The 57671-nt window shown below is 46.9% G+C and carries 48 protein-coding genes and 1 pseudogene (1 of these 49 running past the window's edge); 17 read left to right on the top strand and 32 right to left on the bottom strand.

Features of this window, described 5'->3' with window-relative positions; all coding sequences use genetic code 11:
- From ACYVB1_RS17305 to ACYVB1_RS17295, 3 genes are all read left to right on the top strand, one after another.
- Positions 1-762: the 3' portion of a UbiA family prenyltransferase gene (locus ACYVB1_RS17305; protein ID WP_460925051.1), read on the top strand. 282 nt of this gene lie to the left of the window's left edge; only the last 762 of its 1044 coding nucleotides appear in the window; its start codon lies off the left edge, out of view; it ends in the stop codon at positions 760-762.
- Positions 763-1051: 289 nt separating this feature from the next.
- Entirely contained in the window at positions 1052-1972 is a 921-nt protein-coding gene (locus ACYVB1_RS17300; RefSeq protein WP_460925050.1) for a glycosyltransferase family A protein, read from the top strand.
- Positions 1973-2337: 365 nt separating this feature from the next.
- Entirely contained in the window at positions 2338-3783 is a 1446-nt protein-coding gene (locus tag ACYVB1_RS17295; RefSeq protein WP_460925049.1) for a phytoene desaturase family protein, read from the top strand.
- 101 nt (positions 3784-3884) lie between these two features.
- Here the strand turns inward: ACYVB1_RS17295 and ACYVB1_RS17290 are convergent, their stop codons facing one another.
- From ACYVB1_RS17290 to ACYVB1_RS17210, 17 genes are all read right to left on the bottom strand, one after another.
- A complete protein-coding gene (locus ACYVB1_RS17290; protein WP_460925048.1) occupies positions 3885-4874 on the bottom strand; it encodes a hypothetical protein in 990 nt (329 codons plus the stop codon).
- A 135-nt stretch (positions 4875-5009) separates the two neighbouring features.
- Positions 5010-6530 carry a lipopolysaccharide biosynthesis protein gene (locus ACYVB1_RS17285; RefSeq protein ID WP_460925047.1) on the bottom strand — a complete coding sequence of 507 codons (1521 nt, stop codon included), beginning with the start codon at positions 6528-6530 and terminating at the stop codon, positions 5010-5012.
- 126 nt (positions 6531-6656) lie between these two features.
- Positions 6657-7523 (bottom strand): glycosyltransferase family 2 protein, encoded by an 867-nt coding sequence (locus ACYVB1_RS17280; RefSeq protein ID WP_460925046.1) that lies wholly within the window; start codon positions 7521-7523, stop codon positions 6657-6659.
- Between the two features lie 273 nt (positions 7524-7796).
- A complete protein-coding gene (locus ACYVB1_RS17275) occupies positions 7797-9032 on the bottom strand; it encodes a glycosyltransferase (RefSeq protein WP_460925045.1) in 1236 nt (411 codons plus the stop codon).
- Positions 9033-9250: 218 nt separating this feature from the next.
- Positions 9251-9871 (bottom strand): acyltransferase, encoded by a 621-nt coding sequence (locus ACYVB1_RS17270; RefSeq protein WP_460925044.1) that lies wholly within the window; start codon positions 9869-9871, stop codon positions 9251-9253.
- A gap of 59 nt (positions 9872-9930) precedes the next feature.
- Positions 9931-11115, bottom strand: a complete 1185-nt coding sequence (locus ACYVB1_RS17265) for a glycosyltransferase family 2 protein (protein ID WP_460925043.1) — start codon at positions 11113-11115, stop codon at positions 9931-9933.
- 228 nt (positions 11116-11343) lie between these two features.
- Complete coding sequence (locus tag ACYVB1_RS17260) at positions 11344-12543, bottom strand: glycosyltransferase family 2 protein (protein WP_460925042.1); 1200 nt, start codon at positions 12541-12543, stop codon at positions 11344-11346.
- A gap of 62 nt (positions 12544-12605) precedes the next feature.
- Positions 12606-13505: a glycosyltransferase family 2 protein gene (locus ACYVB1_RS17255; RefSeq protein ID WP_460925041.1), complete on the bottom strand. Its 900-nt coding sequence runs from the start codon at positions 13503-13505 to the stop codon at positions 12606-12608.
- Positions 13498-14979 (bottom strand): O-antigen ligase family protein, encoded by a 1482-nt coding sequence (locus ACYVB1_RS17250; protein ID WP_460925040.1) that lies wholly within the window; start codon positions 14977-14979, stop codon positions 13498-13500. The genes ACYVB1_RS17255 and ACYVB1_RS17250 overlap by 8 nt, the downstream gene beginning before the upstream one ends.
- Before the next feature lie 202 nt (positions 14980-15181).
- The gene (locus ACYVB1_RS17245; RefSeq protein ID WP_460925039.1) at positions 15182-17368 is read right to left on the bottom strand and encodes an exopolysaccharide transport family protein; all 2187 of its coding nucleotides are present in this window, start codon (positions 17366-17368) and stop codon (positions 15182-15184) included.
- The gene (locus ACYVB1_RS17240; RefSeq protein ID WP_460925038.1) at positions 17365-18123 is read right to left on the bottom strand and encodes a TolC family protein; all 759 of its coding nucleotides are present in this window, start codon (positions 18121-18123) and stop codon (positions 17365-17367) included. Before ACYVB1_RS17240 ends, ACYVB1_RS17245 begins: the two co-directional genes overlap by 4 nt.
- Entirely contained in the window at positions 18123-19292 is a 1170-nt protein-coding gene (locus ACYVB1_RS17235; protein ID WP_460925037.1) for a sugar transferase, read from the bottom strand. The genes ACYVB1_RS17240 and ACYVB1_RS17235 overlap by 1 nt, the downstream gene beginning before the upstream one ends.
- Positions 19293-19300: 8 nt before the next feature.
- Complete coding sequence (locus tag ACYVB1_RS17230) at positions 19301-19681, bottom strand: response regulator transcription factor (protein WP_460925036.1); 381 nt, start codon at positions 19679-19681, stop codon at positions 19301-19303.
- A 449-nt stretch (positions 19682-20130) separates the two neighbouring features.
- Positions 20131-21228, bottom strand: coding sequence for a response regulator (locus tag ACYVB1_RS17225; protein ID WP_460925059.1), 1098 nt, complete (start codon positions 21226-21228; stop codon positions 20131-20133).
- Between the two features lie 15 nt (positions 21229-21243).
- Positions 21244-22002: a PAS domain-containing sensor histidine kinase gene (locus ACYVB1_RS17220; protein WP_460925035.1), complete on the bottom strand. Its 759-nt coding sequence runs from the start codon at positions 22000-22002 to the stop codon at positions 21244-21246.
- 574 nt (positions 22003-22576) lie between these two features.
- A complete protein-coding gene (locus ACYVB1_RS17215) occupies positions 22577-23950 on the bottom strand; it encodes a sigma-54-dependent transcriptional regulator (RefSeq protein WP_460925034.1) in 1374 nt (457 codons plus the stop codon).
- A 185-nt stretch (positions 23951-24135) separates the two neighbouring features.
- The gene (locus ACYVB1_RS17210; protein WP_460925033.1) at positions 24136-26205 is read right to left on the bottom strand and encodes an ATP-binding protein; all 2070 of its coding nucleotides are present in this window, start codon (positions 26203-26205) and stop codon (positions 24136-24138) included.
- 293 nt (positions 26206-26498) lie between these two features.
- On the opposite strand from ACYVB1_RS17210, the gene ACYVB1_RS17205 reads away from it, so the two are divergent.
- The 3 genes from ACYVB1_RS17205 (at position 26499) to ACYVB1_RS17195 (ending at position 29546) form a co-directional block, all read left to right on the top strand.
- Entirely contained in the window at positions 26499-27044 is a 546-nt protein-coding gene (locus ACYVB1_RS17205) for a hypothetical protein (protein WP_460925032.1), read from the top strand.
- Between the two features lie 7 nt (positions 27045-27051).
- Positions 27052-28200 (top strand): hypothetical protein, encoded by a 1149-nt coding sequence (locus ACYVB1_RS17200; RefSeq protein WP_460925031.1) that lies wholly within the window; start codon positions 27052-27054, stop codon positions 28198-28200.
- A gap of 158 nt (positions 28201-28358) precedes the next feature.
- Positions 28359-29546 (top strand): THUMP domain-containing class I SAM-dependent RNA methyltransferase, encoded by a 1188-nt coding sequence (locus ACYVB1_RS17195; RefSeq protein ID WP_460925030.1) that lies wholly within the window; start codon positions 28359-28361, stop codon positions 29544-29546.
- Positions 29547-29634: 88 nt separating this feature from the next.
- On the opposite strand, the gene murA is transcribed toward ACYVB1_RS17195, so the two are convergent.
- From murA to ACYVB1_RS17175, 4 genes are all read right to left on the bottom strand, one after another.
- Entirely contained in the window at positions 29635-30939 is a 1305-nt protein-coding gene (gene murA / locus ACYVB1_RS17190; protein WP_460925029.1) for a UDP-N-acetylglucosamine 1-carboxyvinyltransferase, read from the bottom strand.
- A gap of 10 nt (positions 30940-30949) precedes the next feature.
- A complete protein-coding gene (locus tag ACYVB1_RS17185; protein ID WP_460925028.1) occupies positions 30950-31621 on the bottom strand; it encodes a DUF4290 domain-containing protein in 672 nt (223 codons plus the stop codon).
- A 154-nt stretch (positions 31622-31775) separates the two neighbouring features.
- On the bottom strand, positions 31776-32132 hold the full coding sequence (locus tag ACYVB1_RS17180) for a tRNA-binding protein (protein WP_460925027.1): 357 nt from the start codon (positions 32130-32132) through the stop codon (positions 31776-31778).
- 155 nt (positions 32133-32287) lie between these two features.
- Positions 32288-34696 (bottom strand): ABC transporter permease, encoded by a 2409-nt coding sequence (locus ACYVB1_RS17175; RefSeq protein WP_460925026.1) that lies wholly within the window; start codon positions 34694-34696, stop codon positions 32288-32290.
- Positions 34697-34960: 264 nt separating this feature from the next.
- On the opposite strand from ACYVB1_RS17175, the pseudogene ACYVB1_RS17170 reads away from it, so the two are divergent.
- The 3 genes and pseudogenes from ACYVB1_RS17170 (at position 34961) to ACYVB1_RS17160 (ending at position 38254) form a co-directional block, all read left to right on the top strand.
- Positions 34961-36348: pseudogene (locus tag ACYVB1_RS17170) on the top strand (sigma-54-dependent transcriptional regulator).
- Positions 36338-37693: a sensor histidine kinase gene (locus ACYVB1_RS17165; protein ID WP_460925025.1), complete on the top strand. Its 1356-nt coding sequence runs from the start codon at positions 36338-36340 to the stop codon at positions 37691-37693. Before ACYVB1_RS17170 ends, ACYVB1_RS17165 begins: the two are co-directional and overlap by 11 nt.
- A 75-nt stretch (positions 37694-37768) precedes the next feature.
- Positions 37769-38254 carry an OsmC family protein gene (locus ACYVB1_RS17160; protein WP_460925024.1) on the top strand — a complete coding sequence of 162 codons (486 nt, stop codon included), beginning with the start codon at positions 37769-37771 and terminating at the stop codon, positions 38252-38254.
- A 1-nt stretch (position 38255) separates the two neighbouring features.
- Here the strand turns inward: ACYVB1_RS17160 and ACYVB1_RS17155 are convergent, their stop codons facing one another.
- Together ACYVB1_RS17155 and ACYVB1_RS17150 are read right to left on the bottom strand one after the other, a co-directional pair.
- Positions 38256-38555: a hypothetical protein gene (locus ACYVB1_RS17155; RefSeq protein WP_460925023.1), complete on the bottom strand. Its 300-nt coding sequence runs from the start codon at positions 38553-38555 to the stop codon at positions 38256-38258.
- Entirely contained in the window at positions 38546-39103 is a 558-nt protein-coding gene (locus tag ACYVB1_RS17150) for an NAD(P)H-binding protein (protein ID WP_460925022.1), read from the bottom strand. Before ACYVB1_RS17150 ends, ACYVB1_RS17155 begins: the two co-directional genes overlap by 10 nt.
- A gap of 178 nt (positions 39104-39281) precedes the next feature.
- Between ACYVB1_RS17150 and ACYVB1_RS17145 the strand changes: the two genes are divergently transcribed.
- From ACYVB1_RS17145 to ACYVB1_RS17135, 3 genes are all read left to right on the top strand, one after another.
- Complete coding sequence (locus ACYVB1_RS17145) at positions 39282-40604, top strand: type IX secretion system plug protein (RefSeq protein WP_460925021.1); 1323 nt, start codon at positions 39282-39284, stop codon at positions 40602-40604.
- Between the two features lie 94 nt (positions 40605-40698).
- Positions 40699-41385, top strand: coding sequence for an endonuclease domain-containing protein (locus tag ACYVB1_RS17140; RefSeq protein WP_460925020.1), 687 nt, complete (start codon positions 40699-40701; stop codon positions 41383-41385).
- Positions 41386-41504: 119 nt separating this feature from the next.
- Positions 41505-42071 (top strand): sugar O-acetyltransferase, encoded by a 567-nt coding sequence (locus ACYVB1_RS17135; RefSeq protein ID WP_460925019.1) that lies wholly within the window; start codon positions 41505-41507, stop codon positions 42069-42071.
- Positions 42072-42213: 142 nt separating this feature from the next.
- On the opposite strand, the gene ACYVB1_RS17130 is transcribed toward ACYVB1_RS17135, so the two are convergent.
- Positions 42214-42762 carry a hypothetical protein gene (locus ACYVB1_RS17130; protein WP_460925018.1) on the bottom strand — a complete coding sequence of 183 codons (549 nt, stop codon included), beginning with the start codon at positions 42760-42762 and terminating at the stop codon, positions 42214-42216.
- Positions 42763-42979: 217 nt separating this feature from the next.
- Between ACYVB1_RS17130 and ACYVB1_RS17125 the strand changes: the two genes are divergently transcribed.
- Positions 42980-44257, top strand: coding sequence for a hypothetical protein (locus tag ACYVB1_RS17125; protein WP_460925017.1), 1278 nt, complete (start codon positions 42980-42982; stop codon positions 44255-44257).
- 53 nt (positions 44258-44310) lie between these two features.
- Here ACYVB1_RS17125 and ACYVB1_RS17120 read toward each other — a convergent pair whose 3' ends face one another.
- Both ACYVB1_RS17120 and ACYVB1_RS17115 read right to left on the bottom strand, forming a co-directional pair.
- Entirely contained in the window at positions 44311-46959 is a 2649-nt protein-coding gene (locus tag ACYVB1_RS17120) for a sensor histidine kinase (RefSeq protein WP_460925016.1), read from the bottom strand.
- Positions 46960-47018: 59 nt separating this feature from the next.
- A complete protein-coding gene (locus ACYVB1_RS17115; protein WP_460925015.1) occupies positions 47019-47723 on the bottom strand; it encodes a ligand-binding sensor domain-containing protein in 705 nt (234 codons plus the stop codon).
- 792 nt (positions 47724-48515) lie between these two features.
- Here ACYVB1_RS17115 and ACYVB1_RS17110 point away from each other — a divergent pair.
- Positions 48516-48779 carry a hypothetical protein gene (locus ACYVB1_RS17110; protein WP_460925014.1) on the top strand — a complete coding sequence of 88 codons (264 nt, stop codon included), beginning with the start codon at positions 48516-48518 and terminating at the stop codon, positions 48777-48779.
- A gap of 14 nt (positions 48780-48793) precedes the next feature.
- On the opposite strand, the gene ACYVB1_RS17105 is transcribed toward ACYVB1_RS17110, so the two are convergent.
- Positions 48794-49894: a Gfo/Idh/MocA family protein gene (locus ACYVB1_RS17105; RefSeq protein WP_460925013.1), complete on the bottom strand. Its 1101-nt coding sequence runs from the start codon at positions 49892-49894 to the stop codon at positions 48794-48796.
- A gap of 573 nt (positions 49895-50467) precedes the next feature.
- Between ACYVB1_RS17105 and ACYVB1_RS17100 the strand changes: the two genes are divergently transcribed.
- A complete protein-coding gene (locus tag ACYVB1_RS17100; protein WP_460925012.1) occupies positions 50468-51484 on the top strand; it encodes an IS1595 family transposase in 1017 nt (338 codons plus the stop codon).
- Between the two features lie 35 nt (positions 51485-51519).
- On the top strand, positions 51520-51939 hold the full coding sequence (locus ACYVB1_RS17095) for a hypothetical protein (RefSeq protein ID WP_460925011.1): 420 nt from the start codon (positions 51520-51522) through the stop codon (positions 51937-51939).
- Positions 51940-52688: 749 nt separating this feature from the next.
- Here the strand turns inward: ACYVB1_RS17095 and ACYVB1_RS17090 are convergent.
- The 4 genes from ACYVB1_RS17090 to ACYVB1_RS17075 form a co-directional block, all read right to left on the bottom strand.
- Positions 52689-53381, bottom strand: a complete 693-nt coding sequence (locus ACYVB1_RS17090; protein ID WP_460925010.1) for a hypothetical protein — start codon at positions 53379-53381, stop codon at positions 52689-52691.
- Positions 53382-53734: 353 nt separating this feature from the next.
- Positions 53735-54229, bottom strand: coding sequence for a hypothetical protein (locus ACYVB1_RS17085; RefSeq protein ID WP_460925009.1), 495 nt, complete (start codon positions 54227-54229; stop codon positions 53735-53737).
- Between the two features lie 265 nt (positions 54230-54494).
- Positions 54495-54719 (bottom strand): hypothetical protein, encoded by a 225-nt coding sequence (locus ACYVB1_RS17080; protein ID WP_460925008.1) that lies wholly within the window; start codon positions 54717-54719, stop codon positions 54495-54497.
- 310 nt (positions 54720-55029) lie between these two features.
- Complete coding sequence (locus ACYVB1_RS17075; RefSeq protein WP_460925007.1) at positions 55030-55788, bottom strand: hypothetical protein; 759 nt, start codon at positions 55786-55788, stop codon at positions 55030-55032.
- 552 nt (positions 55789-56340) lie between these two features.
- Here ACYVB1_RS17075 and ACYVB1_RS17070 point away from each other — a divergent pair.
- Positions 56341-56988: an Abi-alpha family protein gene (locus ACYVB1_RS17070; protein WP_460925006.1), complete on the top strand. Its 648-nt coding sequence runs from the start codon at positions 56341-56343 to the stop codon at positions 56986-56988.
- A 168-nt stretch (positions 56989-57156) separates the two neighbouring features.
- Here the strand turns inward: ACYVB1_RS17070 and ACYVB1_RS17065 are convergent, their stop codons facing one another.
- A complete protein-coding gene (locus tag ACYVB1_RS17065) occupies positions 57157-57498 on the bottom strand; it encodes a hypothetical protein (protein ID WP_460925005.1) in 342 nt (113 codons plus the stop codon).
- Between the last annotated feature and the right edge of the window lie 173 nt (positions 57499-57671).

The following is a 57671-nucleotide window of genomic DNA, read 5'->3' as shown; positions in this document are numbered from 1 at the left end:
GACAAGTTTCACCCCCTGAAGAAAAAGCGCACCTCCGTCGTGCGCGTTGTTAACCCGGTGCTGGTTTATTCAGAATATGTATTGCTGGCTGCCATAGGGCTTTCACTGGCCTACGTCATTTCCATGCAGTTTCTGATTATATCGGCTTTTCTGCTGTTTATGGGTGTTATCTATAATGTTAAACCTTTCCGCAGCAAAGACAGGGTATACCTAGATGTGCTTTCTGAATCTGTTAACAACCCGATTCGCTTTGCACTGGGATGGTTTATTTTTACACCCGTACTGGCGCTGCCACAGAGCGCGTGGGATATAGAGTGGCTTACGTTCCCGCCCTCCAGTATCATTATCGCATACTGGATGGGAGGGGCCTTCCTGATGGCCACAAAGCGTTTTGCTGAATTCCGCCTGATAGATAACCCTGATCTGGCAGGACTATACCGCAAGTCTTTTAAATATTACACAGAAAACAGCCTGCTGATTTCAATGTTCTTTTATGCGCTGACGTCTGCTTTTTTCCTGGGTATCTTCCTGGTTAAAAACCGGCTGGAGCTTCTCATCAGCTTTCCGTTTTTCGCACTTCTTTTTGCATGGTACCTTAAAATCGGATTGTTGAAGGACTCACCGGTTCAAGGCTCAGAGAAACTATATACACGCAAATGGTTTATGCTCTACGTGGTGTTTTTTGCCGCATTGCTGGTTACACTCATGTTTGTGGATATTCCCTGGCTAAAATGGTTCTTAAGAAATACCACCTTTAGCTGATAAGTAGCGTAAAGGGCGACAAGAAGCTTTACCACGCAGCTGGTTAGGTACCTGGAAGCTTTGTATCCAGTATGAGCGGCTGCCTCTTTATCTGAGCAGGCGGTACGGCGGACATGGCAAAAGTATGTATGATTTTAACTGCAAGTGAAGTTTCGATTACAACCTGGAAGTTTTTCTAACATTGTTCTAATTTTCTATTAATTTGACTAAATAAAAGATTAACCCCGTTTCTGGAGTTAATCTTTTATTTGTTTTTCCCGTTTCATCAACCTAATTTATCATATTAGATATGTCTAAGCTGTCGTTATTACTGAAGAACCTGATACCGCATGGGCTCGAAAGGAAAATCAGAACCTTCAGGGATATAAACCTCAGGAAGTACAACGACACCGAACTTCCGGCTGAAATTTATAACCAGAGCCATCATTACGCTATCTCATTTTGTACCACCTGTATGAACAGGCTTTTTCACCTGAAGCATACGCTGGAAAAAAATATGATAGACAATATCAGCTATCCAAACGTGGAGTTTGTTCTTATCGACTACAACTCTCAGGATGGACTGGAAGACTACGTAAAAAACAATCTGACAAAATATATAGAGGAAGGTGTGCTCAGCTATTACAAAACGTATGAGCCTCAGAAATTCCATGCTTCAAAAGCCAAGAACCTCTCGCATGCCCTTGCAAAAGGAGACATCGTGTGTAATGTGGATGGTGATAATTTTACAGGCAAGGACATGGCCTACTATATCAACTACCTCTATAATCAGAACGGTACCAACACCATCTACCAGTTTCATAAGCCTCCATTCTGGGGCACTGTAGGCAGGCTTAGTTTTTATAAAGAAAATTTTATGAAGCTGGGGGGCTATGATGAAGCTTTCCTGCCGATTGGCCATGAAGACATTGACCTTGTAAACAGGGGCCGGGAAATGGGCTTTGAATTTAAGCAGGAGAAACTGGAAAACTTTCAGCGGTACCTGAGTAATACTACTCTGGAGAAAGCTGTTAACTGCACAGAGGAGCGGGCGGACTATTATGAATTGGAAGGTTCTAACAGGAAACTATCCAACGACAACATCAGGAATGGCATTCTCACTGCCAATCCGGGAGGAATGCAGAATTTTGTCCTTTACAAAAACTTCGGTAAAGAACCCCTTAATTCAAGAGACCTGATCATGAAACACAACAACACCATGGTTGTTTGATGAAAGGTGTACTTCATAATGCTTTGCTAAAAAGACTGCATGTTCCACTGGTGTAACTGATGAGACAAGTACAGTACCTCCGGAGACAGGTATGCCCGACTAATAAAAGGGTGCCCTGTCTCTTTCTTTGGTAGGAGAGTATAAAGATATGTCACATCTTTAACCTGTCAGAGGCAAAACAGGCAGATGACCTGATGAACCCCAATCCGTACATTCTCCGGAGGCTGCTAAGTTTCCCTGAAATAAATAAGTTCGATCCGCAGCCTTGTTATCATTGCTATGCTTCTTAATTTTAAGACTGTTGAGTTTATCTGTGCTTCATGTCATGGCACGAACACCCAATTTACTTATATAGGTACCACAGGTTGAGCAAGCGAGATTTTGATGCAGTTGTTGTTGGCTCAGGGCCAAACGGCCTGGCAGCCGCAGTCACCATGCAGGAGGCAGGCCTTTCCGTATTGCTGCTGGAAGCAAAGGCTACTATTGGAGGCGGTTTACGATCGGCAGAACTGACTTTGCCTGGTTTTGTACATGACATTTGCTCTGCCATTCACCCACTGGCAGCGGAATCTCCTTATTTTAAAACGCTGCCCTTAGCGGCGCATGGACTGGAATATGTCACCCCGCCGGTGTCAGCAGCTCATCCCTTCGATAATGGAACAGCCGCTACCTTACGGAGCTCCATAGAAGAAACAGCCAGGCTGTTGGGCCGCGACGAAAATTCATACCAGAAGCTGATAAGGCCTTTGGTGAGGGACTGGCCGGACATTGCAAAGACCGCGTTGGGGCCACTCCGGATACCGAGCCATCCTGTGGCCATGGGCCAGTTTGGGCTGAATGCGCTGCAGTCAGCTGTTTTCCTGGCGAATTTCCGGTTTAAGACCACTGAAGCACGTGGGTTGTGGGCCGGTATGGCCGCACATTCCATACAGCCCTTAACCAACACAGCTACCTCTGCCATCGGACTGGTGCTCATGGCCATGGGGCACATCAAAGGATGGCCACTTCCAAAAGGCGGCTCGCAGGCAATAGCAAAAGCGCTTGCTTCTTATTTTGAGTCGTTAGGAGGGAAGGTAGAAACCAATTTTCCTGTCAGTTCGCTGAAGCAGCTGCCTTCCGCCCATGCAGTGCTTTTTGACGTAACGCCGAAGCAGCTGTTACAGATTGCCGGCCACCGGTTTTCTTCACTTTACCAGTGGCAACTGGAGCGCTACCGCTACGGCATGGGGGTGTTTAAGGTAGACTGGGCACTGGACGGCCCCATACCTTTCACAGCAGCTGAATGTAAGCTGGCGGGTACCGTGCACCTGGGGAATACCCTGGAAGAAATTACTGCTTCGGAATATGTTTCCCACAAAGGAGGGCACCCGGAAAAGCCTTTTGTTCTGCTGGCGCAGCAGAGCCTGTTTGACCCAACACGTGCACCAGATGGTAAGCAAACAGCCTGGGCCTATTGCCATGTGCCAAACGGATCAAAAGTTGATATGACGGAAGCCATTGAGAAACAGGTAGAGCGCTTTGCCCCCGGTTTCCGGGACCGGATCCTGGCCAGGCATGTGATGAACACTTCTGAGATGGAAGCTTATAATGCCAACTACATAGGGGGAGACATCAACGGAGGTATTATTGATGTCGGGCAGCTGTTTACCAGGCCTGCCCTCCGGCTTTCGCCCTACAGAACCTCTGCCAAGGGGCTGTACATTTGCTCGTCTTCCACACCACCGGGAGGCGGTGTGCATGGCATGTGCGGGTATCATGCTGCCAGAAGGGCTTTGGCAGATGTGTTCAACCTCCGGGCCAAGAGTCTGTAAAACTCGTTTACAGGCTGCTCCTGCTTGCCTGACGCAGTGGATGTGCCCTGATCCATTTTCTTTCTAACGTACTCCTGCTGCCTCTGAGGCCTTAAGAAAAGCTATATCAAAGCATCTATGGCCTGGCTGGGTTTGGGGCCATAAAGGAAATGCTCCTCAAGGTAGCTTAGAATATCATCTTCTGTTTTAGCGTGCAGAATGGTAGCTCCGGAAAGTGTCGGGAAGATAGTGGCGAATTCGTTGAATTTATGCTCAATTCCTTGCTTGGACAGGATAATATTGGTGCCACCAAAACAGCTTGCCAGAGTTCCGGTTCCTCCATGAACAGACACAAAGTGACTGCAATTGGCATACACCAGCAACTGAAGGTGATTAAAGTTGTTTACACAATCGCGGTGGCGCTGGTATAAATCGTTCATGAGTATGACGTCGGGGTGCGTTTCCCGCAGCCACTGGTACTCATTCAGATCTAAAATCTCGCTGTTGTCCAACACAATATGCCTGGACAGGGGCCGGTTGTAAACTATCTGGTACCGGTCTTTGTACTTGGATATGATTTCGTGAAGTGTCGGAATGCTGATGAAATTCACGGGCTGGTCATCCCACTCAATGTTGAATTTGTTCGCAATCACCAGTGTGGGTTTTCCGAAACGGAAAATATTGTTTTGAAAATGTTCCTTAAAGGGGACCCTGGCCCATTTAGAGTAGCTGTAGGAAATGCTGTGGGTCATGTTGGGCACCTCGTAACTACCGTAATTGGAGGCAGCGTCTCTTTCAGCATACCTTTCCTCGTGGTTTTCGCTAAAGAAGTACAGTTCTTTTGTATCCTTACAGGAGATAGTTTTACAGAGTGTCCCATTCAGGTGGTGCCAGTAAGCGAAAGGCAGAATAAAGGTTAACTCCTGCTGAAACTCACCATAATAATGAATGGTTTTGTATTTCTTTCTGACAACATAATCTTTGATCAGGTACTTTGTTTGTAGTAGTCTGCTGTAATAATTATCCCTTAGAAAATAGCGGTAGCGCTTCTGGATTGAAGGATACTTGATTAGGATAAAGAAAGATAGAAAGTTGAAAATGAGGCTTCGCATGCATGTTTTTTGGGGAATAGCCTGATATCTAAACAAGCTATTTTACTGATACTAAAGCTGCAGCAGTATTGTTCGCTATAGCTGTCCATTAACTTAGGTAAATAGATGGTAATTTATAGAAAATAAGGAACCTGTTTATTTAAATTTATTTGTTAATACAGAGCCAATCTCTAATACCTGCTTTGCTCTTTCCCTGCTGGCTTTGCTAATAAACCAGAGCACCAGGTAAAGCATGCCACCTGCTAAAAAGCCCGAAACACACAAAACAATGTCATGTAAATCGTGAAAATAGTTTCGGAAGTAGTACATGGCTACTCCACAGATAATAGAAAATATTCCCGGAAAGGAAATCTCCTTTAGAAACAACGAAACAGATACCGGGGAATTACGCAGGGAGTAAAATAAAGCAGGGAAAAAGAGAATGTACGTGATAGCCACATAGGCCTTGGCTACTCCATCCACGCCCCACTGTACACCAATAAAAAATGCTGTCACCACTAAGGCAGCGTTGATACAGCCCCAGGTAAAGTATCTTTTTATGTCGCCGGTAGATATCATGACTAATCCAATTGTGCTCAATAGCGGCTGGATGAAGGCTGCCAGGGCCAGTACCCGGAAGATTGAACTTGCCTCTATCCACTGATCACCCAACACTATCAGGATGAGTTCTTCTGAGAAGACAGCCATGTATACCACTGCAGGCATTGAAAAGAAAGCAAGCGTAAACAGAAAGCGCTTGTAATAGCTTCTGTATTTGCCACTGTCGTTTTGCAAGGTACTCAGGGCCGGCAGTGCTACTCCGTTTAGCGGGTCTCTCAACTGTGTGATAGGTAACAGGAGTAACTGGTAAGCCTTTGTATATAAACCCAGTGCGACAGAACCAACAAACTTACCTATCAGCACATTGTCCATGTTTCTTGAGAAGTAGTTGATCATGTCGAACCCAGTTATACCAGCCCCGAACTTCAGAAAAGACTTTACGTCGTTTGCTTTTAAAGTAAAACTAGGTCTCCAGTCACAGACCAGCCACAAAGCCAGGGTGTTAAAAGAAGGGAACAGCACCGAAATAGCGACAATAGCCCAGTAGCCGAAACCGAACCAGGCCAGCAGAACGCCACAGACAATGCTGAAAAATGCATTGGCCGTATTTATCATCGCAAGGCGCTGGAATTTCATTTGCCGCTTCATGAGGGCATTGTGCTGAAGGGAAAGCCCTGAAATGAAAATGCCTGCGGAGAATACAAGTGTGATATAAAACAGCCGCTCTTCATCATAGAAATTCACCAGCACAGGGGCGAGCAGCGATACAATAAGGGCGATGCCAAGGCTGATGAAAACATTTATCCAGAAAACAGCACTTACCTGTTGCTGGTTTATCTGCTCCTTTTGGATAACGGCTGCGGATAAACCTAAATCTTTGAAGATGGTTACAAAGCCTGTGACAGCGGTAACCATGGCTACCAAGCCGTAATCTTCCGGAGTTAGTAGCCTTGCCAGTACAATAGTAGAGGAAATATTCAAGGCAAATGAAACAACCTGGCCTGCAACGGTGATGAAGCCACCCTTTACAGAGCGGGATTTCAAATCCTCTTTCAGGTGTACTGTTTCAAACCATTTCTGCTCCTGCTTTTCCTCTTTTACCAGACCTAAATCCATATATTAAGTAGTATAAGAGGTACAAGGTTGCAGATAGACAAAAGAACGAATAAGGGTACGCTAAGGGTGAATGTCATGTAAGCTGATATTTAGAGCGTGGCAATGTATGGCGCTTTTGTAGCAGCATTATTGTTTGGAGAACTTTTTATCGTGCGGGTCGTGCGCAAGGCGGGAGTGGAAGTTATCCATAAACCGCTTTATTTCTTTGTTGATTCGTAGCATCAGGGCTTCTGAGAAATTACCATGGCGTTGTAATGCACGCGGGCCAGTCCATGCCCGGGCCTTATTAGACCGTACCTGTAGCACCTTGCCGTAAGGCATCAAATCCAGGCAGAGCTTGCCGTCCTCGCCAAGAAACCTTGTTCGGATAATACCCACTTTCAAACCATATTCCTTAATATAGCCCATGCTGATGCCGTATGCATTAAAGTAGGGGCGGTTCAGGTGCCTGAACTCAGCTATCACATCTTTCATCTTTTCCAGCAGGAACAACTTCCAGCGCGGAAAACCCTTTTCGCTGATGAAAGAGTAGCGGCCATACACACAAACAACACCAGGCTTCCGAAGCACCTTTATCATTTCATCTACCCAGCAGGAGGGGTACAGGCAATCTGCGTCAGCAGACAAAATATATTTACCGGCTGCGTTTTCCTGACCAGTCTGCCTGGCGGGTCCACTGCCTTGTGTTCCTTCGAAAAGGCCTTTGACATGGAGGTTATCAATGGTGTCCTGTGTTCTGTCGGTGGAGTTGTTATTAACGACAATGATCTCAAAAGGGATTTTTGTCTTTATCTCCGCCAGGCTGGCAACACAGCGCAAAACATTTATTTCCTCGTTCCAGGCAGGAATGACAATACTTACTTCCGGGGACTTGCTCTGTACCTTGTCCAGTTTCCGGTTTATTTCATCGAAAACAGCTGAAGGAATCTCCTCAAAGCTCTTGTAGTTGTACTGGTGCTTTTTAACCCAGGCTGGTACTTTGAAAATTTGCATGTCAATGGTTTTATTTAACTTTAGAAATTAGCTATCCTTTTATAAACTGTATTCCTGCTTCACATGATGATGCGTGGATGGATTCAGGAAGAAAGGAGAATCTCATCAGGTACAGCCTGTAAAGGCTCGTTACGTTCTTTGTATCTCTTATTTAAAAACTTTGTTTTATTTTTAAAGCAGTACTGGTGTATCTGCTTTAAATAACTTTTCCTTAATAATTTCTTGAATCCGTTATATGCCTACCAGATTATCGGAAGGTGTACGGAGTGCTGATTATTTTGTTATTATTTCAAAGTTTTGCTCGTTGCGTGTAGGTTTTGTTGATTTATTTGAAATGCGCTCTATGCAAGACAGCAGGAGGCCTGCTACCTTCTCCCAGCTGAAGCTTTTTGCAAATTCCTTTCTTTTCTGCTGCATGGCAGGCTGGTCTTCTGCCAATGCCTTATCTATCTGCCCTATAAAAGAATCTGTGTCGTCAGCCAGGTAAGTGTGTTTGCTGAAGATCTCGTTCATCGTATTAGTGGCAGTAGCTACTACAGGTTTACCTAATGCCAGATACTCCACAACCTTCAGCGGAAAATTACCTTTCGTTATCTCGTTCAGGATCTGTGGATTGATGCACACATCAAAATGCTCGATATAGGCAGGAACGTCCTGTGTGTGTTTTTTGCCTAAAAAGTAGACGTTCGGCAGGTCATGAAGTTCGCTTTTCTGAAAGTCTTCATCTTCCGGGCCAACCATCACAAAACTCCAGGAAGGCCTTGCCTTGGCCATGGCTATCATCATATCAAGGTTTAGCCGCAGCGTGAGTAAAGCACCCACATAACCAATGCGCGGTCCCGGAATGGACTTCAGATCTTCCGGTATCTCTCTTATTTCATCACTGTTGTATTGATCCAGGTCAAAGCCGTTGCCAATATAAAAGCTATTGGTGTTGTTCTTCTTGGCTTTCTTCGTAAAGTCATAGGAGTTGCAGACAATAGCATCCGCTTTCTTCATGAGCTTCGGCTCAAGGCTTATGCCATGCCTCTTCCAGTAGTCGATGCCAAGCGTATGGTCACGGTCCAGGTAAAGGTAAAACTCTGGTTTTAGGATCTCTTTCAGGTAAAAGCTTCTGAAAATGTCCTTGTCGTTTATCAGGATAAATTTTTCGAAACCCAGCCTGTCCAGGGCATTTTTTATATCCTTCGCAAAGCGGTTGTTATTAACCCAGTTTAACGCCGAGAAAATAGCGGTAGATGGTATCCAGTTGATGGATTCGATAACATGGCTCGGGTTTAAAACCCACAGGTTTTCATGGACCTGGGTTAGTGGGTCTTTTTTTGACTTGATGGAGGCAATGTGGGCCTTGGTATATTCGTCTTTATCAGATGCCAGAATTGTTTTTCTGTCGACTGGCGAATTGACATACAATACCTTGTGCTTTTTGGCCAGCTCCTTAGCGAGGCTGGTGGATGTAGAGTCCCTGTCGGTATTAATGCGTTGAAGGCTAACAAAAACAAAATTCATTCTAATACATAAGTGTTATTGGAGAGATAGCTACCTGTTAATGAATTCAGGTCTTGTACATACCTTTACAAAAGGCTTGTCTGGTGAAGCACCACTCAAAACTTTAACAGGCATTTCCAACAGGTATAAGGAGTTTGAACTCCAAGGGTTATACGGTAAACTAAAAATAAATATGCGTTTGCCTCTATATTATTTTAACAATTTGAAAAAACTTTGTTTTACCTTGATTCCTTTTCCCATGAAGCGGTTTCAAAGTTATAGCGCTTCAGCACTTTAGCGGGGTTGCCTCCTACTACAGTATAGGGAGGAACGTCTTTCGTTACAACACTTCCGCCAGCTACCACAGCATGCTTTCCTATACGTACCCCCGCTGTAATCACGGCATTCGCCCCAATCCAGCACTCATCCTCTATTATGATTTCAGCAGTAGAACAAGGTTGGTCCTTTATAGGGATGTTCACATCTTCGTAGCCGTGGTTTAAGCCTGACATGACTACATTCTGGGCGATGATGACACTGTTGCCAATGGTGATAGGACCAATCACGACGTCAAACAGCCCAATGAAAGTATTCTGCCCGATGTGCACCGGCCCCATGCCGTTGTTTACAACAGCATAGTCCTCTATCACAGCGTCTTCCCCTACTGAAAAAGAGTTGAAGGGCAGCACATCGAGGCGCGCCTTTGGCCGAACAACAGCTTTTTTGCCTTTTTTATGATAAAAGGGGTTCATGAAGTTACGCACCCACCAGCGTGGCCTTGCCTGGTTTGGCGGCATCAGCAGGTAAAGTGCGATTGCCTTCAGGCGGGAGTCTGTTTTAATTTTATGAATTAGGCTCAATGGATGTAATGGTTAAGTTAGAATACCCTGCTAAGCGTAATGCAGGTAAAGGAAGCTGCTTAAGCTTCCTTTACCATAGTAGAACTGGAAGCGTTCTGCGACAACACAGTCCGGTTTGCTTTTTCCCATGCGGCAGGCTGGGCACGCCGGATATACCGGAAGAAACCTGCAAACACGGCTACATTCATCATAGAGAAATAAAGTGGTACGACCAGCAGTTTCAGTTTGACTCCTTTGGCCTCTGCGCTCCACCCGGCCCAGGCCATCAGGTAAAAGAGAACCTGCAAGGTGAAAATGAGCGTGTATAGGCCTCCCTGCAGCCAGGCTAAGGCGGCATTAAGGGGAAGTAGCAGCGCAAGCAGGGCCGGTGTCAGGCTCCAGCGCAGTACCCGGTGCGAAAGGTACAGGAAGGTTACCACCGGCTGGCGGAACGGGTTCAGCAAAGACGTTAGCCGCGCCATAGACTGCCATCCACCGGCACAGATACGTATCTTTCTTTTCATCTCCTCTGCTAAAGACGCGGAAGGGGCCTCCATTGCATAAGCGCCCGGTTCATATACCACTTTGTAGCCTTGGTCAACAATGCGCAGAGACTGCACAAAATCATCCAGGATGGTATCTTTTTCCAGTGGCTGAAACAGGTTTGAGCGGAAAGACACCAGTTCACCGGCAGCGCCCATCAGGCTGTGTATCTGTGAATCGCAGCGCTTTAAGAAGGATTCGTACTTCCAGTAAAGTCCTTCTCCGGAGCCGGACGAGGAGTTTTCTGAGATAATCTTTTTTTCTCCGGAAACAGCACCAACCTTTGGGTCCTGGTAGTGTTTTACCATTTCCCGTACCGCATCCTTGTTCAGGAAAGTATTGCAGTCAGTAAAAATCACGTAAGGAGTGCTGACGTGCTCCATAGCCCTGTTCTCAGCCAGAGACTTTCCCCCTCTGATGGGGGAGTGCAGGTGCGACACCTGCGGATAGCAGGCAATAACTTCTGCTGAGTTATCAGTAGAGCCGTCTGTTATAAAAGTAATCTGGAGTTTATCCTCCGGATAGTCTAAGGCCAGGCAGTCTTCAATCTTGCTTTTAAGAATGTCGCCTTCGTTGTAAGCAGGCACCACTAAGGTAACCTCAGGCTCAAAGCTTTTTGAATATAGTACCTTGTTGTTGCTCAGCAGGCTTTTTGCCTTTGCCCACAACCACACCACCAGGCCATACCCTACATAAGTGTACAGTACGACAGCCAGGGCCAACCAAAATAGAGTTTTAAGAAAAAGCATAGCAAATAAGGGTTTAAAGACAATCCCTGAATAGCAGGCATGTCAGCGATTGTGGTATTCGGTCGGGTAATGATTTTATAACCTGTAGGTTATTTTTTGCCGGTTTTTAAGCCGCTGATAAAGCCAAGTACAAGGCAGACCAGCGCCGGAAGTGCAATAATGTCGAAAGGCATAGATTTGTAGTTTTATCTGTCTGAACAATTATTTAGAAGAAACGGCCTTGGCTTTATGTGGTGTAGGCAAAAATGAGGATTTGGTGGTGTTTATCTTCAGCAGGGCTGCACACATACAGAACAAAGCGTAAGGCAAGCGCAGCATTGCTCCCATTAGTTTCCTGTTATAAAGCCTTCCCGGCACAGCAATAAACATGGCTGCGCAGTATGCTGCCAGGAGCCCGGCCCAGAATAGGGTAGAAGGGCCGTAGGGTATAACAAAAGACACAAGGAAAATCAGGCCCAGTACACCTGCCAGTAAGGTGCGGGGCAGGATAAAAGCCTGCAGAATTTTATTGAAGAACTCAATGTTTCCTGATTTAAAGAGTTGGCGCACCCCTTCCCCTGCGTAAGTCTTCAGTAAATCCACCTGGGCAGCTATCCATCTTGTGCGCTGCTGGGTAAACACCTTGGCATTTTCTATTTTCTCATCGAATACATATACCTGGTCGAGGTAGCAGATTTTAACCTGGTCTCTGGCAATGCGCAAATCTATCTCCTTGTCTTCGCCCACCGTTTCCCCGATGCCCACCAAAAGCTTTTTCAGGTAAGTGTACTGGAAAGCCATGCCTGAACCGATGAGGCTGGAAGATAAGCCCACGGCAAACTGCCCCTTCCGGAAAAGGTGGTTGTTGATTTCTTCGTTGCAGGCATCCAGAAAGGCAAAGGCGGAATCCATGTTTTTGGCTGTCCGGTGGGCTTGTACTACTTTGTATCCTGCTGCAAAGGCAGCGTTCACCTCTTCCAGTACGTTGTCGCCCATCAGGTTGTCCACGTCCAGCACCAAGGCAATATCGTATTTGTTCTCAGGCAGCGAGTCCATTGCCCAGGCTAAAGCTTTTCCCTTTGTGCTTCTTTCAAACTTTACTTCAACTACCTGCGAGCCCTGTTGCCTCAGCGTCTGGACGGTCTCAGGTTCTAAGCCATCTGCAATTACTACCACATCAAACTCACCGCGGTATTTGTGGTGAAGGGCTGCCTGGCTTGTCTCCAGTATGACTTGGTTTTCCCGGTAAGCCGGAATCAGGATACAGAATTTGCGCAAGCCATTCTCTCCCTTTGAAGGGTAAGTTCGCTTAATGCTTTTATGCCCGGCAAGTGAAAAAAATAAAAGATAGGCGCAGTTGAAGAGCAGGTAAGCCCCTAAGAGGTAGAAAACTGATTGTAAAAGTATTTCTATAGCAAGCATGTTTCGCATGTTTAATTTCTGAAACCAGCCCAGTTGAAAATAGGGTTGCGGAGGGCACTGGTTTAATTAGGTAATGTTTTATTCTGATTCTGCAGGTGCCACCAGAGGCCGCGCCCCAGAGCCAGCAGATGTTTCCATTCCCGGCGTATGGAGTGGGTGACGGCCTTCTTTGGGATGGCAGCCATCAGGAAGATGGTTGTACTTGTCAGGAAAGCCCAGCCACTTACATTTCTTCTGATGAAGAGCAGGCGGTTCCGGTTCATGTAATACGTTTTCAGCACCGACGATTTGCCTACAGAAACCGACTCCTTATGGTAGATGGTGGAATTGGCAACGTAATGACAGGTATAACCTGCTCTTTTAATCATCTCGCACCAATCAAGTTCTTCGTAGTACAGGAAATACAGCTCCGGCATCAGGCCTACTTCATCTATGACTTTTCTGGGTACCATCATGGCGGCACCATCGGCTAATGCCGTAGTAGTGGAGACATTGTATTGGCCCTGGTCTTTCTCCAGGCTTCCGATCCCCTTGCTGCGCCCGGTCCACGGGTTTATGCCTGTAGAGCCGGCATACTGAATCAGGTTGTCTGTTCCGTAAAAAATTATCTTAGGAGAAGCAATACCAGCATTCGGGTTGCTTTCGAACAGTGCCACCAGTGGCTCCAGGAAATCCGGTTCCACCTCTGTGTCGTTGTTCAGGAAAAGGAGGTACTTTCCTTTAGCCTGTAGTATGCCCAGGTTGTTACCTCCTGCATAACCCAGGTTAGAGGACGACCGAACAAGCTTTACTTCCGGATAGGTCTCTTCAATCAGCGAAGGGTCATCAGTAGGGGAGGCATTGTCCACTACGATGATCTCGATGTTCGGGTAAGTTACCCGGCGCAGCGATGCTACCATCTCACAGGTAACGCTGGCCTGGTTATAATTAACGGATATGATAGATACTAAAGGGCTATGCATAAGTTTCTGCTAACGCTGCGTCTTGTTTCTGGCTTTCTGTTTCTTCTTCAGGTTTGCTGTCTAGCTTAGGGCCAAGGAAAATAAAACTCCACGATATGTACACGATCATGGCCGAAGGCATGGCGTTGATTACTTCATTGCCATAGCTGCAGAAGAGAATACCGGCAAAGCCAGCTGTCAAGGCCTGCAGTTTTATTCTAAGCCGCTTGTCCTGTAGCATCCATACGATGCCACAACACTTGCCCAGAATGTACATCATAATGCCAAACCATAGAATAAAGCCTACGATGCCGTACATTGCCCACACTTTTACCCAATAGCTGTCGGGTGGGATGGAAGCCAGAAATTTATCCGGGTTATATTTAACTCCCCAAAAACCAATCACTCCCGGTCCGCCGCCAAATGGGCGTGTGTCAAGGTACTCTGCAAGCCGCTGCTGGTTGTAAAGCCTTACCCCCAGTGATGCATCTTCCGGGTTAAGAGCAGAACGCAATCGCTGTATGTGGTAAATGCCACTGCCAACGGAGGTGAATTTCAATAGGAAGAGCCCGCTGATAGCGAAAACGGCACCTATAAACATGATTTTGAAATTCTTGCTTAGGAAGAGCGCAACTGCCACGCCCACCACCAAGGCATACAAGGCTCCCCTTGTTCCGGAAATAAGCATTCCGTAAAGGATGATTCCTGCAGCTATCGCAAGCAGTATTCTTTTCCACAGCTTAAACGGGCCTAAAGCGAGTATCAAGGACACCAAGCCAATATGAGCCATGGAGGCTCCGAAGTTACCGGCGTCGCTGTAGAAGGAGAATACCCGCAGCTTGCCGAACAGGATGTGTGTCTTGCTGGCACCAGCATCCAAAAACGCCTGTTCGCCAGGTGATGGGCCGATGTACAGCTGCTTTACACCATTCAGAGTGGCTAAAATGGACATTCCGATAAGAATGCAAATGAAAACGTTGAGGTCTTTTTTTGTGTTGAAGACAATCAAAGACAAAGGCACGAGTAGAAACCAGATCAGGCTGGTTCCTCTTATTTCCTGCAGCCAGCCTCTAACGCTAACGTCTGCCGGGTTAAAAACCTCTACCACATTTATCAGGAACCAGAACAGTGTCAGGAACATAAGGTCGTTCCTGGTGTTGCTCCAGTTGTATTTTTTAGAAGAGTTTGTGAGAACGGCTATCCAGGTGCCTACCAGCAATGCTTCCCCTAATACACCATAAGGGATGTCGCCTCCGATTTCTCTTGTAAAGAAATGAAGGGTAAAGCTGAAAAGAATAAAGGCAAGAAAAGAGTACTTGGGCTCGTAAAAAATAGCAGCTATGAATGGCACAGCTATGGCCAGTACCACTAACAAGGCAGGTACTACTATGCCTATCATGGTGGTCAGCCATCCTATACCAATAGCAGCTAATACTGTTAAGGGTAAAATAAGGAACTTCTGTTTTGATGCAGAAGGGTTGATAAATTGACTCATGTTACTTATGAATGAGTGTAACTGCGGAGGTAGTGTGTTTTTTATTTTATCCGGCCTTTCACAAAAAGGCCGGATAAAATAAAAATCTTTAGATTGATGCAGCCTGCTTTCCATACAGTACTGCCAGGTAAGGCTGAAGCGAAGCCATTGTGTAATTTACTTCGCTTGGCCACTGTATAGAAAGAGGTAGAGAATGTCCGTATCAGGTGTTCAGTACTGCAGGCTCGCCTTCCCACTGATCTACCTGATTGGGAGCATCTACTTTATGCGGAGCAGTCGTTCTTAATGGTCTCACCCGTGCACCTATGAAGTCTTCCACATAATCAGGGTACACCCCGTTCAACACCAGTTCTATCGGTGCCTTGGTTATCTTCTGAATATTGCTGAATACAACCTTATCGGCATGCTCCCATGTTCTGTCAGCTTTCACCGCCACCAAAATCAAATCGAGGTACTGTAGCAGCGAAACCGGATAGGTTTCTTCCAGCAGGGCCGGGAACTCCACAATAACCACTGAGTAGTTGAACACACGGTTTCCTGCGAGGTCAGCCACGGTAACGCTGGAGTTTACACCCTTCATAGGAGAGTAGAAGGCAACTGAGTTGCCAAAGTATTCACTCTGGTGCTCAGCGCTATCAGGCAGCAGGTTCAATGTTTTAAGGCCCATGTTGCCTAGTTTTTTCGTAAGGCCCTCGCTCAGTGTGCTTTTACCTTCACCGCTGTGGCTGCTTACAACACCAATCACAAAAGGTCCCTGGGTGTCTCTTTTCTGCTGTATCTTTAAGAGGAGCTGTCTTACCAACTGGTCTTCAGCCTGGCCTACCTTAGCACTGTTCTTGCCTTTCAGCATGTTTGGAAGCACACCCATCACAGGGAAGTTTGTCACTTTGGCGGCAAACTCTGGCTTTCTCAATGTGCTGTCAATCATGTCAGCTGTAAAAACGCCTGCTCCGGTAAGTAGCATAGAGCCAAAGAAACCGAACAACACCAAGAGTACCATGCTGGTACTGGAAGAGCTGATAGGGTAGTAAGGAGGGTCAATTACCCTTAATTGTGATGACAGCTCGATATTCTGCTGGCTCAGCTTACTTTTCTTCAGGCCATCCAGCTGTGCCATGTATTCCTGTTCTGCTACCTGTACCTCACGTCTGATTTTTCTGATTTCGGCACCAAGTGGCACTAGCTTTTCATATTCTCCGCCCAACGCACTTTTTTGCTGGCGAAGTAAGTCCAGCTGGCTTTTTAGTTCTTCTACTAAAACGGTGTTTCTCACATAGTCATCCAGCAGCGAGGCGATAGGTGCTCCCTGTATGGAGTGCGTGTTGGCGTAATAGTTATCTACTGATGCTTTTATTTTATCTGATATATCCGCAGATTCCTTTTTAAGACGCGCTATCTTTTCAGCGTTTTCGCCCTTGTTTGCCATCTCCAGCTCCAGCACCTGGTTGTTGATGTTGGAGAGTCTGGAGCGCAGACTCATGATTTCCTGGCTTTTCAGGTTGGCTGCACCGCGCTTTTTCATTGTTTCTTCCACAGATTTAAGTGCGGAGAAGGCGCCGGCATACTGCATTTCCAAAGTGCTGAGCTTATCCAGTACATGGGTTTTGTCAGAAGAGGTAGCGGCTATCTGCTGATCATAATCAATGATGTTGTTTGACTTGTTGAACTCATACAGCTTCTGCTCTGCTTCCTGTAATTTGTCGTAGGCTTTCTGGGTAGCCTCATCAAAGTATACCATCACATCCTGATTCTGGCCGGAGAAAAGCTCCTTGTTCTTCCGTGTGAAGACGTTTGTCAGAATCTGTAGCGTCTGATGACAAACTCCCGGGTCGTTGGCTATATATTCTACCTGCACCAGATCACTGTTCCCGATGCGGTAAGGCAGTATGTTTGAAAGAGCCTCCAGCGAATAAGCCGGGTCAGCAGAGTTCACCGTTTCGTAAATGATGTTATCAGTACCGCTTCTGTATAAACCAACAAGGTTTGCAGTAGTTTCTTCTACAGTAGCACCTCTTAGCGCAGTCTTCAATGAATCAGAGAACAACTCGTTCAGCCGCTCATAGGTGTCTTCACTCATCACGGTCGGGTCATACTCCTTCAGCATTAAGTGTGAAGCCAGCAAGCGCATGATCACTTCTTCTTTAGTGTCTCTTGAGCTGATAAGTGTTATCAGGTTGTCATAGGCACCTTCGGCTCCTCTTCGTGAAGCTTCGTCTGTTCCGGTAACTCTGTAGCCAGATGCAATACCAGTGTAAATTACGGTGTTGGAAGTATATTCCTTGTCTTGCCCCAGGTTAAATAGAAAAATGGATACTGCTGTTATTAAAGGTATAGCAAGTAGCAAAAGCCAGTTACGGCGCATTAGCTTATTGAATTCTCTTAGTGTCATTTGCCGGATATTAAAGTGTTAATTGTCATTCCTATTCTTTCTTCCAAAAGAAGCAAGTTGGTCATATACGTGTTCTTGGCTTCCTGTAGGGCTAAGCTTGATGCGTTGTAATACTCCATCGCTTCAATTTGCTCGGCTACCTGTAGTTCTCCTTCCCTGAACCTCTTGTCAGATATCTCTTTGTTGATGGTGGCAGACTGGAAAGCATCCTGGTAATTCTGCAGTACCTCTTTAGAGAGTACAAGCTGCTGGTACAGGGTGATAACCTCTTTGCGTATTTCTCTTTCTACCTGCTTGCGGTCAGCCTCTGCCTGCTTCAGGCCCATCTGGCGCCGGGTAATCTCGCTTCGGCGGTTGATGACGTTCAACAGGTTGAAGTTCATGTTTAGGCCCAGGTTCCAGTTTGAGCGCACTGGCTGTGCAAAGGCATTCCATGGCGTTGGATTTACTTCGCCCTGCCCGGCGAACTGAAACCAGGTACCATAGCTGTAGCCGGAGTTTAAGCCGATACCATTCAGAATTTGCCTTTTACCCAGCTTAATCTCTTCGCTGGCAATTTGCTTTGCTGCTTCTGCGTTTTCTATCTCTGCGGAATATTGAATGGCTGCATCATATAAAAGCGGGAGAGCATAGTCTGATGAAGCGAAAAATTTCTCCATTGGGGTCAATGTCTGCTCTGTCTGCTGTGGCCGGGCCTGCCCGAACACCAGCAGCATATGCATGGTAAAAAGGAGGGTGATAAATGTTTTTTTCATTAAACGTTTTCTTTTTGAAATAAAGCTGGAACTGTCTTAAGTATAATCTGTAAGTCTTTGGCAAGTGAGCAGGTCTGGGCATATTCAATGTCGAGGGCTTTGCGCTCATCCTCTGACATGTCACTTTTACCACGCTTGCTCACCTGCCAGAGACCTGTGATACCAGCCGGTGCTATAAACCTGGCTGCAAACTGATCGGTTGTTATTTTTTCTGCCTCATAGAGGGGGAGGGGGCGGTTGCCTACAATAGACATATCACCACGGAGCACGTTGTAGAGCTGCGGCAATTCGTCTATACTCGTGTTTCGGATAAAGGAACCAATACGCGTAACACGCGGGTCATTGGCTATCTTGATGAAGGCTGAGCCATCCTGCAGTTTTCTCGCCTGCTGGAATTCTTTTTCACAAATCAGCTTTCCTTTTTTGTCTACCAGCTGGTTCTGGCATCCGTTTCCGGCGGCAGCGCAGGCGTCGCATATGGAGGCCTGTAAAGTATAGGTCTTGCCGGAAGAGGACTGGTACTGGTTGAGCTCTTTAATAGAGTTAAGCAACTGGTCCGCATTCTGCCGCATCGAACGGAACTTCCAGAACTTGAATATCCGGTAGCCTGTGCCAACACGGTAAGAGTAATAGAATACCGGTCCCTTGGATTCCAGCTTAATGAGGATCGCCACTATCAGAAACAGGGGCGAAAGGCAAATCAAAGCTATCAGGGCTACAACAATATCAAATATGCGCTTGCCGAAGCGCGTTTTATATGCGGGTGCGCTTATTGCGGCATCCGTCACAGGCTTTTCTACTTTAAGAGAGAAGTAACTCAGGCGGGTTAGCAGCTTTTCTTTAACGGCTGTGCGCTCAAATATGTCACATACACCTGCCTGTAGCAGTAAAGCCTGCAGCGAAGGGCCAACATTGGCTTCTGTAATCCAGAAGATAGGGCTTTGCACGCCCCTGTCGTTCTTTATTGCCTTCACGAGGTTAAGCCCAAGTTGCGAGGCCGGGTTAACTGAGCTAAAGATGATGGCATCAAAAGCTTCACCTTTCGACAGCCACGACAGGAAATGAGCTGGATTATCGAAGCTATGAACCTCTAAGTCATCCTCAAATTCCCTTCTGAAGCTGCTGACATCTTCAGGTTCCGTAGTAAGATAAAGTATTTTCTTCCTCATGGTTAAAATCACTGTATCTTGATTCGCTTAAGCATGTTCTTGATTCTGATATCAAGCTCTTCCGGGTTAAAGGGCTTGACCATGTAATCGTCTGCACCATTTTTCAGGCACAAAATCTTGTTGTTAGTCTCATCTTTACCGGAGAGCATGACCAGGGGAATGTCCTTGTACAAGGTACTGGCGCGGAGTTGTTTTATAAATTCAAGCCCGTTCATGTAGGGCATATCGAAATCAGCTACTATACCATCTGTATAATGGCCATCCTGGAGCCACATCATTGCAGCATGGCCATTTTCCTTCACAACTACTTCATATTCTTTTGAGAAGAAGTGCTCCAGAATCAAACCTATGGATGGTTCGTCGTCTACTATCAGTAATCTTTTTTTCATAATAAAAGTGAATAGGTACTAAGGGTTGTGTTGGTAAGGGTGCGTAAACTAACTATATAGCAATAGATGTATTCTATTGATTTAAGCTTATTCGTTCTTCTTTTAGTTAAGGTTTCCCAAAATGGAATAAAATTTTCCCATTTTGGCACATATTCGTTTTGTAATGGGATATTGTTTTTTTAAATGATGCTATACGTACTTAATGACTTTGGAAAAGGTTTCTGAAATATATAGCGCTAACTAATACTGTATAAACGGTAAGTTTGGTCGTGAGAACCTAAGTGAGTGGTTTATACCAGGCAAAACAGCCTCTGTTACTGCTAAACCAGTAAAAAATATACGTTAGTGAGTAAATACTTTCTATGATTAAAGTCCAAAAAAAAATTTGTAAAATTTTCGTTTATCATAAAAATTATGTCGTTACAGTTCTTAAGCGGGAGTAGATGATTTTAGTTGTCCTGCTCCAGTTGTTCAGAGAAAACTCTGATTACTTTCGTTGTCACCTCACGAACCGTATGCATCAGGCGCCCCATTTCCTCTGCTTTTACATTACTTTTAGCGTAGCCCTCTATCTGCTTCATTGCTTCTGTAGCATGCTGTATCTGTATGTTGCCAAAAGTGGATTTGAGTTTGTGTGCAAGGTGTGCCGCGGTTTCAAGTTCTCTTCTGTCTATTGCTTCCTCCAGTTCGTCCAGTTGCCGGGGTACTGTGTCTACAAACATCCGCTGCATTTTCCTGATAAACAGGGCATCATTCTTCAGGTTTCCCAGGCCGGAGAAATCGTATAAAGCAGGTTCATTTTTCGTCGTGTCCTCTGCCTGCGGTGTAATGGCCTGGGCTGCTTTGCTACGGCCAGTGTGCCGGGAAATGAGCTGGAAGAGCCTAGACTCGTGGTAGGGCTTGAGCAGGCAATCGTCAAAGCCATAGAAACTATACCGTTCCACGTCAATTTTCTGAATGTTGGCGGTGAATGCTATAATAGGGGTTTGCCTGTTAGGGTTTTGCGTATTGCGTATCCGGTAGGTGGCTTCTATACCGTCTAGCTTCGGCATTTGAATGTCCATCAGAATCAGGTCATACTCCTTCTCGCTTGCCTTTGCCAGCGCTTGCTCGCCGTCATAAGCTATATCTACACTTACGTCCCAAAGCTGTAGTTGAGAGCTTAAAAGTAATTCGTTCAACTGGTTATCCTCAGCAACCAGAATTTTTAGGCCTTTTAGCCTGGCAGGGTTCGGAAAGGATGCTTCTTTTCTGGCAGCATGCTCCTGCTTTGCCAGAGGGTAAGATATGCTAAAGTAAAAGCAGCTGCCCTGACCGTTTTTATCATCCAGCCACAGTTTCCCGCCCTGTAGTTCCAGCAGCTTTTTAGAGATGGTTAAGCCAAGCCCTGTGCCGCCGTACAGCCGCGTGATGCTTTGTTCTTTGTTCAGCGTCTCGTAAACTTTTTTAAGCTTTTCTGTATTAAACCCGACGCCAGTGTCCTTTACGCAGCACTCTATGTTCAGCAGGTTTCCCGTCACTTCCACGCGGTTCACCATGACGGTTATCTCGCCCTGCCGAATTTATTTGATAGCATTGTTCATGAGGTGAATCAATACCTGGCTTAGCCGGAAGGGGTCGCCTTCTACCATAGGAATTTTTTCGCCTGGTTCTTTATACTTAACAGCCACACCCTGATCCTGGGTTTTGAAGGTCATTGCCCGCACGGTGTCACTTAAAACCGAGGAAATATCAAAAGGTATCGACTCAAGCTTCACTTCCCCTGACTCCAGCTTCGTTATATCCAGCAGGTCATTCGGTATCACCAACAGGTTGTCTGCAATCGATAAGATGGTGTCCAAGTAGCCTTCCTGCTCCTTATTAAGCAGGCCTTTTTTCATGACTTTCGCTATACTGGTGATAGCATTGATCGGGGTCCGGATTTCATTGCTGATACTGGCAAGAAAACTCTCTTTGGCCTTGGCCGAATCTTCTGCTGCCTGCAAGGCATCTTTGAGCAAGGTTATGTTCGAGCTTACTGACAAAAGGTAACGGGTGCCATCGGGTTGCCGGAAAGGTTTTTTGGTGGTTTTGAACCACACTTTCTCGCCGCTTTTCATCTTGTAAAACTCTTCGATGCTTATTGCCTCGTTCTTTTCAAGTAACTCCAGGTCCCGTTCATAAGAATAATCAAACACTCCTGTACCTTTTGCCAGCAGTTCATCTACAGTGAGACCATGCAAGACCGCGTAGGCATCATTAGCAAGAATAAACATGCCTTGTTCATTTTTTACATAAGTGGGGTTGGGGTTGGTTTGAATAACCTGCCTGGTAAATTCCATTTTCAAATTAAGTTACTGCTTGTCTTTTTTACGGTTGTGGCCTCTATTGATTTCCTGTATACAGGAAGAGCAGTTAACAGATGTACCGCTCTTTTTATATGTTTTACTTATCAGCTGCCATTCTGGAAAGCTTTGCTTTTATGTATTTAGCAGAAGAAACTGCTTTAAGTTTTTTAGAGGGTAAAAGCTATCGGAAGCTAAACCTGACCTGCTACGTGGTAATACCGGATTTTGTTTATGCCAGTATTTAATTGTATCCTGCCGGCGTTCTTCAGCCGATATGTGATGCGGTGCTAGGGCTCTGCCAAAGTATACCAGAGATACTTTGGCAGAGCCCTTCCCATGATGTATGAAGCTTATTAAAAAAAGATAAGCTTCTTTTAATACTTCGTATAGTGCATGACAGTGTCAGTTGCCACTTTGTATATTTTTATCTTTTTCTATTACTGTAGCTGATTCAGCCTTACAGTGATCCAAAGCTTTAATAAGGTGGAAGCTAGGTGGCTTGAATTATCGCCACAATGGCAAAAGCGGGATCATTAGTTTAATACATGACACGAGGCCAAACTTTGTGCTATTTTCTTTCGGCCATAAAGACCTCTTTTTTTCTTATCATCCTGTAAATGGTCGATTTGCCTATCTTGAGCTTGTCTGCCACATACATGACGTTGTAGTTATACTTGTCGAGGTATTGCTGTACCGTATCGGCTATGTATTCATTCAGGGTTTTTTCCTCTTCCACAGGAGCAACCTGTCTGGCCGGCAGTTGTATGTCCTCTGGTGTGATGGTTTTGCTTTCCGATAGAACAGCTGCCAGTTCTACTACCGCTTTTAACTCCCGTACGTTGCCGGGGTAGGTGTGCTGAAGCAGTTTCTTCTGTGTACTCGCTGTAAAGGTCTTAGCTGGTATATTATTTCTTTTACAGTAGGTTTGAAGTATCTTTTGCGCAATAAGCAACAAATCATGTCCACGTTCCCGCAAGGGGGGGAGGTGAATCTGCATGCCGAGCAGGCAGTAATACAAGTCCTCCCTGAAGTTTCCCTTTCTGACTTCATCCAACAGGTTGTGGTGTGTGGAAGCCACAACACGAACATCAATTGCAAAAGGGGCATTAGACCCCATCCGGGTTATAGTTTTTTCTTCAAGCACCCGTAGGAGTTTGTACTGTAAATGGATGTCCATTTCACCTACCTCATCTAAAAACAAGGTGCCGCCATTTGCCTCTTCAATCTTTCCTATGTGCTTGGCTGTTGCCCCGGGAAAGGCACCCTCTTCATGGCCATACAGCTCTCTTTCCAGCAGTTCACCTGGAATAGCCGAAATGTTGACGGTTACAAATGGTTTTTTAGCCCGGTTTGAGCGCTGGTGTATGGCCTTGGCAGTAAACTCTTTGCCTGTGCCAGTTTCACCTGTTATAATCAAGTTGATATTATTTGAGGCTGCTTTTTCAATTTGCCTGAACACTCTTTTCATAGGCTCAGAGCTGCCAATTATTTCCCTGCCCGTATCCTGCTTTCGGTTCACCTCTTTTCGCAGTGCCTCAATTTCTTTTTTGAGCGCTATATGCTGTTTGACTTTTTCAATAATACTCCAGAGGCGATCCTTTGTGTCTTCGTTTTTAACAATGTAATCGTAAGCGCCCTGCTTAATGGTGTTTACTGCTTTGCTGATGTCTTCCTGACCCGATATGACGATGGTATAGGTGTTCGGGCTTACTTCCAGTATCCTGTTGAGGATTGCCTCCCCGTCAAAGCCAGGCAAATGGTAATCCAGGGTAACAATGTCAGGAGCTTCTGAAAGCCTGTGCAGGAACTCATTTACATTACTAAAAGCTACTACTTCATGGGTGGTGTCAAGTGATAAATGATAGGAAAGAAACTGTGAGTACCAGAGATCATCTTCCAGCACGAATATTTTTGTACCCAATGTAGTTGTTGTAACTGACATATAATTCTTAAAGCACTTATAGCGTAATAATCAGCTTTATTTCAAGTGTCTGCATTTTGTTGAAACACAGTCACAAAGGGCTTGTCTGGTAAAGTTTAGATGAAAGATTGAGAAAGGTTATTCAGCCTCTGCTGCGCACATTATCTTTAAATGAAGGCTCGCTTTTTTACAGGCAGGGTTGCCAGCTACGAGCAAACGGGCTGCAGGTATTCCTGCATTTTATCATGCAGCTCCTGCGGAACAAAGGGTTTGGTAAGATAATCGTTACCACCCAGGCTTAATATCCTTTTCTTTTCGTTTTCACTGGCGTTAGCCGTCAGCGCAATGATAGGCATGGTGTAACCCAGTTTCCGTATCTCAGCAATAGCGTCAAATCCATTCATCACCGGCATGTGGAGGTCCATCAAAACAAGGTCGTAAGGTTTTGACTTTATTTTTTCAAGCGCTGCACAACCGTCTCCAGCAGTTTCTACCTCTGCCTGCCAACTTACCAGGAGTTTACTGGCCACCATGTTGTTGATGGCATTATCATCAATTACGAGCACTTTCGCATCTTTCAGCGACGAGAAAGGCTTCTCGGCAGGTCCTGTCATTTTAAGTGTATCCAGCGACAAATCAGGTTTCAGGAAGCGTAGCCGAACCGAGAAAACGGAGCCTTCACCTTGTTTACTTGTAAGATGTATGCTACCCTTTTGCAGCTCCACAATTTTTTTGGTGATGGCCAGTCCTAAGCCGGTGCCACCATACTGTCGGTGGGTAGCTGCACTTGCCTGCACAAAGCTTTCAAAAATTTGCTGCTGCCTGTCTTCAGGTATGCCCACACCGGTATCTGTTACTGAAAACTCGAGCACCCAATCATCGTTTGACTGGTACACAACATCTACAGAGAGCGTAACGCTTCCGGCATCGGTAAACTTAATGGCGTTGCTCATCAGGTTGTTCAATACCTGCGTTAGCCTGGCCGGGTCTCCTGCAACTTCAGCAGGTGTGTTCTCATCTATGCACAGGTTAAACTTCAGCTGCTTTTCAGCTGCCCTGATGGAAAGAGAACGGTGTATTTTTTTCAACAGGTCCGTTAACTGAAAGTTAACTTTTTCAATCTCTATTTTACCGGCTTCGATCCTTGAAAAATCTAGGGTGTTGTTTATCAGGGCCAGCATGTTTTGTGAAGAGAAATGGATAGACTGGAGATTCTCTTTGTGCTGCTGTGCTATATTTTCTTCCTGCAGGAGCAGATACGTGAGGCCCATGATGGCATTCAAAGGCGTTCGAATCTCATGGCTCATCAGGGAGACAAACTCTGATTTAACCTTGGTGGTTTCTTCTGCCTTCTCTTTGTCCGCCAAGAGCTTTGATTCAACCTCTTTGCTAACGGTTACATCCTGTAAGGTGCCAATCACTTTCAGAAGTTTAGCATCCTTGTACACCGGCTTCATCATAAGCCTTATCCAGGTGTTCTCCTGCACATGTCCCAGGCGGGTAACACAGTCAAACTCTTTGCCGGCACTTAAGGCCTGGCTCCAGCTGTGCGCTATTTTATCCCGGTCCTCCTCTATAAAGTACGGGAGAAAGGAGAGGAAATCAGGAACACTTTTGCCGGCCGGTATCTTCAGCAGGGTATTAACAAAGTCAGTGCAGACGAATTTCTGAGAATCTACGGTATACTCCCAGCTGCACATTTTAACAAGCTTTTCTGTCTCAGCTCTTAATGCATCTGCTTCAGTATCCTGCTTTGTGGCAGGCTCTTCCGGTTTGATTTTCCGGAGTTCCCCCTTCTTTACCTGGTCCTTTTCGGGCTGCAGGAAAAGTCCTTTTCTAAGCTTTTGTTGGCTCTTTTCTTTAAAATCAATCACCCCTATGGCACCGTCACTATATTCATCAGATGCCTTCAAAGGAAACATGTGGTTGAACTGGATGTTCGCGCTTTTACGCACCGCCGAATTAAAGCTTGAGTTATAATAGACGGCCTCCTCTGTAACATCTTCTTTTAAAATTTGCATGTTGCCCTCGCCCTGCGGCAAGGAGTGAGAAGAGACGGTGTGGGAAATATCGGTGGTCGTTAAACCTATGATAGCTTTAAACCACTGCTTGCAGTAGCCTGCAAAGCTGGCAAAAGACACAGAGGTGGTGTCAACTCCGGACCGGAGCTCAAGAGTATTCTCATACTGATGATCAGTACTAGAATTATCTATATCAAAAGAGAGAGCGTCTCTTTTGATTTCAGGTTCCTTAACAGGAAGGTCTTTTAATTTCATAAACTAAAGTAGGATAGAGGTGGCCGCTGCCTTAACTCAAGCATAACTACTTTTGCGGACTGTATTTTGTTACTTATTTTGAGATGTATTTTTAATATTTTAATATATGAATATTTATATGCTTTGTTAAGATTCTTGTAACCTTTCTTCGTTTTATACGCTTTAATGACCTTAGCGCATCTTGTAAGATGTAATTTTTGCAAGAAATATTTACAATAAGTATTACTGCTTTAACTAAATTACGTTATACTTATAAGCACTATGAAGTAATTTATTCGGTTAGTGAAACTTTTATGAAGAAGAGGAATGTAAGGTTGCTGTTTGGTTTAGTGGTAGTTATCTTTTGTGCCGAACTAGTGCTGGCTTTAAATGTAACAGAGCCGTTTCCTGCTATTATATATCCTGGTTTTGAGGATATACCATCTTTAAACTCTCCCATCCTGAAACCAAAGCTTGTGGTCTTTTTTCATGACAAGGATTCCCTGGAAGTAGATAAAGAACTGTTCTTTAGTCATATGTCTAATGTTTATAATAATGTTGTTCTCTCTGAAAACTTCAAACATAAGAGCTCATTCCTTAGACCGGTAAAGCAGGGGAGGTCTCTGCAAGCGACTGTCGGATCACGGAAAATAAACCTTGACCTGAACGAAGTTTGGGATGAGGAACATATACAGGAAGGGAAATTTTGGGTGTCGGCAACATTAAAAGAAACTTTGAAGCGGGATGACTTTACCCGGCTGGAGGTGCAATGGCACGCCTATAAGTTAAGTAAAAACGAGAAGGAGCCTTTACAGCAAGGTAATTTATCAGAAAAATTTGTTGTGAGCTTCATAGAATAAATTACAGATGCCTGCACGTTCAAATCCTCTCGACCGAATTATTTTCGGCTCCTTTCTGCTGTCACCTGAATCCCTGGGGCTGTACAGAATTTCTTATGCGTTGTTTCTGCTTACTTTCGGTGTTCCGAACTTCACCTGGATAAGTAATTTCCCTGCTGTTTTCTACAACCCGCCCATGCTAAGCCTGCACACTTTTCTTTCAGGCTTTCCGAGCCAGTGGGTTTTGTTGTTAATTAGTTTGGGAACATGTGTCTGTACCACAGTTCTTTTATTTGGTTATAAAACCCGCCTTACATCCATCCTGCTTGGCCTGTTTATTTTTACAGGCAAGTCCTTTGCCTATTCTTTCGGTAAAATCGATCATGATTTTTTAATCTGGATAATTCCGCTCATCATGTCCTTCAGTAACTGGGGGGCAGCTTACTCTGTAGATTCTAAATCAAACCAGCACGACAGGGAGGTGCAGACCTGGCCTGTTGTGTTACTTGCCCTTATCCTTAGTCTGGCCATGTTCAGTGCAGGGCTCCCGAAGTTACTCGGCGGGTGGTTAGATTTTTCATCTCATGCTGTAAGAGGACATTTATTACGGGAGTACTATGTAAATGAGCGACAGGACTTGCTGGCTCCTTTCTTTCTGAATTTGAACTCACCCCTCATCTGGGAAATCTTTGATTATGCAGGGGTGATGTTAGAGTTGGGTTTCATTTTTGCCCTTGTCCGGCCAAATGTGTTTCGCTTTTTTGTGGTATGCACAATCATTTTTCATTTGTTTAACTACTTAATGCTCAATATTTCCTTTACAGTTAACTTTATCCTCTATCTGTTATTTATCGATTGGGGAATGGCCATCAACAAATTAAGGAAACACAATATTCTCCTGTCTGTAGAAAGGGCTATCAGTATGAAAAGCATGCTTGCCTTCACGCTGTTGTACACATCCTTTTATGCTTTTTACATCACGGCAAGTGAGAGCATTTCTTTCAATGTGTCTCCGCTGTTGTTTCTGTTGAACGACCTGCTCGATTTCGACGGACTGGTAGTGGGAGGCATTGTCATCCTTTTAGGTTTGCTCCTTGCTACCCTAAACATGTTCCACTTTATTTCAAATAAAAATAAGTTTTCCGATTCTCCTGTGCCCGAATGCATCCCTAATTAAAGTTATCCCTAAACGTCCCAATTCTTTCAGCTTTTTCAAAGAAACCTTTTCCGGCAGCTCCGGAGCGTTGCCGGGTTGCTTGAAGCACCTACCTCCGTCCTGCTATTCGGAACTCGTACTTCTATATCCTATCTTTGCAGGCACACACAAGATTTAATATGGCGAAACAGAACCCGAACGGCAATTTCAATATCACAGTTACGACACTAGCTGGCTTAGAAGAAGTACTGGCAGAAGAACTCCGCGCCCTTGACATGGAATACATAAAAGTGGGCACCCGTGCTGTCACCTGCTCCGGTAACCTGCGCCAGCTGTATGAGGTCAATTTGTGGTGCCGTACCGCCATTCGGGTGCTGAAGCCTTTCCGCAATTTCAAAGCCCGCGACGAGAAAGATCTGTATGCACAGGTGCAGAAAGTGGATTGGTCGCAGTACCTGGACCTGGACCAGACTTTTGCCATTAGTGCCGCGGTGAGCCACTCCACCTTTGACCATTCACTCTATGTGGCGCAGTTAACTAAAGATGCCATTGTAGACCAGTTCCGGAAAGCAACCGGCAGGCGTCCCTCTGTGGATGTAGAGCAGCCTGATGTGCGCTTTAACCTGCACATGCACGAGAACATGGTCACACTCTCCATGGACTCTTCCGGCGATTCGCTGCACCGCCGCGGTTACCGCCTGCAGACAAACGTGGCCCCGCTCAACGAGGTGTTAGCCGCAGGCATAATTAAGCTGACAGGCTGGGATGGAAGGTCTCCTTTTATTGACCCTATGTGCGGTTCGGGCACTTTTCTGATAGAGGCTGCTATGATGGCCCAGAACATTGCTCCCGGCCTTTACCGTCGTGATGCATATGGGTTTGAGAGCTGGAAAGATTATGATGCCAGTCTGTTTGAGATGGTCTGGAAAACGGCGGAGGCAAAAGCCAGCTTTGATCCCAAAGCCAAAATCATTGGCTATGATATTGACCCTGATTATGTGCAGGCGGCACAGAACAACATCGACAACGCTGGCCTGGAGAATGTAATAAGGGTAGAGGAAGCGGATTTCTTCCAGACACATGCCCTGGAGGAACCGGGTGTGGTGGTCATGAACCCGCCATATAACGAGCGTATTATTTCAGACGACATCAATCATCTGTACAAGAGTATTGGTGACACGCTGAAAAATAATTACCAGGGGTACGATGCCTTTGTGTTTACCGGAAACCTGGAAGCTGCCAAAAACGTAGGCCTTCGTGCCTCCCGCCGCATTCCTTTATATAATGGCCCCATCGATTGCCGCCTGCTCAAGTATGAACTGTACAGGGGAAGCCGCAGGAGTGGGAGTGAAGAAACAGAAGTATAAGCACAGATGCTTCAACAAACACCATACAAACAGAAAGAGCACCCGCTAAAGGTGCTCTTTCTGTTTGTATAGGTCTGATGCAGGGAAATTAGATTCTTCTTATCTGCGCGCCAATGGCATTCAGGCGGCCATCAATGTTCTGGTAACCGCGGTCAATCTGCTCCACGTTATCAATAATGCTGCGGCCTTCTGCTGACAGGGCTGCAATCAGCAGCGCCACACCGGCACGAATGTCTGGCGATGTCATGCGGATGCCTCGCAGCGGTACCTGGTTGTTCTGCCCGATAACAGTAGCCCTGTGCGGGTCGCAAAGAATGATCTGTGCCCCCATGTCAATGAGTTTGTCTACAAAGAACAGGCGGCTCTCAAACATCTTCTGGTGAATAAGCACGGTGCCTTTGGCCTGTGTGGCTGTTACCAGTGCCACACTTAATAAGTCAGGGGTAAGGCCCGGCCAGGTGTGATCCGAGATGTTCAGGATACTGCCATCAATGTAAGTGTCCACTTCATAGTGATCCTGCGCCGGTATGTAAATGTCATCGTCGCGGAACTCCATTTTAACACCCAGGCGCTGGAACGTTTCAGGTATAAGCCCCAGCTCTGGAATACGGCAGTTCTTGATGGTGATTTCAGAACCCGTCATGGCTGCAAGGCCCATAAAAGAGCCAATCTCTATCATGTCCGGCAGCATCACGTGCTCTGTACCTTTCAGCACTTCTACTCCCTCAATAACAAGCAGGTTAGAACCGACTCCGCTTATCCTGGCGCCCATACGAATCAGCATGCGGCAAAGCTGCTGGATGTAAGGCTCGCAGGCGGCGTTGTAAATAGTAGTGGTGCCTTCCGCCAAAACAGCACCCATCAGGATGTTGGCAGTACCGGTTACGGATGCTTCGTCCAGCAACATGTAAGCGCCTTTCAAACGTTCGGCTGTAGCGCTGTAGAAAATATCGGGGGTATCGTAATTAAAACGGGCTCCCAGTTTCTCAAGTCCGGCAAAGTGGGTGTCCAGGCGGCGGCGGCCAATTTTGTCACCTCCCGGCTTTGGCATTTTAGCTACACCAAAGCGGGCCAGCAAAGGACCCACAATCATTACGGAGCCACGGATAGAACGGCCTAATTCCACGAACTGCTCTGTCTCCAGGTAGTCGAGGTTGATGTCGTCTGCCCGGAAGAGGTAAGTGTCAGGAGCAAGTTGCTCTACATACACACCTAAGTCACGTAACAGCTCAATTAACTTATTTACATCCCGGATGTCGGGGATATTGGAAATGGTAACAGGTTCTGCGGTCAGTAATACCGCGCACAGTATCTGGAGCGCTTCGTTTTTAGCCCCCTGTGGGTATATGTCGCCTTTTAATTTGTTTCCGCCAATTACTTCAAATGAAGCCATTTAGTATTCTTTATTTATTTCTTTGATTAGAAGAGGATCTGGTGTTTTTGCGGCCACGGTTGTTATTGTCGCTGCGGCTTTGCTGTTGGTTGCGCTGGTTATTCTGGTTTTCCTGCTGCGGCCTCACGTTCGATTCGAACAGGTTGTTTTTTTCGATATAGGCCAGGTCCATGTTCAGCCTGCCTTTCGACAGCTGGCGTATGTCGTCCAGGATAACACCGTCGGTTATGCTGTCTTTGTTATAAGACCTGTACAGCGTCTTCATCAGCTTACCGATAGAGATGATGGCTGCCTCGCGCTCCTGCTCATCTTCAAGCTCTGTTGCCCGCTCCACCAGCAACTCCACGTTTTTGCCGTAGTGCTTGTAGCGTGGGGTATCCAGCGGGTACTCAATTTTCTGAGGCTTGTCGTTCAGGTACTCCATGGCGCTGAGCGTGAAAGGCACATCCACATCCAGGGTGGAGCCGGACATAACGTAGAGGTGGTTCCAGAGTTTCTGCTGGTAATCCTGAGATTCGCGCAGCTGTGGGTTCAGCTTGGCCATCAGGTTGATGAGCAGCTGAGACAGCCGGGTACGTTCTGCGCGGTCCTGCACATTGCTGATATAGTTTACAAGATCCTGCACATTGCGGCCATATTCGCGGAGCAATAAATCTTGCTTAAAAGTGGTACTAGCTTCCATTATCTCTTTTATAAGGATTCAAAATTAGAAATTTGAGCGCACAATGGCTCAAAGCAAAGGAAAAAACTTTCCACACCATCCTGCTAGGGTGTACGCAGGTTTAAGAAAGTAGGTCGGGTAAGGTTCTACTCAACTTAAAACTGTACTCATGCCACTACTTCAGTTTGGCTCCGTTGGGTACACCAGATGCCGGTTGCGCCAGCACGATATGCCCGTTTTCGTCTTCAAAGCCGGTAACCAGCACCTCGGACATGAACCTGCCAATCTGCTTTTTCCCCAGGTTTGTTACGCAAAGCACCTGGCGGCCTATCAGATCTTCCTTTTTATACAGAGCAGTTACCTGTGCACTGGATTTCTTTAGGCCTAAAGGGCCCAGGTCAACGAGCAGCTGATAGGCAGGGCGTTGGGCTTCCGGAAAATCATTGGCTTCCACAATGGTGCCTACACGAATGTCGGTTTGTTCAAAGTGCTGCCATGTAATGGTTTCCGGCTGCTCAGGATGTGTGTGCATATCGTGAATGCGCTTTCTTAACGATGTAGCTTAATTGAAAGTACAATATAAGGGTTTATTCTATACAATGCATGTTAGGCAGGCACCTGTGCCGTTAACAAAAACAAAGCCGCCCAACAGAGCGGCTTTGATTGCCATGAAAAAAATCGTATCGGTTATTCGCTCTTGAGCGAAAAAACGGGGTTTGCCAGGGCTGCCTGAATGGCTTTTGCGCTCATAGTAAAAAGGGCAATGAGCAGAGTAGCAATGCCGGCAAGAACAAAAGGCCAGACATTGATACTAATGCGGTAAGTGAAATCCTCCAGCCAGAGGCTGATGATGTAATAGGCAACAGGAGCCGCCAGCACAAAGGCGATCAGCACCAGTTTCACGAACTCTTTCGAGAAAAGTCCGGCAATATGGAAGATAGAGGCACCCAGCACCTTGCGTATGCCTACCTCTTTCGTGCGTTGTGCAGCCATAAAAGCTACTAAGCCGTATAGCCCCAGGCACCCAATAAAGATGGCGATGAACGAGAAAACCTTAAACAGCTTGTTCTGCCTTGCCTCATCGCGGTAAAAGTTAGCAATGGTTTCATCCAGGAACTCGTAATTGAAAACGTCGTCCGGATAAGCCATTCCCCAAACCTTTTCCAGGTGATTCAGTGCTTCCTGCTTTTGGCTCATGTCAATCTTTGCAGACAGGAACAGGTAGTTTTCTAGATTAGAAAGCAAAATACTGGGGTTTATGGGTTCGTGCAGCGAGTTCTGGTGAAAGTCTTCCACTACACCAACGATAGACGTTTTGAGTTCGCCTCCGCCCAGTATAATCGTTTTACCAATGGCATCTGCCGCACTTTCTATTCCCAGCTTACGGCGCATCGTCTCATTTATCAGCACAGCAGCAGAGTCACTTTTTGTGTAAGCACGTCCTGCTGCCAGTTTTATATTATAAAGGTCCAGGTAGCTTTCATCTGCATACTTCATATTCGCCTCAAAAGGAGCATCTTCACTGGAGTTGTTGAAAGAGAAGTTAGAGCTAAAGGTAAAATTGGCAGAGGGTGGCGTAGCTGCAAAGCTTACCTGACGTACGGCCGGATTGCTGAGAAGCTCCTCGCGCAATGGAATCAGTTTCTGCCCCGCCTGGTTCGGCAGGAATACAGTCACTACGGCATCTTTATCGAAACCAAGCGACTTACTCCTGAAGTAATCCATCTGTTCGTTTACCAGGATGGTGCAGATAATAAGCACCTGGCAGATGGTGAACTGCAGCACCACGAGTCCCTGGCGTATGGGCAGCCCTGATACCCGCTGAGTGTTAATTCTGCTTTTGAGGGCTGCAATCGGCTGGAACCGCGCCAGGATCAGGGCGGGGTATAAGCCTGCAAAAAAGGTCACGAGTAAGATTTCCGCCAAAAGGAACAGCAGCAGTACCGGGTCCCGCAGAATGCTGAAGTTTATCTTTAACTCCAGTAGTTCGTTGAGGTAGGGCAGCGCCAGTTCAACCAGTATCACAGACAGGAACGTTGCCAGCAGCGTGATAAGGAATGTTTCGCCGATGAACTGCAACACCAGTTGCCCCTTGCTGCTGCCCAGCACCTTGCGCACGCCTACTTCTTTAGCCCGCTTCATGGCCTGTGCCGTTGCCAGGTTCACAAAGTTAATACACGCTACCAATACCAGAAAGACACCTATAACGGCCATAGACCATATGATCTCCCTTGAAATAGTGCGCTGCCCATAGTTGCCATAGTCAGGGTTAAAGTGCAGGTCACTTAATGGTTGTAGTGCAACGGTCTCAAAGCCTCGTCGGTTCTGTTCTTTATGTCTGTCAATAAAGGAGGTTAATTCAACTGCTTTTGCTTCAGGGGAGGCTCCTTCCGGCAACAGCACATACAGCTGGTGGTTGCTGTGCAGCATATTAAAGCTGTTCACGTCCACTTTGCTGTGGTTCTTGAAAGACTCATAAGATATAAACATCACAAAAGGGAAGTCTGTATTTGACGGTGGGTCCGGAATAACAGAAGTTACCTTTAAGTTGAGGATGTTGTTGAAGCGAATCACCTTGCCAAGAGCATTCCCATCAGGGAAGTATTTGTCTGCTATACTTTGCGTGAGCACCACATTGTTCGGTTCTGCCAGTCCGGGGCGTGGGTCATTGGCACCTGTTTCAAAGTCAAAGAGGTCAAAAAATGCTGGCTCTACAAATGCAATCGGGTTGTCCTCCAGCAGGCGTTTTGGTGCCTCGCCATTATCGCTAATGATGTTAATCTGGGCGCTTTCCTCGCCATATAGCTGCGTCAGGTTTTCCAGGCCTAGATTGCCGTTAGTGCGGAGGAGCCTGGCCACCGGGAATCGCGCCCCTATGTGCTTGTTCACCCCATCAGCGTGGTTATAATGTGAGTTCATACGATAGACGCGGTCGGCCTTGCTGTGGAAGGTGTCGTAGCTCAGTTCATACTTTATCACCAGGAAGAGCAGGATGCTGCAGGTAATGCCCAGCGTGAGGCCGGCAATGTTCAGGAGGCTGTAGCTCTTGTTGCGTAACAGTGAACGTAAGGCGGTAAGGAAATACAACTTTAACATAGTTTTGTTTTGATTACAGAGTTAGGTAGGGTGGTCCGGACCCTGCTCTTTCTGTTGCCAAGCCTGTGCCAAAGACTTAAAGCCCTGAAAACGCGCTTCCAGCACTTAGTAGTTGCTGGAACAGTGTCCGGGAGTGGACATATTTCGTCCACACATGGACACCACACAGTTCCAAATTTGGTCGGAAACACTTAATTTGAGTCAATATAAGAATGGCTTAATATTTCTGTAGATTTTCCTGAACCCAATCCAGAAACCAAGATAATGAACGAACAAAACCTGGGCCGCATACTGGTGATTGATGATAATGAGGACGTGCTGTTCTCTGCCAAAATGCTCCTGCGCAAGCACGCCAAGGAGGTTGTGATGGAGAAAAACCCGAAGAAGATTCCGTTCCTCGTATCCAACGAAGACTTTGACCTGATCCTGCTGGACATGAATTTCAGCCAGGACATTACCAGCGGGCAGGAGGGGTTTTACTGGCTGAAAGAAATTCTGAAATACGACCCCTCTGCGGTGGTGGTGATGATAACAGCCTTTGGCGACGTGGAGATGGCAGTGAGGGCTTTAAAAGAAGGAGCCACAGACTTTGTGCTGAAGCCCTGGCAAAACGAGAAACTGCTGGCAACCCTGTCGGCGGCGGCAAAGCTTCGGCATTCTTATAAGGAAGTGAGCCAGCTGAAAGAGGTAAACCGGACACTGGCGACCCAGTTAAATTCCCATCAAGAAATCATCCGGGGCGAGAGTGCTGCCATGCGCCAACTCTTCTCTATTATAGACAAAGTAGCCCGGACAGACGCTGATATCCTGCTGCTGGGGGAAAACGGCACCGGCAAGGAAGTCATAGCCCGTACCATCCACGAGCGTTCGTCTCGCGCCGACAAGGTGTTTGTGACCGTGGACATGGGAGCGATTACAGAGTCTCTTTTGAAAGTGAGCTTTTCGGCCACAAAAAAGGAGCCTTTACCGATGCCAAAGAAGACCGCATAGGCAGGATAGAGGCGGCGAACGGCGGAACCCTTTTCCTGGATGAAATCGGCAACCTGTCGCTGGCCATGCAAGCCAAACTGCTGACGGTACTGCAGCGACGGGAAGTGATACGGGTAGGCACCAACAAGCCTGTTCCGGTGAATGTGCGCCTGATTTGCGCCACCAATATGCCCCTGAAAGAGATGGTGCAGCGGAATGAGTTCCGGCAGGACTTAATGTACCGCATCAACACCGTTGAACTGAACCTGCCGCCCCTGCGTGATCGCCTGGATGATATACTGCTTTTTGCGTCGCACTTTCTAGGTGTGTATGCTCAAAAGTACAAGCAGCCGGCCAAGCGTTTGTCTGACTCCGGACTGTCCCGCCTGCGCCGCTATAACTGGCCCGGCAATGTGCGGGAGCTGCAGCATGCCCTGGAGCGGGCCTCTATCATGAGCGACAACCGGGAACTGCAGGCGGAGGATTTCTTCTTTCTGGCTGAGCCAGAACCAACCTCTGTCGCCACACAATTGGATGCCTCCAGCCTGGACCTGGATGAACTGGAGCGGGAGGCGGTGCAAAGGGCCCTGCAAAAGCACGATGGCAATATTTCAAAAGCTGCGAAAGAACTAGGGCTTTCGCGCGGTGCCCTGTACCGAAGACTGGAGAAGTATGCGCTTTAAGAACTACCGGGTGCAGCTTGTCCTGCGCCTGCTGTTGCTGTGTGCCTCTGTGTACGCGCTGGCCCTGGTTGGCTTTAACCCCGATTACCGAAGCACCTTCATCGGTCTTGCGCTTTTTGTGCTGCTGCAGATCTGGCTCCTTGTGCGGTTTTATAATAGCACAAATAAACTCTTCCTACGCTTTCTGAACTCTATTAAGTATGATGACTTTACGGAGCAGTTCCATACCGGCGGAGAGGGCAGATCACTGAAGGAGCTGTCGCTGCGCCTGAACGAGGTGATGGCGAAGTTCCGGGAAGTGCGGGCAGAAAAGGAAGCGCACCTGCAGTATTTCGAAGTGGTTGTGCAGCATATCGGCATCGGTATCATCACCTTTAAACCAGACGGCTCGATCCTGCTCCTGAACAATGCAGCCCGGAAGCTGCTGAAGGTAGGCAAGCTACGGCAGGTGCAGGAGCTCAGCAACATTAGTTCCGAGTTGGCGCAGGGGCTGCAGCAGCTGGAAAATGGCGATAAGGTGCTGGTGCCCGTAAGGCATGGAGCAGAACTGGCCAACCTGTCGGTACACGTAATCGAGCTCTCGTTGCTGGGGGAACGGGTTCGGATGGCTTCGCTGCAGAACATACAGAGTGAGCTGGAGGAGAAAGAGATGGAGGCCTGGCAAAAACTGATACGGGTGCTGACGCACGAAATCATGAACTCTGTCACGCCGATTGCCTCCTTGTCGTCGAGCGCCTGCGAAGAGGTAAGCAGTTATATTGATACACCGGCAGAGGAGGTGACGCTGCTGCGCGAGGAGCTGGCCGATATCGGACAATGCCTGCAAACCATCAGCCGCCGCTCCGATGGGCTGATACATTTTGTGAACGACTTCCGCAACCTGACCACCATTGCGGTGCCACAGCTAAGCCACTTTAATGTAACGGAGCTACTGCGCGAAATTAAAACACTGTTGCGGGAGCAGCTGGTGGCAAAGCAGGTGACCCTGCAACTGGAAGTGCCATCAGATAGCCTTATTCTTTCTGCTGACAGGGCCATGATAGAGCAGGTGCTGATAAACCTTGTGAAAAATGCCATGGAGGCAGTACAGGAACAGCCGGAGGGCAAAGTGCTGCTGCGCGCTTACCACGATGAACGCAGCCGCATCAGCATAGAAGTGGCAGACAATGGCCACGGCATGACACCGGAAGCCATGGCGAAAATCTTTATTCCCTTTTTCACCACCAAAAAGACAGGCTCCGGTATTGGGCTCAGCCTGTCGCGCCAGATCATGCGCCTGCACAAGGGCACCATATCGGTGCAGTCTGAGCTGGGGAAAGGAACCACTTTTTTGCTGCGGTTTTAGGTGTAGCAAAATTTTGTTGTACGGGCGGCACTTTCTGGGTTGTCTGCTACAACAGCTACAACTTTTCAGGGCTAAATGCTTATAAGAAAAGAGAAGCAACGGAACAGCGGTATGACAAGCAAGGAGCAGGATGAAGGAGTACTGGTAAGCGCAGACAGCACGGCGCCCATGATAGCTAATATCAGGGCAGGCGCCCAGGACATGGTGCTGGACGAAACAAGTGTGCTGACAGGTATGAAAATTGGCCCGGACCCTTATGATTATATTTTAAGTGCCCTCGGCGCCTGTACCGTCATTACGCTGCACATGTATGCCCAGCGTAAAGGCTGGCCCCTGCAGCGTGCAGAAGTGCGCCTGCGCCACGGGCGGGTGCACGCTAAAGACTGTGAGGACTGCGAAGACACCGTATCTAAGCTAACTCAGGTGACAAAGCAATTACGTTTAGTAGGGGATCTGACTGAAGCGCAGCGGAAACGGCTGAAAATCATCTCTGCCAAATGCCCGGTGCAGAAAACCCTGGAGGCGGGGGTGCAGGTTGTCACCCAAATGGAAGAGGATTGACTCAGGCTTTCTGTACTTCAGCTAAACCAAAATATTCCTCCAGGGTATAGTCCCCAACCTGTGGCGCTACGCAATCTTCCGAAGATACTGCTACCAGGAAAGCCAGTTTATCATACAGGTTCCGGTTAAATAGCCGGAGCAGTGGCAGTGTTTTCTTTACCACTCCAACAGGTACGGAAAGGATAGGGCCTGAATAGCCTGCGGCCTTACAGGCCAGTTGTACCAGCTCCAGGCGGCTGTAGAGGTGTTTGCCTCCAATGGGTATAGTGGCAGGTGCCTGCCCGATACATGCTACGGCCACTTTGGCAAGGTCTCTTTCATAAAGCAGGTTTGTTTTATGATGGCCGTCTCCCATAGAGCCATCATGCCTTTGCGTGCCAGGGCCACCACCTCGTCGAAAGCAGAAAACAGCGCCGTCGGCTGCAGAATACTGTAGCTGATGCCGGACTTCATCAACGCCTCAGAAAAATCAGCATGGGCTTTAAAGTAGGCCAGCTCCGGGTGCTCCTCTGCCTTGAAAGCCGAGATATAAAAGAACTGTTGCACGCCCGCCTTTTTCGCCTCAAGTAATAAATTAAAATTGGCCCCATAGTCTATGTCATAGAAACTACTTCGGCTCTTGTCCTTCAGGCTGATGCTTTTGCCGAGCGCTGAAACCACCACCTCTACACCATCGCAGCCTCCAGCAATTTGCTCCGGTATAGTGGCATCAGCCACAAAGACAGCGTCGGGAGCGGGAGCGAGGGCGGCTGCCTTGGTGGCAGAACGAGCCAGCACTGTTACACTATACTCCTGCAACTGGAGCTCCCGCAACAGGTGCTGTCCCAAGTGACCGGTGGCTCCGGCCAATAATATCTTTCATAGGTTAAAGGGAGACTGGTAGTAACCTAAAGGTAAGCGCTTCAGCCAATTTTAGCAATGCACCATACCACGCCTTTAACAGCAGCAGGTAAAGAAATTAATTTTGCTATCTTCGTTCTGAAAGACTTTCTGCCGCCCATTAGAGGCAGCTTTACTTTTAGAACTTATGCTCAGAAAATTCACCTGTACCTATCTTATTGCCGGGCTGCTTGCCTGCGGACTAGTGGCCTGTGTGCCAATAGAGCAGCAGGGCGGCACAGCCACCGGCAGTAGTGCCTCCAGTGCTCTACGCTATGAAGATTATGTTTATGATGAAACCATCACGTCGGTGCAGGCTTACCTGTCTACCGGGCTGGAAGATGAGGTGCTGAACCCGGCCGTGACCCCACTTGCGCAACAGCAGCCCATTGTGCTGGAGTTCGACAGGCTGAATGCCCGGCAACAACGCCTGCTGGTGAAGCTACGCCATTGCGATGCCAACTGGACGCCCTCCACCCTCAACGATACCCAGTTCCTCTACGATTTCAATGAGTTCATCATCACAAATGCACAGATATCGGTAAACACACGCATACCCTATGTGCACTACCGTTTCGTGGTGCCTAAGGTGCGGCTAAGTGGCAATTACCTGCTGGTGGTGCAGGAGGAGGGGGGTAACACCCTGCTGACACGCCGCCTGATGGTGTACCAGGATGCTGTTACCGTAACGGCCAAACTGGGGGCTCCCCTGGGCCCTGGTGGTAGAGAGACCCGGCAGCCGCTTGAGTTTAATATCATGTACCCGAACTACGAACTGGTGAATCCGGCAATGGAGGTAAAGACCGTTTTAAGGCAGAATTACCGCTGGGACAATGCCAAAACCATCAGCAAGCCAACCTTTATACACGATGCGCAGCGCCGCCTGGAGTATGTATTTTTTGAGCCGGATGAGTTGTTTAAAGGGCTGAGTGAGTTCAGGGCCTTCGATACCCGCAGCCTGAATTTCCGCAGCATTGGCGTGCAGAGCATTGACCTGCAGGCAAACCCCATCGTAGTGACCCTGGAGCCGGGCAAAAACCGGCAGGCGCAGGCCTACTCGCAGGACCCCGACATCAACGGCATGCGGATTTTCGGGAACAGGCAGTATGGCAACGGCGATATAAACGGCGACTACACCTGGGTTGATTTTGAATTGCAGGTATCAAGCCAGGCACCGGGTGCAGTATACATACAGGGAGAACTTACCAACTGGCAACTGACGGATGAAGCGCGCATGAGGTACGATGCCGAACGCAATGTATACGCTGGCCGGATGCTGCTGAAACAGGGGTACTACAATTACTATTATGCCCACAAACCGGATGCAGCTACTCCTCCTGATGCTAGCTATTTTGAAGGCAGCCATTTCCAGACCGACAATATCTACGACATCCTGGTTTACTACCGACCACCCGGCACCCGGGCCGACCTGCTGGTAGGGTATGAGCAGGTTTTCTTTAACAGGAAATAGCATGAATTATTTCTTTATAGATAGAGCAGACAAACGTATGTTCACGCCTATCCGGTAGTTAGCACATACAAATTATAAACAATTCTTTAGAAGTATGGATGAAACAGAAGATTCAGAATTGAGCTTCAAAAGCTTCAAAGAGTATGGCAGGAGGCAGTTCATTAAGAACGAGTTTAATGAATTAGATAAAATAACAGACAAATGGGGTTTCATTAGACAGATGTATATGGAAATGATACCACAAATAATGGCAAGAGCTAAGCAGGACGTCTCTATACCAATTAGCCCATATTTTCTGGACTGGGGAACCCATTTCTCACCAATAGAATATAATGCTTGGATATCCATAAGGGCTATGAGAATTGCTCTGTATCCTCAATTCCCACTTTTTAACTACTTCATAGATTTTGCCAACCCTTACCTTAGGATAGGATTAGAACTCGATGGTAAAGATTATCATGATGAAGAAAAGGATAAAGTTAGAGATAAACTTCTTTACAAATTTGGTTGGAGAATATTCAGGATTAAAGGGAAAGAAACCTATACTGAGTTCAAAGACATTTACGAAATTGAGTCCGATTTCTCCGACTACCAAGATGAGGAACAAAGATATGCTAGTCTAGCTAACTGGCTGTTGAATAGTTGTGATGGAGTAATTAGCGCCTTACGAATTGTATATTTCGAAAAGCAGCACAGGGATGAAGCAATATGGTCCTTAGCAATACAGACACTACAGAAGCACAATTTGGTAGGTTTTCAAATCATTGATGATGAGGAATAAAGAGTGCTAACCACGTGTATACCTCATGCTTCGCACATCGTCTACACTAGTCCGTGAGCGGGAAGCACATCGGCACTCAATAAAAACTTTAAGAAAAGTTCTATCATAACTTCAGCTCCATGAAATCGGAAAAGGAAAAAATGATTGCGGGTGAAATGTATGACCCACTGGACAAACAGCTTGTGGAAGACAGACTGCAGGCCCGGTTGCTTCTAAAAACACTTAATGAAACAAGAGAAGACGAAACATCGGAAAGAAGCGGTGTACTAGAAAAACTTCTGCCACATGCAGCAGCAGACTTATGGGTACAACCACCTTTTTATTGTGACTACGGCTACAATATGAAAATTGGGGAAAGGGTGTTTTTCAACTTTAGTTGCATTGTACTTGATGTAGCTCCGGTAACTATAGGCAGCCGTAGCATGTTTGGACCAAATGTACAGGTGTATACTGCAACCCATCCTTTGAACCACATTAAAAGAAGTTCGGGGCGGGAATATGCAAAATCCATAGTGATTGGTGAAGATGTATGGATTGGCGGCAGTGCCGTCATTTGCCCAGGCGTAACGATTGGCGATAGAAGTGTAATTGGTGCAGGTAGTGTAGTGACAAAAGACATACCTTCTGATGTATTTGCTGCCGGAAATCCTTGCAGGATAATCAGACCCTTAACACCAGATGAATGAATCCGCAATACCTGCCGTGAACAACAGTTTTGCGAATTTGGGCTGGCGAACTAAGTGTAGAGCAAGCTCCCGGATTTGTTCAGCTGAAGCCCGTAGCGCAGCGAGGGTTAAGACTGCGCTTTGCTGGTAAGCGACTTTTTTCCTACACTGTAATCTCAATCAAGCCAAATACAACCTTATCACCATATTTGGCCTGTGCCTCAGCTTTGTTTAAGAATTTAACCTTCTTTATTTGCTCTGACTTGATGTTGCTTAGCTGGCGCTGTCTGGCTGAGTAGGAGGTAAGGAGCTTTTCATTTACGGCAATGGGCAGTTTATATTGGATGCCAATTTGTCGTACCTGCTCATGCACCTGCCTGTAGATGTAATTTTCAATGTCATGGTCAGCGGTAGACTTGACCATGACACACTGGCCATCACTGAACCCAAGTTTCGCCAGCTTCTCCCTGCTTGCTGCCCGCTCAAAATGTGCCAGCTGCTGGTAGGAAACAATATCATTGGCAGAAGATATCATGCCGTCCACTAGATGGATGCAGTCCTTGTCATACATGTCTACGGTCAGCACATCCCCAGTCAGCCCCTGACTGTCCAAAGTGGGTACTTCTAAAAGCCTACCGTTAACCTTTTGGGAATAACCCTTTGTAAAAGCAAACAACATGAGCAGGCAGGGGATATAAAGTTTAGTTTCCATAGGTATACCCTTTAAATTATAAAAGAACTGATAACAGCTCCTTCCCAGGTAAAGCGAATGCTGCGACATATTTCGCTCCTTCCTCTTCAGGATTTATTTAAAACGCATGCCGTTATATTATTAATATGCAAATGCTATATTTAATTAACTAATTGAGTAAATTGAAGTACGATTTGCACCTTCTGTTCCTTTTGCCACTTTACAGCGATACCGCCTTATGAAAACAATCTTCCAACTCCTGCTCGCGCTTCTATGCGTCAGCACTTCTTTTGCACAGACACCTGCGGACAAAGTCGAAAACCTGCGCGTTTTCCTGGACTGCCAAACCTACTGCGACAGGGACTACATCAGGCGGGAAATCCCTTTTGTGGACTATGTGAATGACCGCTTCCAGGCCAACGTTTACATCCTGATTACAGCGCAGACCACGGGAAGCGGGGGGCGTGAGTACAAGCTTCAGTTTGAAGGACGGGAAGCCTTCTCCGGGATGAATGATGTGAAGGCATACATCAGGGAGGCTACTGCCACAGACGATGAGGACCGGAGAGAGGCGGTAGAGAAAATCAGGCTCGGGCTGATTCCCTACATCCTGAAGACAGAGAAGGCAAAGGACATGGTCATCTCTTTCAAGGACGCCGATAGCCAGCCAACCGGAATCGCTACCAGGCCGGAGGAGGACCCCTGGAACTTCTGGGTGTTTAACCTCAACATGAACGGCTATTTCAGCGGGGACAGAAACTACTCCAGCAGCAGCCTGAGCGGTGGGATTAGCGCGGGCAGGGTAACGGAAAAGCTCAAGACCAGCATCTCCCTGCATGCCAATAAGAACAAGAACCGCTTTGGAGAGGGTGACGAGCAGTTTACCTATACCAACGAGCGCTATGGCTTCAGCAACACCACGGTGTGGTCACTCACCAGCCATCTGTCAGCGGGTGGCTATGTCAGTGCGCAGAAGTCTGACTACAGCAACTATGACCTGTCTCTGGCTGTTACACCGGCTGTAGAGTATAACTTCGTTCCCTACTCAGAGTCGAACAACAGGTACATTGGCCTGATGTACAGGGCCGGCCCACAGTACTTCAACTACATCGAGGAAACCATCTTCTCTCAGAAAGAGGAGCTCCGGTTTCAGGAGAGCCTCTCGCTGGACGTGAGCTTCAACCAGAAATGGGGGCGGGTGAGCGGATCCACCTCCTTCAGCCATTATTTCCATGACTTCTCAAAACAGCGGCTTTCCTTCTCCGGCTACGGGGAAGTACGGCTGGTGAAGGGACTCTCGCTGAACGTGGGCGGGTACTATGCCATACAGCGGGACCAGTTGAATATCATCAAGGGGACGGTCTCTGACCAGGACCTGTTAACCAGGCGGCGCCAGTTGGACTCCAACTATGACTTCTACTTCAACTTCGGTGTTCGCTACAGGTTCGGCTCGCTGTTCAACAATGTCGTAAACCCACGCTTTGATGGTGGCGGAGGAATGATGTTCTACAACTAAGTAAAGCCAGCTTAATTTATAGCTGCCTACAATGAAATGTGGAAGTAATGAGGCTAAAAAGTATCTGCAAGTGGGAGAGGAGCGGTAGATGCTTTGAGCAGCCCTTTGAATGCAGGTGTATACGGAATAGAAATTGTAAAATCAGACCATTCTCCTTCCTCAGAAGCTACTCTCATTTCTCCGCCATGTCCTTTCGTGATGATGTCATAGGAAAGCGAGAGACCTAGTCCCGTGCCCTGACCGGTGGGTTTAGTGGTGAAGAAGGGCTGGAAAACCTTGCTCTTCACGCTCTCCGGCATACCTGTTCCATTATCACGCACCCTTATCTCTACCTGTCCCTCCTGCTTGTGGGTGCTTACCGTTACCTTCGGCTCGTAACCTGGCTGTTCCAGCTGCTGCTTCTGCTGTACAGCATAAAAAGCGTTGTTAAAGAGGTTGAGCAGCACCCTGCCCAGTTCCTGTGGCACTACTTCAACTTTCTTCAGGTTCTCATCAAAGGAGGTTTCTATGGAGCAGGTGAAACCTTTGTCTTTGGACCGAAAGCCGGAGTAAGCCAAGCGCAAATACTCATCTGCCAATGAGTTGAGGTTTGTGAGCTGTTTTTCTCCTGAACTGGCACGGGAGTGCTGCAGCATGTTCTTTACAATGCTATCTGCTCGGCGGCCGTGTATTTGGATCTTCTGTAGGTTGTGCTCAAGGTTTTCAAAAAGCGCGTCTTCTAGCACAGGGTCAGGGGCTTCTTTTCTCTTTTCCTCGCGCAGTTCCGTCACTAGTTCCTGGCTAACTTCTGCGAAATTGTTCACAAAATTGAGGGGATTCTGGATTTCATGGGCGATACCGGCGGTAAGTTCTCCCAGTGAGGCCATTTTTTCAGACTGAATTAACTGCGCCTGCGTAGACTTCAGGTGCTGAAGCGACTGCTGCAGTTCAACTGTCCGGTCTGCTATCTTCTGTTCCAGTAACTTGTTCTCCTTCCTCAGGCTTCGGGAGCGGTAGGCAATATAACTCCACAGGCTTGCCGCAAATACAGTTGCAAACAATCCGTAGGCCCACCAGGTCTGCCACCAGGGCGGGTGTATGGTGACAGGAATTATCTTCTCTGCCCAAACACCTTCACTGCTGGCCGCTTTCATCCGGAACACATATTTACCCGGCGGTACTTTATAGTAAAACGCTGTTTGCTCTGTGTTAGCCTGCCGCCAGCCGGTATCATAGTTCTCCAGCATATAATACTGCCGGTTCTGGCCGGGGTTGGTGAAATGAATGCCAGTGAAATGAAAGGTAAACACATTTTGCAGGTGTGTGAGCGAAATTTCTTTCGCCTGACCCACTGGGACAGGCACTGGATCCTCTTCTCCGGGCCTTGCCGTTTCATCGAAAAGGCGAAAGTCTGTCAGTTCAATATGCGGTGGGTTCTGATTATGCTTTGCTGGGGCATAAGTATAAAAGCCTAAAGTATCTCCGACGTAAAGGTTTCCGTTTCTTCCTTTATGTACAGCCAGTATGTGTAAAGCCCCGGGATCAAGCCCGCTTTCTGTTCCGTAGGTAGAGACGACATTCTCCTTCCAGTTAAGTTTAATAAGGCCGGTGCTGGCACTAATCCAAAGGTTCTCCTGGTCGTCCTCTAATATTCCCCTGACACTGCTAATAAATTTATCTGTGCTATTGGCTCTATACCTTACAAGTTCATCATTTTGCTGATCGTAATAATACAAACCAGTCTGGTTTGAGCCAACCCAAACCTTCCCGGAGGCATCCTCCCGGATGCTGGTTATCTGAGTAGTTGGAACAGGATAATGCCTGAACTTGCCAGACTTTCGCTCCAGCACACTCACCCCCTTCCCATGCCATGTTCCAACCCATACATTTCCTTCACTGTCTTCATGAATAGCTGAGACAACAGGACTGTTCACGCTGTTAGAGTTATCAGGTTCATGCTGAAAATGGGTAAAAGTCTCAGTCTTCGTATTCATCCGGTTCAAGCCACCTTTCCCTGTGCCTATCCATAGAAAGCCCTCCCTGTCTTCATGAAGAGCAACTACTATACCTTCGCCTATGCTGGCTGTCACCTTCGGGTCATGGGAATACAGCTTGAAAGTTCCTTTCTTCGAATCCCGCCGCCATAGCCCTTTTTCCCCGCCAATCCACATAATACCCTGCCTGTCTACTAAAAATGTATACACAGGTTCCTTTGCAAGCCCTGGAGGCAAAGACGGGTAAGGAGTTAACTGCTGGTTGCCTCCACTGCTCATTTCATACAACTCCAGTCCTTTATGGGTGCCAACCCAGACTTTTCCGCTAGCATCTTCGAACAAAGACCAGACTAACGCTTTAGTGGGCTGATAGGCAAAATTCAACTGCATGGGGTCAGTCCGGTATAGTCCAGCCCAGGTGCCTACCCAAAGAACGCCCTCTTTTGAGTTAAAAGCCCGCCAGACGTCATTGTCCTGCAAACCGCAGGAACTTGTGGTGCCGCTCACATAATGCGCCACCTTCTCCTTTCCCGGATCGTAGCGGCTTATACCGCCGCCTATGGTTCCTATCCAGATGGCCCCGGTCACATCTTCGTGAATAAAGCTAACGCCGTCCTGATTCTTTCCTCTGATGGGCGTGCGGCTTAGCTTGTCTGGCTGGTTAGGATCATACTGGTGCCGGGTAAATGTTCCCTTCTCCCTATCCATCGTATGCAGTCCGTCTCCCAAGGTGCCCACCCAGAAAGTGCCCCGGCTGTCTTCGTAGATGGCCCTTACTTTGTTGTTAATTAAGGTGCTAGGGCCTTGGGATGGTGGAGATAACGGGTAAAGGTGCCGGTCTTAGGGTTGAAGCGGTTTAGCCCCCCTTCCCCCGGCTTCGAATTCCAGGGGCTGCCCGTTCCAACCCACAGTGTCCCCTGCCTGTCCTGGTACAAAGCCCGCACCTGGTCATGGCTCAGGCTGGTGCTGTCCTGCGGGTTATGCTGATAACGGGTGAAGGTGCCACTCTCCGGGTAAAAGCGGTGGAGTCCGCCATGTGTTCCGACCCACATTACTCCCTCCCGGTCTTCCAGTATTGCCGTTACAAAATTGTCACTCAGGCTAGCCGGGTTCTTTGGTTCGTGGACATAGTGGGTAAAGGTGTTGGCGTGAGGATCAAAGTGGTCCATACCACCCCCGAAAGTACCTATCCAGATTGTTCCATCTTTAGAGACAAAAATTGTTTCGGTTAAATTATATCCTAGTGAGTTTTTATTATTCGGGTCGTGGTAGTACGAGGTGTAGCGGTATCCGTCGTATCGGTGCACTCCATCCGCGGTAGCAATCCAGACAAACCCCTGGTGGTCCTGCGCAATTCCTACAATTCCCCATTCAACTCCTTCTGGGGGATGAACTTTGGTGAAAAAAGGATGCTGGCTCCGTGCAGGCAGGCTGGTAAAAAGGAGCAGGAGCAGAAACAGAAAAGTTCGGTTAAAGATAAAGATTTGCTTCATTCTTCTGTTCTTTTGAAGATAATGTACAAGCGCTAATTAGGTCGATCCATGGCTAAGTTGGTAGCAGGATAAAACTGGCGAAGCAGGCTCATTGAACACTTGGGCTGCTCCCGCAAGGGCAGGAGTTGCAACAGGAAGCTAAACTATAAAAGAGGAATACTCTCCCATTCATGACTCCATTAAAAGTCTTAACAAGCTTATAGTCAATATCGATATACGTTATGTTATGATTAAAATATGGAAAAATAGAATTTATTTATTTAGATCTTCATGCTTTCAGGAGTGTAGCGAGAGGAAAGGTAGTTGAGATAGGGCTGGTTCCTTCAGAAGAATCTTTACCTTCTCCAGCAAAGTAGTAACTGACCTAATCGGGAGATGTTAAATTGACAGGTGGCGGTTTGAGTGTCTGAATAGTGTCCGCAGGTAATTGAAAGAGCCCCCAGCTGCTGCTGAGGGCCTTCTGAGTAGACCGCAGTATTGAATTATCGCACTTTATCTTCAGGGATTTAGTGCCCATTAGAAATTATCTTGAAGTGGGAGAGGAGCGGTAAACACCTTTTCATCAGTAGCATTTGGTGCTTGATTTTTATAACAAGATGTTATGTTGCTGAGTCCGCAGATCAGCAGGAGCGCAAGGGTATAACTTCTAAGTATAAATCAGGGTTGGCTGTCATTACATTAAAGATGAGACAACAACGCTAAACATGAATCATCCCGGAGTTTAGGAGTGGGATGAAAAAAGAGAACCTCCTGTTTTAGTGGTAGCTATATCACTTAAAGCAGGAGGTTCTTATGTCTAGTCGTATTTCTAACGGTGCGGGCGAGGCTGATGTTTTCTCTTTGGCCCGCTTTTTCTCCCACCGCCTCGAGGAGTTTCTCTCCCCCTTCCTGGTCAGGCTCGATGAGTTGCTCGACCACCGTCTGGTGCGCACTTTCCTGGGCCTGTGCCAGAGCCTGATTCGCCACCGGAGCCGCTCCACCGCCCTTCTGCTCAGTGAGCTGGGGGGCGTGCTGCTCTCTGGCGACAGGGCCCCGGCAGGCACCAAGCGCCTATAAAAATAATCCTGACCCTATAGCTTCACGCGCTTGCCCGACTCTGCGGCTTTATAGATCGCTTCCACTATCCGGATGTCGCGGAGGCCTTCCTCGCCTGGCACCAGCATCGGCTTGTTCTGCATGATAGCCATGGCATCATCGTCCATTTGCTTTGCCTGCTGCCACGGCACCTCGTACGGGTGGTTGATTTCTCCGAGCGGGCTGCTGCCTTTTACACCGGCATAACTCTGGAACGGCTCCATCTTGATTTCCCCTTTCTCGCAGGCAATGTTCAGGAAGTTAATGTTCTCACCGAAGCTGGTCTTGATGTCGGCAACCACACCACCCGGAAACTCCAGCTTTGCCACTGTTGTCTCGTCAATGTTAGTGTATATCTCAGGGCGCGTAGTAGAGATTTTAGCCGATGCAATGGCGATAGGCTCCAGGCCTGTTCCCAGTCGCGCACCTTGTATGGAATACACGCCCATGTCGTAGAGCGCCCCCCCGCCCAGTTCCTTTGTTTGCTTCCAGTGGTTCGTGCGGCTCTCGCGGTAGCCGGCGCCGCAGCTTGCCTGCTTCACCTTGCCCAGCAGCTTCTGGTTCACGATACGCATGTACTCCTGTGTGTTAGGTTCGTGCTGCAGGCGGTAACCAATCGCCAGCTTTTTCTTATTCTTGTTACAGGCGTCAATCATCTCCTGGCATTCCTGCTCCGTCATGGCCATGGGTTTCTCGCACCACACATGTTTGCCGGCATTGGCCGCCCGCACCGTGTACTCACGGTGCATGGACGGGGGCAGTACCACGTATACCACATCTATATCCGGGTTGTTGGCGATCTGGTCGAAAGTCTGGTAGTTATATATGTTTTTGTCGGGGATGTTGTACTTCTTCTTCCATGCCTCGGCCTTAGAGGGGGTACCCGTCACGATGCCGGCTAGGTAGCAATTCTTCGTCTGCTGCAGGGCCGGTGCCAACAGATCGGTGCTATAGTAGCCCAGGCCTACCAGCGCCACACCGAGGCGGTCTTTTTGCTGGCGTGTGGCCGCCAGTAGCGCATGTGGTGAAAAAAGAGCGGCGGTAGTACCTAATGCAAGGCTTTTCAGGACATCGCGGCGGGAGGAGGTAAAGGTCATGGCTTCCGTCTTTTGTGTTATATAGGTGAAGATATTATTTTAAACTACCTGAATTGTATATACTGCTAGTTTAATTATAAAACCTGATGTTTCCATACAAAAAGGGTAAACATTTGGCTGTCTGTGAGTGATCTCCTGATTCAGAAAATCTCATTCATCCTATTATCCCCAATGCAGAAATTGATATATTTTGTTTATGCGTATAAATAAGATGATTATGAGTTAGGGCTTAGTAAGGTCCAAAGATTAGTTACAGGTAAATTAAATTAGACAATAAGCACCAGATCAAGAGACCAACAAAAGAAGCAGCGCCAAAAAGAATTCAAGGAAAGGAAAGAACATCAGGAGTCTCTAAAAGTTGCGGTAAAAACAGCTAAGGGCGATTCATCTGGAAAAGATGATAAAATGGATAAGGTGTCCAAAATCGAAGACTAAGCTTATATCCTTTTTTTCAGAACATGATGCGGTTCCTTGCTTCAATGTAGAAGTTTCTTTAAAAATAGAGGCTCTGTTATAGCTAAAAGTTGATATTGTCGTTATTTCTGCGTATCTTTGTATAAATCAAAGGGATATATGGCAAAGTCAAAGGTAGACATTCTGAAAGAGATTCAGAAGTTGGACAGCAGGGAATTAAAGCAGCTTTCCAAGAACATCATCGAGATTTTAGCCAAGGCTTCCGAGAAGCACAACCAAGTAGCCGAGCAGCTAAACGAGGGCATGGAACGTGGTTGCCCTGCCTGCGGCTCTGTCTCTGTAGTGCGGTACGGCTACCTACAAAACCGCACGAGGTTCCAGTGTAAGGACTGCAAGAAGACCTTCACCGACTTAACTGGAACAGCCATATCCTACATCAAGAAGAAGCACCTGTGGGAGCAGTATATCACCCTGATGGTGGAAGGCAACTCCTTGCGTGAGATAGCTTCTAAAATGGATATCTCCTTGAAAACTGCTTTCGACTGGCGGCACAAGATACTCACTGCTTTCGAGGAACTGAGCAAAACCAAGTTCAACGGTATCGTGGAGGTTGACGATGTGTGGTTCCTCAAAAGCGAGAAAGGCAGAAAGGGGTTGACCAAGCCAAGGAAGCGTGGCGGCACGAACAGGCGTGGCGATAACAGCGACCAAGCGAAGGTGCTGTTCTCTGTTGACAGGTCTAAGAACATCGACCTTACCGTTGCCTGTATGGGAAGGTTGAAGCGCAAGGACTTGGACAGAATACTGCGCAACAGGGTTAGTGCCGACTCCAACATCATCTGCTCCGACAAGCATCCCTCCATCAAGTCGTTCGCCAAGACACACGGCTTCACGCACTACCGCATACACGCTTCCAAGAAGCAGTACTCGGTGGGGAAGATATACCATGTGAACAACCTGAACAACCTTGCCAAGCGGTTCAAGGATTACATCAAAAAGTTCAACGGTGTAGCCACGAAGTATCTGCAAAGCTACCTGAACCTGTTCAAGTTCATCGAACTCTTCAAGAAGCAAAAAGGTATGGTAAGTGAACTATATCATGCTTCTCTTTCTGATAAACTGACTTTGGGTAGGTACTCTAATATCGAAGGTCGTTACCAGTGTTTAGTTTCTTAACAGATAATATGATGTATCTAAACTTCCCTATTAAAATGAAGAGTATAATAACTTCACTTTTGTTTTTTATTTCCTTCATGTCATACAGCCAGCACCAAATCTGTGACATAGATAAACTCTATAGTTATCTTCACTCCAAAGGATTAGCTGACAAAGGAGATAAAGAATATATTAAGTGTACTCCAATAGTTACAGAGGCTAATGGTGATGGTGTTTACTCCTTTGGAATTGATGAAACTGATTCTTTTACATTTTTCTTTATTCAAAAGGACTCCATAATTAACTTCGTTGACAACTCCAAAATTGATAATATCTTCAACGATGCGTCAGTATATCTGAGAGAATCTACGCTGCCTGTAGAAAAGAAAATATACTGTTATCAAAAGCTAATTGAAATAACAAAAGCAAATACAATAGACTATCCTTGGTATTTACCTGAAAAAGAGGAAAACTAAACGAAGTCTGTTTGTTAAAACGTTTGTGAATCTACACCATCAACATTTATCTATAACAGAGCCAAAATAGATAAGATTGATGATTTAGCTTCATATCCACCATTCTGTAACTAGGGAGAAATTATGTTTTCTTCTGCTTTGATCCAGGATGCCCTGAGCTTTGGGAGTCTATAAAACTGTTATAAGAGAACCCAAAGTGATACTTGTCGAACCAAGAAAGCCACTCCATTTGATTTGGAGCGGCTTTTTTGCTGTAGTAGACCTCCATGTCGAATTATCGAACCATATCCACAAAGATTTTATGGCTGTGGTAAAGTATCTGCAGGTGGGAGAGGAGCAATAAACACCCTCTTCTACAATAGAAACTGATTGTCTTTTTATCATAAGATGTGTTATGACGCAAATAGTCTTTACGGCACACTAGAGGAGGTGTGGCGGGATCCACTATCTGGATGGTGCCTTCCAGGGCACCATCCAGGGGGAAGAGGTAGGCTAGTGGGTGTTTTTAAAGCTGACGGGAAAGCCGGTGGAGAACAGGCCGAAGGAAGACGTCACAAAGCAGGTAGCAGGAAAGTTGCCTGAAGGGTAAAGCCAGCCTGAAATATACCTTCAGAAATCGTGTAGGAGCCGCCGGCTTTATGGAATTTCATCTGCCTTTGCTGCTATAAGAGTTAGAACATGTTAAAACGGAAGAGCCGCTACTCATAGGAAGTAGCGGCTCTTTTACCTTTATATGATTGTGTTGCAGACTACAGGGTAGTCGGCACCTCGTAGAAGCGGAGCTGCAGCACTCTCAGACCGTTGTTGTCGTAGTCCCAGTAGTAGCCCTCCATCTCGTCTGAGAAGAGCGGGTAACGCTGTGGGTTGTCAACACCGTCGTCTGTGATGTCAGCGTAGATAGTCAGCAGATCAGCAGATACGTTCTGGAACTTGGAGCCGCCCTTCTCGCGCATGGTCACCAGCGACTCCAGGCTGCACACTTCCTCGCCTGTTGCCACGTCGGTGGCGCAGGTGGTCACTGTTACCTTGCCTCCCGGCTTGCCAAGGGCGCGCGCATACACTGAGTAGGAGGTGATGCCGTCGCCGTCAGCGTCCGGGCTAGGAAGCTGGAAAAGGGCGCCGTCACCGTCTGTGCCGTTGGCGTCGAGCACCTGGAAGGTGCCGTCGGTGAGGTCAGCGTTCTGCAGGTTTATCTTCGTCTTACCTTCCAAGTTGACGAAGATGCGGTGGCCGCTGTTGCCGTCCATGGCGGCCGTCTTGTCCTTGGCAACGCCGATGATGTTAAGGGTGTAGTGCGCCCCGCTTGGTGCCCCGTTGCCGGTGGCAAGCGATGTGGACTTTGCGCTCATAGAAGCGGCAGGGGCGACATCGTGCTCCTCGGAGCAGCTCATGGTGAAAAGAGCTGGCAGGACCAGCAGGCTCAGTAGTTTTGCTTTGTTCATACTATATATGAATTTTATATATTTAAGATACGCCTTCTACTGAGCATGTTAAAAAAAAGTTTAATAATTTAATTATTTTTTTTATTTGAATTGTACATACTTAGGCAGTGCTGTATGCTAAGGCAAGACATGGATATATAGGTTGGTTCTCTCATTTACCTGCGGCTGGCATGCCACGGGCTTTTTACCGCCTGGTCCGGCTGCCGCCGTTTAGGACGTGGGGTGGCGGGATTGCACCGGTTCTGGAGAGAGATATAAATAAAAAAACCGCCCTGCCTAACGCAGAGCGGTCTTGTGGTGCCTATGCTCTTGAAGTTCCCTTCCTTCTGCTGTGCTGGGGCAGGAAAGGCCGCCTACATATCCTTGCTTATAGAGAAGCTGCCGTCGCCGTTGAAGTTGGTCAGGATGACAGTCACGGTCCATGCCCCGGGGGCGCCAGTGGAAGTCATTCCTGACTTAGAGTCCTCGGAATCTCCGGCAACAAGGGTTTTATCCAGTACAAGCTGTCCGTTGGCGTCCTTCATCAGGAGCTGGAAGCTACCGCCTTTAGTGGCCGTAATGTCCATGTTGTACTCTGCCTTGGAGGAAGTGTTCTGCCAAGTGTAAGTCTTTGAAGAGGAGCCTCCGTTTCCCGTCACGTCGCCGTCCACATCCCCCGTTGTGACGGAGGTAAATTCCACGTTGGCCATGTGAGTTTCTTCTTCCTTCTCGCAGCTGCTGAGGAATCCTGCGGCAGCTAAGATAAATACCATTAATACCTTTGTCAGTTTCATTTCTGCACCCTCTGTTCTTAAGTTGAATGGGTTGGTTTTCAGTGGCTCCAGGTGATTTCCGTAAGAGCCAACCAAAAGTAGTCAATTCTTTTAATATATAGATAATATAATATAATCTATTTCTGCAGGAGGCAGTTTCGGGAAGAGTGAGGGAGTGGGCCTGAGACCCCAGGCACCGTGCGCTTGGTTTGAAGAGAGCAGCTGCTTGGTGCCTTACCTGGAACAGCTTGGCATTTCAGAACTGGCGTAGGTGTAGGTGCCGCTTTAGAGGAAACTACCCTACTCTGACTAAACAGTGATGCTGCTTCCTTTCAGACCCCGGTCACAGTAGCCATCCGATTCAGGAGCCTGTTGCAATCTTCTCCATGGTCATGTGCTGAGGCAGGTGCGTGGGGGCATTCTCCACATCACCCCCTGAGACAATGCGCATAACAGGGGCTTCGGGTTTTCGCACCCATCCGTAGCCTCTGTCCGGCTCCTCTGCATGACTTAGAAACAGAACAAGGGCACTGCACAGGGTACATACCAGTAAAAAGAGGCCAGTTAAAGTCAGAGCTATCGCCATAGTTGTCAGGATGGTTTATAGTGATAATTAATATATATGCATCTACGAATATATATTTCCATAGGTTACACCCTGGTGCCTGTCGTGTAAAGGGGCGGCAGGAAGAGAGGCCGGCGCTTCTGTAGTGCAACCACAGTATTCTTTAACTGCAATCCCGGAAAAGGTGGGAATGGTGAGAGATGAAGGAAAGGTTAAACTAAAAAAAATAAATTTATCAGAAGGTAGCTAGAGCTGTTCTATAACGCCTGCTATGTCAACTAGTAACTGAGTAGGTCAGACTCACGAACTGACAGCACAGTACTGCAGTGCTTTAGCTTTCTTCAAGCACTGCCGGTTTCACTGCGAAGCTATTTTGGACCCTTATAGCATATCCAAAGTTATCATCCTGCTTGTTCGTAAAACCACCCACAATCTCATATTCTCCGTAGGAGCCAGGGGTGAACATCAGAATATAATAAGGGCCTGTTCTGATTACCTTTGGCTTGAATGTGACGCCGCTTTCTGTGTTCCTGCAGGCGACATGGGAAAAATCAAACACCGAGTCTCCGGTATAGACATCTGTTATGTTGACTGTGAGAAAAACTGTGTCACCTAGCTGGTACTGGCTTTTGTCCAGGTAGGAAGGGAAGCTTGGACCAAACTTACAAAATGTACCCCTTTCCACTGACTTCCGCTGCAGCTCACTCCCTTCGATAGCAGTGGCACAGTACAGCAGGCCATAGAAGGCTGCACTGTCAGGGGAGGATGCTACCTGCTCCCTTAGCTTTCTCAATGGTACAGAGAGCTCATGGGGGTTCTCGTATGGTTTATTGGACTGGTGCTCTATGGAGTCAGCATACAGCAGCAGGCTCTCCAATGTAGGCTTCCGGACGAAGTTTCGCCTCCAGGAGGCTATTCTCTCCATGTCTGCCTTCAGAAGAGAATCTGCACGTCCCAATCGGCCTGTTCCTAACTCATTTATCACCTCTGACAATATTATCTCGTTCTGGAAAACAGAGTTCTTGTAAGCATCTTTTATCAGAACCTGTTCCAGGTCACGCTCTTCCCTGGAACAGGAGAAAAGCAGCAAGTTCAGTGTAAAAGAAAAGTCTTTTCATATTACATGCCGCTGGCGGCGGCTGCGCGCGAATATACATTCTTCTGCGCTGCCTTGTTTCTAAAAAGGAGGATTTGTATTTGTGAGGGAGCCAATCATAGGCTAATTGATAGATTCACCTAAAGGTACATAGTAGGGGAGGGCACCAAAAAGAATACTGCAAACAACAGAAGCTTTACCTCCTCAAAAAAACAATTATTAGCCGAATCGAGAGGTGTTAAATTAACAGGTGGCGGTTTTAGTGTCCGAATAGTGTCCGAAGCAAATGAAAAAAGGCCTCCAGCGTGAACTGAAGTCCTTTAGTGTAGACCGAAGGATTGAATTATCGAACCTTTTCCACAGAGATTTAGCAGCTTTGGAGCATTATCTACAAGAAGGGGAGGAGTAGTTTATCCGGTCAAGGAAAATTATTGGCGAAGGGGCAGTTGCTACCACAACGATATAAGGCAACCTTGTAAGTCTGAAAGTGTTTATTGGCAGGAATTTAATTATATTTGGATACGTCATACCTGAAAAAAGTAACACATGACATCTATAGAATCTGCCGCATTAGAGAAAACTGCCGAAGCAGCCAAGGGGATATTTGATAAGCTTTTCGGCCCCACGTTTGAAGAATTTGGGCTTATGATTGGCGATAATATCAAAGTTCGAAGGCTCAAGAACCAGCTAAAAAATTTTCAAAAGATCGAAAAGATTGTTGCGGATAACAACATAACTGTTAAACAGGTTGATTTAAAGGTGCTAGTCCCGTACTTGGAAAATGTCTCGCTTGAAGAAAATGAAGACTTGCAAGATATGTGGGCTAATCTGATGGCTAATTACATTGATTCTGCAAAAGTTTTTGCAACTACAGTTTATCCTGGCATTGTATCGCAATTATCTACGGAAGAAGTAAGGATATTAAACAGCCTTAGAGAGCGGCGGGATAAATATTATAGAGAGCTGTATCCAGGCTACGCAGAGATGAATCCAGAACCCCCGGAAGTTATTGACAGAACTCCATTATTGAATTTGATGAGACTTAACCTTGTCGAGGAAGTGCATGAAATAGAACAAAGTGAGAAGCCTCATTTTCTGACAAGAGCACCCGAACTGCAAGTTAAGTACAAGTCCACTAACAGATTCAAATTAACAGAATTCGGCATGTCACTTTTGGTTGCTTGCGAAAGGTAAGGTCACTCCGAGGACTTGGATCCTTTATCCAACGGTAAAAAGAAAAGGGCAGGGAATGACACTGCCCACCTGTTGCCAAGACTTAGATGCTAATCATAACCAAATCCTGATTTTGCAACATATATAGCCCCGCCTTATGCCAAGGCTTTATGTTACAGGGCCTATATGTCAATTCTGTATAACTCTATTGTATTCCCTCTTGTATTCTGCATGTTGAAATGGGGACCTAAACTTTGAAATCCCGCTTAACATGTGAAGGGTTTCCCATCCACGAGAACCATTGTAAATAGGATTCCAAGAAATATCTGTGTCAGTTATTTCACGTTCCCCTATGCCTGTATGCCCCATGGAGTTATAATAACTACCTATTCCTCTGTTACCGTAATAACCACTTAAAACTGCAGTATTTGAGTCGAATTCAACCACCACTTTCATATAATAGTTTTTAATGTAATTGGGCTCAGTAACAAGATAATTATGATGGGTTTCTGAACTTACCTTGAACTTCATTCTTAAGAAACTTTGTACATAATAGTCCTTCAGCTCCTCAGCTCCCAAATTAGTTGTAACCCTTATTTTACTAGGGTGTGTCTGATGAATACTTTTTCAGGTAAAACCTAATAAAAGCCAGCTTCAGCATCGCTAAGAAACTGACGGCTAATTTCTCATATCTTGTAGCAACT

The sequence above is a fragment of the Pontibacter brevis genome, assembly GCF_054779655.1.
Note: the sequence above shows the minus strand (reverse complement) of the source record. Positions and strands in the feature narration are given on the sequence as shown.

Excerpts from the sequence above, each read along its gene's own strand:
- ACYVB1_RS17215 (WP_460925034.1), bottom strand. The coding sequence starts at position 23,950 with ATGTCAGTTACAACAACTACATTGGGTACAAAAATATTCGTGCTGGAA.
- ACYVB1_RS17185 (WP_460925028.1), bottom strand. The coding sequence starts at position 31,621 with ATGGAAGCTAGTACCACTTTTAAGCAAGATTTATTGCTCCGCGAATAT.
- ACYVB1_RS17205 (WP_460925032.1), top strand. The coding sequence starts at position 26,499 with ATGAAGAAGAGGAATGTAAGGTTGCTGTTTGGTTTAGTGGTAGTTATC.
- ACYVB1_RS17275 (WP_460925045.1), bottom strand. The coding sequence starts at position 9,032 with ATGAATTTTGTTTTTGTTAGCCTTCAACGCATTAATACCGACAGGGAC.
- ACYVB1_RS17230 (WP_460925036.1), bottom strand. The coding sequence starts at position 19,681 with ATGAAAAAAAGATTACTGATAGTAGACGACGAACCATCCATAGGTTTG.
- ACYVB1_RS17260 (WP_460925042.1), bottom strand. The coding sequence starts at position 12,543 with ATGCTTGCTATAGAAATACTTTTACAATCAGTTTTCTACCTCTTAGGG.
- ACYVB1_RS17105 (WP_460925013.1), bottom strand. The coding sequence starts at position 49,894 with ATGACCTTTACCTCCTCCCGCCGCGATGTCCTGAAAAGCCTTGCATTA.
- ACYVB1_RS17200 (WP_460925031.1), top strand. The coding sequence starts at position 27,052 with ATGCCTGCACGTTCAAATCCTCTCGACCGAATTATTTTCGGCTCCTTT.
- ACYVB1_RS17115 (WP_460925015.1), bottom strand. The coding sequence starts at position 47,723 with ATGAAGCAAATCTTTATCTTTAACCGAACTTTTCTGTTTCTGCTCCTG.
- ACYVB1_RS17235 (WP_460925037.1), bottom strand. The coding sequence starts at position 19,292 with ATGAGGAAGAAAATACTTTATCTTACTACGGAACCTGAAGATGTCAGC.
- ACYVB1_RS17160 (WP_460925024.1), top strand. The coding sequence starts at position 37,769 with ATGCTTATAAGAAAAGAGAAGCAACGGAACAGCGGTATGACAAGCAAG.
- ACYVB1_RS17165 (WP_460925025.1), top strand. The coding sequence starts at position 36,338 with ATGCGCTTTAAGAACTACCGGGTGCAGCTTGTCCTGCGCCTGCTGTTG.
- ACYVB1_RS17210 (WP_460925033.1), bottom strand. The coding sequence starts at position 26,205 with ATGAAATTAAAAGACCTTCCTGTTAAGGAACCTGAAATCAAAAGAGAC.
- ACYVB1_RS17065 (WP_460925005.1), bottom strand. The coding sequence starts at position 57,498 with ATGAAGTTCAAGGTAAGTTCAGAAACCCATCATAATTATCTTGTTACT.
- ACYVB1_RS17290 (WP_460925048.1), bottom strand. The coding sequence starts at position 4,874 with ATGCGAAGCCTCATTTTCAACTTTCTATCTTTCTTTATCCTAATCAAG.
- ACYVB1_RS17250 (WP_460925040.1), bottom strand. The coding sequence starts at position 14,979 with ATGAGTCAATTTATCAACCCTTCTGCATCAAAACAGAAGTTCCTTATT.
- ACYVB1_RS17220 (WP_460925035.1), bottom strand. The coding sequence starts at position 22,002 with ATGGAATTTACCAGGCAGGTTATTCAAACCAACCCCAACCCCACTTAT.
- ACYVB1_RS17090 (WP_460925010.1), bottom strand. The coding sequence starts at position 53,381 with ATGAACAAAGCAAAACTACTGAGCCTGCTGGTCCTGCCAGCTCTTTTC.
- ACYVB1_RS17110 (WP_460925014.1), top strand. The coding sequence starts at position 48,516 with ATGTCTAGTCGTATTTCTAACGGTGCGGGCGAGGCTGATGTTTTCTCT.
- ACYVB1_RS17245 (WP_460925039.1), bottom strand. The coding sequence starts at position 17,368 with ATGACACTAAGAGAATTCAATAAGCTAATGCGCCGTAACTGGCTTTTG.
- ACYVB1_RS17100 (WP_460925012.1), top strand. The coding sequence starts at position 50,468 with ATGGCAAAGTCAAAGGTAGACATTCTGAAAGAGATTCAGAAGTTGGAC.
- ACYVB1_RS17145 (WP_460925021.1), top strand. The coding sequence starts at position 39,282 with ATGCTCAGAAAATTCACCTGTACCTATCTTATTGCCGGGCTGCTTGCC.
- ACYVB1_RS17140 (WP_460925020.1), top strand. The coding sequence starts at position 40,699 with ATGGATGAAACAGAAGATTCAGAATTGAGCTTCAAAAGCTTCAAAGAG.
- ACYVB1_RS17175 (WP_460925026.1), bottom strand. The coding sequence starts at position 34,696 with ATGTTAAAGTTGTATTTCCTTACCGCCTTACGTTCACTGTTACGCAAC.
- ACYVB1_RS17280 (WP_460925046.1), bottom strand. The coding sequence starts at position 7,523 with ATGCAAATTTTCAAAGTACCAGCCTGGGTTAAAAAGCACCAGTACAAC.
- ACYVB1_RS17070 (WP_460925006.1), top strand. The coding sequence starts at position 56,341 with ATGACATCTATAGAATCTGCCGCATTAGAGAAAACTGCCGAAGCAGCC.
- ACYVB1_RS17195 (WP_460925030.1), top strand. The coding sequence starts at position 28,359 with ATGGCGAAACAGAACCCGAACGGCAATTTCAATATCACAGTTACGACA.
- ACYVB1_RS17180 (WP_460925027.1), bottom strand. The coding sequence starts at position 32,132 with ATGCACACACATCCTGAGCAGCCGGAAACCATTACATGGCAGCACTTT.
- ACYVB1_RS17130 (WP_460925018.1), bottom strand. The coding sequence starts at position 42,762 with ATGGAAACTAAACTTTATATCCCCTGCCTGCTCATGTTGTTTGCTTTT.
- ACYVB1_RS17285 (WP_460925047.1), bottom strand. The coding sequence starts at position 6,530 with ATGGATTTAGGTCTGGTAAAAGAGGAAAAGCAGGAGCAGAAATGGTTT.
- ACYVB1_RS17080 (WP_460925008.1), bottom strand. The coding sequence starts at position 54,719 with ATGGCGATAGCTCTGACTTTAACTGGCCTCTTTTTACTGGTATGTACC.
- murA (WP_460925029.1), bottom strand. The coding sequence starts at position 30,939 with ATGGCTTCATTTGAAGTAATTGGCGGAAACAAATTAAAAGGCGACATA.
- ACYVB1_RS17255 (WP_460925041.1), bottom strand. The coding sequence starts at position 13,505 with ATGCATAGCCCTTTAGTATCTATCATATCCGTTAATTATAACCAGGCC.
- ACYVB1_RS17135 (WP_460925019.1), top strand. The coding sequence starts at position 41,505 with ATGAAATCGGAAAAGGAAAAAATGATTGCGGGTGAAATGTATGACCCA.
- ACYVB1_RS17095 (WP_460925011.1), top strand. The coding sequence starts at position 51,520 with ATGAAGAGTATAATAACTTCACTTTTGTTTTTTATTTCCTTCATGTCA.
- ACYVB1_RS17125 (WP_460925017.1), top strand. The coding sequence starts at position 42,980 with ATGAAAACAATCTTCCAACTCCTGCTCGCGCTTCTATGCGTCAGCACT.
- ACYVB1_RS17240 (WP_460925038.1), bottom strand. The coding sequence starts at position 18,123 with ATGAAAAAAACATTTATCACCCTCCTTTTTACCATGCATATGCTGCTG.
- ACYVB1_RS17300 (WP_460925050.1), top strand. The coding sequence starts at position 1,052 with ATGTCTAAGCTGTCGTTATTACTGAAGAACCTGATACCGCATGGGCTC.